Annotated in this window: 62 protein-coding genes and 2 pseudogenes (1 of these 64 running past the window's edge); 44 read left to right on the top strand and 20 right to left on the bottom strand. The window is 28.9% G+C overall.

The annotated features are described in order from the left end of the window. A protein-coding gene (gene pdxA / locus L8X40_RS01620) for a 4-hydroxythreonine-4-phosphate dehydrogenase (protein WP_263667169.1) crosses the window boundary here: on the top strand, positions 1-948 show its 3' portion. It extends 153 nt beyond the left edge of the window; only the last 948 of its 1,101 coding nucleotides appear in the window; its start codon lies beyond the left edge, outside the window; the stop codon is at positions 946-948. Between the two features lie 46 nt (positions 949-994). Next, complete coding sequence (locus L8X40_RS01615; protein ID WP_039628409.1) at positions 995-2,515, top strand: inorganic phosphate transporter; 1,521 nt, start codon at positions 995-997, stop codon at positions 2,513-2,515. Here L8X40_RS01615 and mnmH read toward each other — a convergent pair. The 7 genes from mnmH to L8X40_RS01580 are packed head-to-tail and all read right to left on the bottom strand — an operon-like array spanning position 2,510 to position 7,763. Further along, positions 2,510-3,493: a tRNA 2-selenouridine(34) synthase MnmH gene (gene mnmH, locus L8X40_RS01610; RefSeq protein ID WP_263667168.1), complete on the bottom strand. Its 984-nt coding sequence runs from the start codon at positions 3,491-3,493 to the stop codon at positions 2,510-2,512. The genes L8X40_RS01615 and mnmH overlap by 6 nt on opposite strands. Then, complete coding sequence (locus tag L8X40_RS01605; RefSeq protein WP_087700651.1) at positions 3,486-3,974, bottom strand: HIT family protein; 489 nt, start codon at positions 3,972-3,974, stop codon at positions 3,486-3,488. The genes mnmH and L8X40_RS01605 overlap by 8 nt, the downstream gene beginning before the upstream one ends. Next, entirely contained in the window at positions 3,974-4,576 is a 603-nt protein-coding gene (locus tag L8X40_RS01600) for an indole-3-glycerol-phosphate synthase TrpC (RefSeq protein ID WP_214136017.1), read from the bottom strand. The genes L8X40_RS01605 and L8X40_RS01600 overlap by 1 nt, the downstream gene beginning before the upstream one ends. Next, entirely contained in the window at positions 4,561-5,796 is a 1,236-nt protein-coding gene (locus L8X40_RS01595) for a tetratricopeptide repeat protein (protein WP_263667167.1), read from the bottom strand. Before L8X40_RS01595 ends, L8X40_RS01600 begins: the two co-directional genes overlap by 16 nt. Further along, entirely contained in the window at positions 5,772-6,143 is a 372-nt protein-coding gene (locus L8X40_RS01590) for a YkgJ family cysteine cluster protein (protein WP_087700654.1), read from the bottom strand. Before L8X40_RS01590 ends, L8X40_RS01595 begins: the two co-directional genes overlap by 25 nt. Then, positions 6,133-6,825, bottom strand: a complete 693-nt coding sequence (locus L8X40_RS01585) for a tRNA1(Val) (adenine(37)-N6)-methyltransferase (RefSeq protein WP_214136016.1) — start codon at positions 6,823-6,825, stop codon at positions 6,133-6,135. The genes L8X40_RS01590 and L8X40_RS01585 overlap by 11 nt, the downstream gene beginning before the upstream one ends. Next, a complete protein-coding gene (locus L8X40_RS01580; RefSeq protein ID WP_214100388.1) occupies positions 6,819-7,763 on the bottom strand; it encodes an NAD(P)-binding domain-containing protein in 945 nt (314 codons plus the stop codon). Before L8X40_RS01580 ends, L8X40_RS01585 begins: the two co-directional genes overlap by 7 nt. A gap of 250 nt (positions 7,764-8,013) precedes the next feature. Here L8X40_RS01580 and L8X40_RS01575 point away from each other — a divergent pair, with 250 nt between their 5' ends. Both L8X40_RS01575 and L8X40_RS01570 read left to right on the top strand, forming a co-directional pair. Continuing rightward, positions 8,014-9,264, top strand: a complete 1,251-nt coding sequence (locus L8X40_RS01575; RefSeq protein WP_214100389.1) for an MFS transporter — start codon at positions 8,014-8,016, stop codon at positions 9,262-9,264. Then, on the top strand, positions 9,261-11,270 hold the full coding sequence (locus tag L8X40_RS01570; protein ID WP_263667166.1) for a CocE/NonD family hydrolase: 2,010 nt from the start codon (positions 9,261-9,263) through the stop codon (positions 11,268-11,270). Before L8X40_RS01575 ends, L8X40_RS01570 begins: the two co-directional genes overlap by 4 nt. Before the next feature lie 29 nt (positions 11,271-11,299). Here the strand turns inward: L8X40_RS01570 and L8X40_RS01565 are convergent, their stop codons facing one another. Together L8X40_RS01565 and L8X40_RS01560 are read right to left on the bottom strand one after the other, a co-directional pair. After that, positions 11,300-14,812: an acyl-[ACP]--phospholipid O-acyltransferase gene (locus L8X40_RS01565; RefSeq protein WP_263667165.1), complete on the bottom strand. Its 3,513-nt coding sequence runs from the start codon at positions 14,810-14,812 to the stop codon at positions 11,300-11,302. A gap of 69 nt (positions 14,813-14,881) precedes the next feature. Continuing rightward, positions 14,882-15,490, bottom strand: coding sequence for an NAD(P)H-dependent oxidoreductase (locus L8X40_RS01560; RefSeq protein ID WP_087699893.1), 609 nt, complete (start codon positions 15,488-15,490; stop codon positions 14,882-14,884). 127 nt (positions 15,491-15,617) lie between these two features. Here L8X40_RS01560 and L8X40_RS01555 point away from each other — a divergent pair, with 127 nt between their 5' ends. The 4 genes from L8X40_RS01555 to gltS all read left to right on the top strand — a co-directional run bounded on the left by L8X40_RS01555 (position 15,618) and on the right by gltS (position 21,344). Beyond that, complete coding sequence (locus L8X40_RS01555) at positions 15,618-16,751, top strand: efflux RND transporter periplasmic adaptor subunit (protein ID WP_263667164.1); 1,134 nt, start codon at positions 15,618-15,620, stop codon at positions 16,749-16,751. Continuing rightward, a complete protein-coding gene (locus tag L8X40_RS01550) occupies positions 16,748-18,679 on the top strand; it encodes an ABC transporter permease (RefSeq protein WP_263667163.1) in 1,932 nt (643 codons plus the stop codon). The genes L8X40_RS01555 and L8X40_RS01550 overlap by 4 nt, the downstream gene beginning before the upstream one ends. A gap of 1 nt (position 18,680) precedes the next feature. Beyond that, entirely contained in the window at positions 18,681-20,021 is a 1,341-nt protein-coding gene (locus L8X40_RS01545) for a TolC family protein (protein WP_263667162.1), read from the top strand. Positions 20,022-20,135: 114 nt separating this feature from the next. Then, positions 20,136-21,344 (top strand): sodium/glutamate symporter, encoded by a 1,209-nt coding sequence (gltS, locus tag L8X40_RS01540; RefSeq protein WP_087699901.1) that lies wholly within the window; start codon positions 20,136-20,138, stop codon positions 21,342-21,344. A 28-nt stretch (positions 21,345-21,372) separates the two neighbouring features. Here gltS and nth read toward each other — a convergent pair whose 3' ends face one another. Further along, positions 21,373-21,996: an endonuclease III gene (gene nth / locus L8X40_RS01535; RefSeq protein ID WP_087699903.1), complete on the bottom strand. Its 624-nt coding sequence runs from the start codon at positions 21,994-21,996 to the stop codon at positions 21,373-21,375. 78 nt (positions 21,997-22,074) lie between these two features. On the opposite strand from nth, the gene L8X40_RS01530 reads away from it, so the two are divergent. The 5 genes from L8X40_RS01530 (at position 22,075) to L8X40_RS01510 (ending at position 27,169) form a co-directional block, all read left to right on the top strand. After that, entirely contained in the window at positions 22,075-22,890 is an 816-nt protein-coding gene (locus L8X40_RS01530) for a peptidylprolyl isomerase (RefSeq protein WP_087699905.1), read from the top strand. After that, entirely contained in the window at positions 22,890-23,954 is a 1,065-nt protein-coding gene (fbaA, locus tag L8X40_RS01525) for a class II fructose-bisphosphate aldolase (RefSeq protein ID WP_263667161.1), read from the top strand. Before L8X40_RS01530 ends, fbaA begins: the two co-directional genes overlap by 1 nt. A 75-nt stretch (positions 23,955-24,029) precedes the next feature. Next, positions 24,030-25,361 carry a MotA/TolQ/ExbB proton channel family protein gene (locus tag L8X40_RS01520; RefSeq protein WP_039626332.1) on the top strand — a complete coding sequence of 444 codons (1,332 nt, stop codon included), beginning with the start codon at positions 24,030-24,032 and terminating at the stop codon, positions 25,359-25,361. Further along, positions 25,348-26,298 carry an OmpA family protein gene (locus tag L8X40_RS01515; protein WP_214100397.1) on the top strand — a complete coding sequence of 317 codons (951 nt, stop codon included), beginning with the start codon at positions 25,348-25,350 and terminating at the stop codon, positions 26,296-26,298. The genes L8X40_RS01520 and L8X40_RS01515 overlap by 14 nt, the downstream gene beginning before the upstream one ends. Then, a complete protein-coding gene (locus L8X40_RS01510; protein ID WP_263667160.1) occupies positions 26,285-27,169 on the top strand; it encodes a 1-aminocyclopropane-1-carboxylate deaminase/D-cysteine desulfhydrase in 885 nt (294 codons plus the stop codon). Before L8X40_RS01515 ends, L8X40_RS01510 begins: the two co-directional genes overlap by 14 nt. Here L8X40_RS01510 and L8X40_RS01505 read toward each other — a convergent pair. Beyond that, positions 27,140-28,504: a sodium-dependent transporter gene (locus tag L8X40_RS01505; RefSeq protein WP_087699915.1), complete on the bottom strand. Its 1,365-nt coding sequence runs from the start codon at positions 28,502-28,504 to the stop codon at positions 27,140-27,142. The genes L8X40_RS01510 and L8X40_RS01505 overlap by 30 nt on opposite strands. 102 nt (positions 28,505-28,606) lie before the next feature. On the opposite strand from L8X40_RS01505, the gene L8X40_RS01500 reads away from it, so the two are divergent. After that, on the top strand, positions 28,607-29,782 hold the full coding sequence (locus L8X40_RS01500; RefSeq protein WP_263667159.1) for an NAD(P)/FAD-dependent oxidoreductase: 1,176 nt from the start codon (positions 28,607-28,609) through the stop codon (positions 29,780-29,782). On the opposite strand, the gene L8X40_RS01495 is transcribed toward L8X40_RS01500, so the two are convergent. Both L8X40_RS01495 and dsbD read right to left on the bottom strand, forming a co-directional pair. Beyond that, positions 29,775-30,428, bottom strand: coding sequence for an MOSC domain-containing protein (locus L8X40_RS01495; RefSeq protein ID WP_261529713.1), 654 nt, complete (start codon positions 30,426-30,428; stop codon positions 29,775-29,777). The genes L8X40_RS01500 and L8X40_RS01495 overlap by 8 nt on opposite strands. Further along, the gene (dsbD, locus tag L8X40_RS01490) at positions 30,428-32,119 is read right to left on the bottom strand and encodes a protein-disulfide reductase DsbD (RefSeq protein ID WP_261544828.1); all 1,692 of its coding nucleotides are present in this window, start codon (positions 32,117-32,119) and stop codon (positions 30,428-30,430) included. Before dsbD ends, L8X40_RS01495 begins: the two co-directional genes overlap by 1 nt. 92 nt (positions 32,120-32,211) lie before the next feature. Here dsbD and ppk2 point away from each other — a divergent pair, with 92 nt between their 5' ends. Next, positions 32,212-33,039, top strand: coding sequence for a polyphosphate kinase 2 (gene ppk2, locus L8X40_RS01485; RefSeq protein ID WP_087699924.1), 828 nt, complete (start codon positions 32,212-32,214; stop codon positions 33,037-33,039). A 9-nt stretch (positions 33,040-33,048) separates the two neighbouring features. Then, positions 33,049-33,831 carry an amino acid ABC transporter permease gene (locus L8X40_RS01480; protein WP_214126903.1) on the top strand — a complete coding sequence of 261 codons (783 nt, stop codon included), beginning with the start codon at positions 33,049-33,051 and terminating at the stop codon, positions 33,829-33,831. On the opposite strand, the gene L8X40_RS01475 is transcribed toward L8X40_RS01480, so the two are convergent. Genes L8X40_RS01475 through L8X40_RS01450 form a run of 6 tightly spaced genes read right to left on the bottom strand, consistent with a single transcriptional unit; the run spans position 33,828 to position 38,802 of the window. Continuing rightward, on the bottom strand, positions 33,828-34,592 hold the full coding sequence (locus L8X40_RS01475) for a transporter substrate-binding domain-containing protein (protein ID WP_214136154.1): 765 nt from the start codon (positions 34,590-34,592) through the stop codon (positions 33,828-33,830). The two genes, L8X40_RS01480 and L8X40_RS01475, sit on opposite strands and share 4 nt — an antisense overlap. A gap of 8 nt (positions 34,593-34,600) precedes the next feature. Further along, entirely contained in the window at positions 34,601-35,047 is a 447-nt protein-coding gene (gene aac(6') / locus L8X40_RS01470) for an aminoglycoside 6'-N-acetyltransferase (RefSeq protein WP_087699930.1), read from the bottom strand. Next, complete coding sequence (gene kdsB / locus L8X40_RS01465; protein WP_087699932.1) at positions 35,034-35,756, bottom strand: 3-deoxy-manno-octulosonate cytidylyltransferase; 723 nt, start codon at positions 35,754-35,756, stop codon at positions 35,034-35,036. The genes aac(6') and kdsB overlap by 14 nt, the downstream gene beginning before the upstream one ends. Continuing rightward, on the bottom strand, positions 35,753-37,162 hold the full coding sequence (gene thrC, locus L8X40_RS01460; RefSeq protein ID WP_263667158.1) for a threonine synthase: 1,410 nt from the start codon (positions 37,160-37,162) through the stop codon (positions 35,753-35,755). The genes kdsB and thrC overlap by 4 nt, the downstream gene beginning before the upstream one ends. Further along, a complete protein-coding gene (locus L8X40_RS01455) occupies positions 37,137-38,075 on the bottom strand; it encodes a tetraacyldisaccharide 4'-kinase (RefSeq protein ID WP_263667157.1) in 939 nt (312 codons plus the stop codon). Before L8X40_RS01455 ends, thrC begins: the two co-directional genes overlap by 26 nt. Then, positions 38,062-38,802 (bottom strand): NAD+ synthase, encoded by a 741-nt coding sequence (locus L8X40_RS01450; RefSeq protein WP_263667156.1) that lies wholly within the window; start codon positions 38,800-38,802, stop codon positions 38,062-38,064. The genes L8X40_RS01455 and L8X40_RS01450 overlap by 14 nt, the downstream gene beginning before the upstream one ends. A 61-nt stretch (positions 38,803-38,863) precedes the next feature. Here L8X40_RS01450 and L8X40_RS01445 point away from each other — a divergent pair, with 61 nt between their 5' ends. The 6 genes from L8X40_RS01445 to L8X40_RS01420 are packed head-to-tail and all read left to right on the top strand — an operon-like array spanning position 38,864 to position 43,110. Then, positions 38,864-39,463, top strand: a complete 600-nt coding sequence (locus tag L8X40_RS01445) for an MBL fold metallo-hydrolase (protein ID WP_214136157.1) — start codon at positions 38,864-38,866, stop codon at positions 39,461-39,463. After that, a complete protein-coding gene (locus L8X40_RS01440) occupies positions 39,463-39,744 on the top strand; it encodes a hypothetical protein (protein ID WP_012661606.1) in 282 nt (93 codons plus the stop codon). Before L8X40_RS01445 ends, L8X40_RS01440 begins: the two co-directional genes overlap by 1 nt. A gap of 57 nt (positions 39,745-39,801) precedes the next feature. Next, positions 39,802-40,779 (top strand): agmatine deiminase family protein, encoded by a 978-nt coding sequence (locus tag L8X40_RS01435; RefSeq protein ID WP_263667155.1) that lies wholly within the window; start codon positions 39,802-39,804, stop codon positions 40,777-40,779. Continuing rightward, positions 40,776-41,690: a cation diffusion facilitator family transporter gene (locus L8X40_RS01430; protein ID WP_039618421.1), complete on the top strand. Its 915-nt coding sequence runs from the start codon at positions 40,776-40,778 to the stop codon at positions 41,688-41,690. Before L8X40_RS01435 ends, L8X40_RS01430 begins: the two co-directional genes overlap by 4 nt. Beyond that, positions 41,659-42,531 (top strand): N-carbamoylputrescine amidohydrolase, encoded by an 873-nt coding sequence (locus L8X40_RS01425; RefSeq protein ID WP_263667154.1) that lies wholly within the window; start codon positions 41,659-41,661, stop codon positions 42,529-42,531. The genes L8X40_RS01430 and L8X40_RS01425 overlap by 32 nt, the downstream gene beginning before the upstream one ends. A 12-nt stretch (positions 42,532-42,543) precedes the next feature. Then, positions 42,544-43,110: a DJ-1 family glyoxalase III gene (locus L8X40_RS01420; protein WP_087699948.1), complete on the top strand. Its 567-nt coding sequence runs from the start codon at positions 42,544-42,546 to the stop codon at positions 43,108-43,110. Positions 43,111-43,133: 23 nt separating this feature from the next. Here L8X40_RS01420 and L8X40_RS01415 read toward each other — a convergent pair whose 3' ends face one another. Beyond that, positions 43,134-43,373, bottom strand: a complete 240-nt coding sequence (locus tag L8X40_RS01415) for a SelT/SelW/SelH family (seleno)protein (RefSeq protein ID WP_263667153.1) — start codon at positions 43,371-43,373, stop codon at positions 43,134-43,136. A gap of 103 nt (positions 43,374-43,476) precedes the next feature. Here L8X40_RS01415 and dnaE point away from each other — a divergent pair, with 103 nt between their 5' ends. The 22 genes and pseudogenes from dnaE to L8X40_RS01320 all read left to right on the top strand — a co-directional run. Beyond that, positions 43,477-47,070, top strand: a complete 3,594-nt coding sequence (gene dnaE / locus L8X40_RS01410) for a DNA polymerase III subunit alpha (protein WP_263667152.1) — start codon at positions 43,477-43,479, stop codon at positions 47,068-47,070. After that, a pseudogene (locus L8X40_RS01405) lies at positions 47,071-47,265 on the top strand (ferrochelatase); the annotation flags it as partial. A 12-nt stretch (positions 47,266-47,277) separates the two neighbouring features. After that, entirely contained in the window at positions 47,278-47,703 is a 426-nt protein-coding gene (locus L8X40_RS01400) for a DUF805 domain-containing protein (protein ID WP_087699953.1), read from the top strand. Between the two features lie 51 nt (positions 47,704-47,754). Then, on the top strand, positions 47,755-47,934 hold the full coding sequence (locus L8X40_RS08550; RefSeq protein WP_412175582.1) for a WG repeat-containing protein: 180 nt from the start codon (positions 47,755-47,757) through the stop codon (positions 47,932-47,934). Positions 47,935-47,952: 18 nt separating this feature from the next. After that, entirely contained in the window at positions 47,953-48,255 is a 303-nt protein-coding gene (locus L8X40_RS01395; protein ID WP_261529734.1) for a WG repeat-containing protein, read from the top strand. 58 nt (positions 48,256-48,313) lie between these two features. Further along, positions 48,314-48,439, top strand: coding sequence for a WG repeat-containing protein (locus tag L8X40_RS08545; RefSeq protein WP_412175581.1), 126 nt, complete (start codon positions 48,314-48,316; stop codon positions 48,437-48,439). Next, positions 48,381-49,346, top strand: a complete 966-nt coding sequence (locus L8X40_RS01390; RefSeq protein ID WP_263667151.1) for a WG repeat-containing protein — start codon at positions 48,381-48,383, stop codon at positions 49,344-49,346. Before L8X40_RS08545 ends, L8X40_RS01390 begins: the two co-directional genes overlap by 59 nt. 54 nt (positions 49,347-49,400) lie before the next feature. Then, positions 49,401-49,610 (top strand): WG repeat-containing protein, encoded by a 210-nt coding sequence (locus tag L8X40_RS01385; protein ID WP_263667150.1) that lies wholly within the window; start codon positions 49,401-49,403, stop codon positions 49,608-49,610. Further along, entirely contained in the window at positions 49,594-49,731 is a 138-nt protein-coding gene (locus L8X40_RS01380) for a hypothetical protein (RefSeq protein ID WP_158211396.1), read from the top strand. The genes L8X40_RS01385 and L8X40_RS01380 overlap by 17 nt, the downstream gene beginning before the upstream one ends. Before the next feature lie 100 nt (positions 49,732-49,831). Continuing rightward, positions 49,832-49,903, top strand: a pseudogene (locus tag L8X40_RS08540) (hypothetical protein); the annotation flags it as partial. Next, complete coding sequence (locus L8X40_RS01375) at positions 49,898-50,158, top strand: WG repeat-containing protein (RefSeq protein ID WP_412175580.1); 261 nt, start codon at positions 49,898-49,900, stop codon at positions 50,156-50,158. The pseudogene L8X40_RS08540 and the gene L8X40_RS01375, both read left to right, overlap by 6 nt. Before the next feature lie 1,098 nt (positions 50,159-51,256). Then, a complete protein-coding gene (locus L8X40_RS01370; protein ID WP_263667149.1) occupies positions 51,257-51,592 on the top strand; it encodes a hypothetical protein in 336 nt (111 codons plus the stop codon). Positions 51,593-51,783: 191 nt separating this feature from the next. Then, positions 51,784-53,253: a DUF6402 family protein gene (locus L8X40_RS01365; protein WP_263667148.1), complete on the top strand. Its 1,470-nt coding sequence runs from the start codon at positions 51,784-51,786 to the stop codon at positions 53,251-53,253. Beyond that, entirely contained in the window at positions 53,254-53,763 is a 510-nt protein-coding gene (locus tag L8X40_RS01360; protein WP_263667147.1) for a hypothetical protein, read from the top strand. It abuts the gene before it with no gap. A gap of 118 nt (positions 53,764-53,881) precedes the next feature. Next, positions 53,882-54,385 (top strand): hypothetical protein, encoded by a 504-nt coding sequence (locus tag L8X40_RS01355; RefSeq protein ID WP_263667146.1) that lies wholly within the window; start codon positions 53,882-53,884, stop codon positions 54,383-54,385. Between the two features lie 118 nt (positions 54,386-54,503). Next, complete coding sequence (locus L8X40_RS01350) at positions 54,504-55,007, top strand: hypothetical protein (protein WP_263667145.1); 504 nt, start codon at positions 54,504-54,506, stop codon at positions 55,005-55,007. Beyond that, the gene (locus L8X40_RS01345; RefSeq protein WP_261529730.1) at positions 54,994-55,125 is read left to right on the top strand and encodes a hypothetical protein; all 132 of its coding nucleotides are present in this window, start codon (positions 54,994-54,996) and stop codon (positions 55,123-55,125) included. Before L8X40_RS01350 ends, L8X40_RS01345 begins: the two co-directional genes overlap by 14 nt. Next, positions 55,126-55,617, top strand: a complete 492-nt coding sequence (locus L8X40_RS01340) for a hypothetical protein (protein WP_214100848.1) — start codon at positions 55,126-55,128, stop codon at positions 55,615-55,617. A gap of 127 nt (positions 55,618-55,744) precedes the next feature. Then, positions 55,745-56,248 (top strand): hypothetical protein, encoded by a 504-nt coding sequence (locus L8X40_RS01335; protein ID WP_263667144.1) that lies wholly within the window; start codon positions 55,745-55,747, stop codon positions 56,246-56,248. After that, positions 56,226-56,366 carry a hypothetical protein gene (locus L8X40_RS01330; protein WP_263667143.1) on the top strand — a complete coding sequence of 47 codons (141 nt, stop codon included), beginning with the start codon at positions 56,226-56,228 and terminating at the stop codon, positions 56,364-56,366. The genes L8X40_RS01335 and L8X40_RS01330 overlap by 23 nt, the downstream gene beginning before the upstream one ends. After that, on the top strand, positions 56,367-56,864 hold the full coding sequence (locus tag L8X40_RS01325; RefSeq protein WP_263667142.1) for a hypothetical protein: 498 nt from the start codon (positions 56,367-56,369) through the stop codon (positions 56,862-56,864). Between the two features lie 62 nt (positions 56,865-56,926). After that, the coding region (locus L8X40_RS01320) for a hypothetical protein (protein WP_263667141.1) at positions 56,927-57,671 on the top strand (745 nt) is incomplete at its 3' end.

Here is a 57,671-nt window from a genome sequence, read left to right as displayed (position 1 = left end):
CCTAAATCCAAAATCAATTTAGTTGAAATTTCTAATGCTTCAAAACCACAATTTAGTTTTAAAGAAGAAAAAGAAAATTTTTTAATTTATGAGTTTTCATATCAAGCTAGCAAAATTATTGATTTTGATTTTGAGTTAAATCCTGCGAATTTAGACGCTAAAAGTGGGGTTTATTCTTTTTTAAGTTTTGAAGGAGCTAGTTATTGCACGCATTTATTTTTAGATGCTTTGGTAACTTTACCGATTAATAAAAAGACTTGGCAAATGGGGGGAGTGAACTATAAAGGTCATACTGAGGCACTAAGAGATTTTTTCAAACAAGATGCTATTATGATGTTAGGGTGTGATGAGCTTTTTGTGGCTTTGTATACTGAGCATATGGCTTTAAGAGATGTTTATAAAGAGATTAAGGCTTTTGAGCTTGCGCAATTTTTAATTAATTTTTATCAATGCACTTTATTTGAAAAAATTGGAGTTTTGAGTTTTAATCCTCATGCAAGTGATAATGGCGTAATAGGCGGAGAAGAAGAGCAGGAAATAAAAAAAGCTATAAGAATGGCAAATGTATTTTTAAAAGATTACACGTTAAATTTACAAAATTTAGAAAATGAAGATTTTTTAAGTCAAAAAGAAAAAGAGTTTTCTTATAAGGAAAATATTTATTTAAGTGAGCCTTTGGTGGCTGATAGTGCTTTTACCCCTTTTGCGTTAAGTAAATGCAAGTATTTAGTGAGTATGTACCATGATGTAGGCTTAGCGCCTTTAAAGGCTTTGTATTTTGAAAAAAGTATTAATGTAAGTTTAAATTTACCTATAATTCGTACTAGTGTTGATCATGGAACAGCTTATGATAGGGCCTATAAAAATGAAAAAATTAATTTACAAAGTTATATGCAAGCAGTGAAATCTGCTTTGCAATTTTTAAAAATCAAAGAAAAAACTAAGTAAAAGTTACTAAAATTAATTCATTGAAATAAATTCTTAAGGAGAATGCTTGAGTAAAGATAATGCTATTGCATTTTTTATTTTTATTGTGAGTGTTTTATGCTTTTTTGTTTGGGGGTATAATTATATTCCTAATAATTCCATGATATTATTTATCCTTGCTAGTGTATTTGGTATTTTCATGGCCTTTAATGTCGGTGGTAATGATGTTGCAAATTCATTTGGTACTAGTGTGGGTGCTAAAACAGTTACTATAAAACAAGCTTTGATTATTGCAGCGGTATTTGAATTAAGCGGGGCTGTGTTTGCAGGAGGAGAAGTAACAAATACTATAAGAAGTGGTATAGTAGTTTTACCTGATGGAATTAATCCCATGGTATTTGTATGTGTAATGCTCTCAGCTTTGCTAAGTTCAGGAATTTGGCTTTTTGTAGCGACTAAAAAAGGACTTCCAGTTTCTACTACTCATAGTATTATAGGAGGTATTGTAGGCTCAAGTATTGCTATGGGCTTTGTATTTTTTGATCAAGATCAAGCATTATCTATGGTAAATTGGAATGGTATTTATAAAATAGCTATGAGTTGGGTTATTTCGCCTTTGCTTGGTGGGCTTGTGGCGTATTTAATTTATGCTTATATTTATAAAAAAATTCTAAAGCCATCAGAAGAAATAACTCTTGTGGTAAAAGAAATCAAAAAAGAAAAAAAAGCATTTAAAGAAGAATATTTTAAAAATTTAAAAAACAAAAGTCAAGAAGAGCAAATCAAAGAACTTAGTGCTATTGTTTTAGATGATGATGAAAAAAGAAGTGAATATAAGTTAAAAATCAAAGAATTAAAAGAAAAAGAAAAAAACATAGATGTTTTCTCAAGAATGAAATTTCATGTTCCTTTAATAGCAGGTGTAGGCGCATTGACTATTGCTTCTATGTTTTTATTTAAGGGTTTAAATAATGTTTCTACTTTAGATGTAATGCAAAATTTATGGATAGTTTCGATCATTTCTATTTTTGCTTATATTGTTACTTTAGCGGTTGTGAGATTGATGAAAAAAACGCAGGTTAATAAGACCATAGAAAAGATTTTTTCGTGGTTTCAAATTTTTACTGCTTCAAGTTTTGCTTTTTCACATGGAGCTAATGATATAGCTAATGCTCTTGGGCCATTTGCTGCTATTTTAGATGTACTTAAAAATAATACCATTAATCCTAGCTCACCAGTGCCTTTTGCTGTAATGCTTATGTTTGGCATAGCTTTAGTTATTGGACTTTGGTTTTTAGGTAAAGAAGTTATTCAAACTGTGGGTTCAAAACTTGCTGAAATTAAACCAACAACAGGCTTTAGTGCTGAACTTGGTGCAAGTATTGTTATACTTTTAGCCACTCAACTTGGAATTCCAGTTAGCTCAACCCATATTTTAATCGGTGCAATTTTAGGTATAGGAGTGTTTAATAAAGATGCTAAATGGGCTATGATGAAGCCTATTGGTTTAGCATGGGTGATTACTTTACCAGTTGCTGGAATTCTTTCAAGCATTATTTTTATTATCTTTGTAAATACAATCTTATGAGTTTAAACTCATAAGATGTTTTTTAGCTTCATTTAAATTAGAACTATTGATAAAATAATCAATTTTTACAGGTTTTTTATATACTTTATCATAATATTCAAAAAGCATTTTTACACAAAGTTCTAAATTGTTTTCTTCATAATTTTGACAAAGTTTCATTTTGAAATCTTTACTGATATAAGGTGATATTTTTTCAACACATTGATAAAATACTTTTTTATCCATAGGAGTGTAGTTTTTTAAAACTCTTTGAATGCGTAAATTCGTGTCGCATTCACACCAAATTTTCTTAGCTTTTTGCATGCTATTGTATAAATTTAAAGGAATAGTTAAATTTCCAATTTGTCTGCTTTCAGCTTCTATAAAACAAGTTTTATGAGTATAATCTTTTAAAAAATAAAACAACTCATCTTCAAAAGCTTTTTGACTTGGTTGTTCTCCATAAATTTTACCAAAACTTGATCCTTGGTGGTTAGCTAGTTTTTCTAAATTTAAAGCATTGTCTAAAGTTTGGATTAAATCACTTTTACCACTTGCTGTATTACCGCAAAGACATAAAAACTCAATATTTAAATCTTTGGTAAAAAACTCACTCACATAGCTTCTATAAGCTTTATATCCACCTTCTAACCTTACAACCCTATAACCAAGTTCAGCTAAGATTAAAGCAATAGCTTTTGATCTTTTACCACCCCTTGCGCAATAAATTCCCACTAAAGAGCCTATTTTATAATTTTGATAAATTTTATTAATATGCTCACTCATATTTTTACAAATATAACTTGCACCTTTTGCTTTAGCTAGGCCTTTGTTTTTCTTATAAAGTGTGCCTATTTCTTCAAATTCATTATCATTGAGTGCGTAGTAGTTTTGCGCAGATTTTATATGAGCAAGTTTGTATTCTTTAGGACTTCTTACATCGATTAAAAGATCAAAATTAAATTTTAAAAAATTTTCAAAATCAACTTCTTTATACATAGTCTTTAAAAGCTTTACATAAGGTGGTATAAACTTTTTCTAAATCACTCCCGCAAACTCTAGTTTGCCCTATGGTAGTGATAAAATTTGTATCGCCTTGCCATCTTGGGATTAAATGATAATGACAATGTGGTGCTATACCAGCTCCTGCTGCACTGCCTAAATTCATACCTATATTAACACCCTTAGCGTGAAAGTTTTCTTTTAAAATTTTAACTCCAATACGCACAAAATGGCTAATTTCTAGCCATGTATCATTACTTAAATCTTCTATATTTTCTAAATGCTCATAAGGGATAATCATAAAATGACCCGGACTATAAGGGTATTTATTCATAATACCAAAACATTCTTTAGCTCTAAAAATCACCCCAAGTTTTTCATCTTCATTAAGTTCATGCTTGCAATGACAAAAAGGGCAAAAATTTTTATCTTTATTGTTAAAATAAACATCCCTCCAAGGTGCGTATAAATACTCCATCAACTCTCCTTTATGCAAGCATGTAGATTTTTAATATTTTTACTTATAAGAGCTTTATTTTTTGGTATCAAAGGCAATAGCTTTTCATCTTCTAATAAAAAAATTCTAGCTCCTGCTAAAATAGCATTATTAAGATCGCTTTTGCTTTCAAGGTAAAAAATAGCCTCTAAGCCAAGATGTATTGTAAAATTATAGAGTTTTTTTAGTTGCATAGTTTTTAGCATTTTAGGAAATACAATAAACGCATCAGCTCCATACACCAAGCTTTCTAAAATTTGATATTCATCAAAAATAAAATCAAATTGCACAATAGGTTTTTCATTATAGCGCCTAAAAAGACTTAAATTTTGTATGTCTTGATGAAGCAAAGGGCTTGTTGGTAAGATGATGGCATCAAAATTTTCATGATTAAAATTTAAATCTTTAGAATATAAAAAATGTGAAAGTTTTCCTTCAAGTAAAAGTGTATAAATATCTTTAGGATAAAAGGCATTAGAAGCTAGACTTCTACCTAGCATATCATAAGGAAAAATTTCTTTTTTATTTTCAAGAATTTTTTGTGTTTTTGAAAAATGATTTTTTAAATCTATTGTTTTAAACATTTTTCAATGGCCTTTAAATGCTCTTTACTTTCATCTGAGCTTGAAAATTCTTTATCATGCAGTGTTTTTTGCAAAATTTCATAAGCCTTTTTGCAATCTTTAAGTTTATAATAGCCCCAAGCTAAAGAATCAAGATAATAAAGATTTTGTGGTTCTTGTTCAAGTGCCCAGCCTACTAGCTCTATACCTTTGGCTATATCAATATCATATTCAATCAAGGCATAGCCATAGTAGTTTTGATATAAAGCATCACTGCGCACATCTACGCTTTGTTCAAATTTTTTCATGATAGAAGCTAGAATTTTTGGGTCCGTGACTTTTTTACTTTTAGGATCCATATGAATTTCAAATTCTAAAACACCTGCCATAGAAAGATATTTTTTATCTTTACTAAGTTCATAATGTTTTAAAGCTATTTCATAAGCTTTTTTATAATCTTTTGTTTGTGTATATAAGAAAATTTTAGTATCAGGATCTATGTTATATTTTTGGGTTAAATTTAGAGCTTGAGTATAATTTTTTTCTTGTACTAGTAATTCTATCATAGCGTAGATGTATTTAATATCATTGTTGAGTTTATATAGCTTTTCAAGGGTTTGAATACTTGCTTTATAATCTTTTTGCTCTTGATAAATTTTTAAAAGTAGGGTGCATGTTTTAAGGGTGCAATGTGAGTTTTTTACAAATTCTTCTAAGGCCTTTTTGGCTTGGTTGATATTTTTATTTTTGATATTAATTTCAACTATTTTAAGTAATAAATTTTCATGCTCAAAAAGCTTATAAGCAAGATTGTATTGCTCTAAAGCTTTAGTGTATAAAGCTTTTTTGGCAAAAATATCGCCTAATATTTCATAATTTCTATAATCTTGTTCCTCTTTAATGAGTTTATAAAGTATAGCTTCAGCTTGTTTATAATCTCCTATTTCAAAAAAATATAAAGCATTTAATCTTGCAATGGCTGTGTGTTCTAAAAAGTCTTTAGAAGCTTTTAAAAGCTCATCTTTTTGTTTTAAATTAGCACTTAAAGCTAAAAGTAAAGCCTTTTGTAAATAAATACTTTCATTATTTTCATGAAATAAATTTGTATAAATATCACATGCTTTTTGAAATTGTCCATGCTCTTCATAAATAAGTGCTTGTAGGATTTTATCTTCTCCTTTAGCTAAAGCAAGGCTTGTTAGGATAAAAACTATAATTAGTGAAAGCAAACCCCTATACATTCTTTTTTTAACTCCTCTTTGTGTGTTTTAAAATACTCCCAAAATGGAAAAGTTCTACATTGTTTTGGTCTATGCTTGTAAATTAAACATTTTTTATACATTGTATCAAAAAAAATACAACGATAGCCATTTTCATACTTTGCTTCTTTAAAGCTATATTTAAACCCAACTTTGATGAGGTATTGTTCTTTAAAGACTTCAAAGCTTAATTTTAAAAAACTAGCAATAGCTTCTAGTTCTTCTTTGCTAGCATAGATATATCCACTTTCTCCAGTGCAACACCTCCCGCCACATTTTTCACAAGCACTTTCATCAAAAGAATAATCAAAACCTTTTTCACACATCATAGCTTATAGTTCCTGTATTTTTATAAATTTCACTAATTTTTGGATTTAAAACATCATTTTCATACATAAAAAGCGTAGGCATTATCGCACAAGGGCTTTTGCTGTTTTTTTTAATATGCATTAAAACAAGTCTTGCGTTAGTTTGTGTATTGGTATGAATGCATTGAAGTGAAACTAGTTTTAGTTTAAATTGTCTTAAATAAGCACAAATTGCATCTATAAAACTTGCCTCATAACACATAAAAAAACTACCATTTGGTTTGATTAAAGTATTTATTTTAGCAAACATCTTCTCAAGTGGCATAAATTCTTGATATCTTGATATACATAAATGTAAATCTTGGCTTTTTTGCGTATTTTTTTTATAAAATGGAGGGTTAGAGATTAAAAAATCAAATTTTGTATTACTTTTATAGTTTAAAAAGTCTTCACAAATGCCTTGAATTTCAAGTTTATTTTCTTTGGCATTTTTATAACTTAGTTTGATATTTTGCTCTTGGATATCTAGTAGATAAACATTTGAATTTGGAAATTTTTGCTTTATCAAAAGTCCTAAAATTCCACAACCACATCCTATATCAAGGATATTTCCTTTTAAATTATATTTAGATAAAAAGTCAAAAAGCAAAAGACTATCGTTATTATAGCGATAGCCTTTTGAATATTGAAAGAGTTTTAGCATTTATAAAGATGATCGCAGATTTTAAATGAATCATTTAAACCCACTACAATAGAAGCTCCGTTTTTACTCGCTATATCACCTGCTACGAATAATCCTTTTACATTGCTTTCTTTATTTTCATCAAAGCTTGGTACACCTTTTTCATCAACTTCTATAGAGCATTTTTGTAAGAAATCAAGTGGAGTTGAACCACCAATAGCATAAATAATACGATCATAAATCTCATTTGTATCATTAGTAAAATTTACTTTAGCTTTACCGCTTTCATCTTCAATGCTAGTTATATCTATGCCAAGTTTTGCTTTTATGCTGCCTTGCTCAAAAGCTTTTTGAATATCTTCAAGATTGATATCGTTTAATCTCGAGAAGGTTTCTCTTCTATAGCAAAGTGTCACATCATTATTTTTAGCTAAATCTATAGCATATTCTGCTGCTGAATTTCCACCACCTACAACTAAGATTTTTTCACCTTGGCTTGTTGAGTTTGCATTAAAATTGATGATTTTAGTTAAAGTTATAGGTAGAGTATAGCTTGGTTTATTTGGTTTACCCATTCTACCTATGGCAATAACTGCATTTTTGCAAATATAATTTTCATTTGCAGTACTAACGATGAAATTTTCTCCATCTTTTTTAATGCTTTCAACTTCACTAGAAAGTTTTACTTCAAGGTTATGTTCTTTAATGGCATTTTGGAAAGTTTCTATTGTGCTTTCTCTAGTCCCATCTTCAAAATTTATATGTCCGTGATTTGTACTATCGCAACCTTTATAAGCTTTGTCTACTCTTTTACCTTCTTTGTAAAATTTTACTAAGGTTTGACAAATCGCATCAGCTTTTTCTAAAACAACAACTTCTTTATTTTTTATTTTAGCTTCTACTCCTGCTGCAATACCTGCAGGACCAGCGCCGATAACTACCATATCAAAAATTTTCATTATTTCCCTTTTTTAGTATTTTTAATATGTAAATGTATCAAAAAAATGATAATGAAATATAAAAATTATCTGTAATTTTTATATTTCATAGAATTTTTATCGTAATTATATTTTATTTAATTAATAATTTTTTTAAAAAATATCTTAAATGTGTAAAAAAATATATCAATTTTTAATTTTTATCTAAAAATATTTATTTTTGAATAAAAAAATAAAAAATCATATATAGTATAAAAAAGGAGGTTGGTTGATGTATCAAAATGAAAAACATAGTTTAAAAAATAATTTTTTTACACTTTTACTGTTATCTTTTTGTGGATCTATTATTTATGGTTTGCCTTATTTTAGAAAGTATTATTATGATGATTATATGAGTCTTTATCATTTAAATAATTTTGAAATGGGGCTTTTGGGTAGTGCTTATGGATTGCTTGGTTTGTTTTCTTATGCTTTAGGAGGTTATTTAGCAGATCGTTTTGCACCAAAAAAATTATTGATTTTTTCTTTAATTGCTACAGGGTTTGGTGGTTTGTTGCATTTATATTTTACTTCTTTAAATGCGCTTTTGATTATTTATGGAATCTGGGGAATTACTTCATTATTAACTTTTTGGCCTTCTTTGATGAAGATAGTAAGAAGTTTGGCAAATTCTAAAGAGCAAGCAAAAGCTTATGGAATTTTTGAAGGTGGTAGAGGTGTTGTTGGTGCTGCACATTTGGCTATAGCTACAAGTATTTTTGGATATTTTCAAACAAAAGCTTTAGCCGCACAAGGTATAGAAATGGTTATTATTTTTTATTCTATAGCTCCTATTGCAAGTGCTGTTTTATTATTTTTTCTTTTAAAAGATGAAGTTAATGAACAAAGCGAGAAGATTAAAATCAAAGATTTAGTTTTTCTTTTGAAAAATTCTGCTCTTTGGCTTGTGGTTGCTATTACTTTTTGTACCTATTTTTTTAATATGAGCTTTTATTATTTTACTCCTTATGCAAGTAATGTGATAGGGGCTTCTGCTGTTTTTGCAGCTATTTTAACAGTATTAGCTCAATATATTCGTCCTGTTTCTTCTGTGGTAGGTGGGTTTATAGCAGATGGATATGGAAAGGCTAAAATAATGATGATAGGCTTTATTTTAATGGGAATTGGTGTTATTTTTTTAATGCTTAGTTCAAAATTAAATGGATTTTTGCAAATGAGCGTTTTAACTTCTGCTTGTGTGGTAATTTATGTAGCTATGTATTCTAATTTTGGAATTTATTATTCTTTACTTAGTGAGGGAAAAATTCCTATTCATTTAGCAGGTATGGCCATAGGTATTGTATCTACTTTTGGATATTTACCTGAGGTTTTTGCACCTTTGCTTGCTGGAGATTTATTAGATAGATATCCAGGTGTAAAAGGTTTTCATATATATTTTACTATTATGATAGCTATGGCTATTTTGGGTGTAATGTTTTGTTTGATTTGGATTAAAAAATACAATAAAAAGGAGATGAAATGAAAGAAATTATTTTTGATTTTAAAAATAAGGTTAGAGTGATAGAAAATGAATGGATAGTTTTAAAAGATGGCACCAAACTTTCATCACGAATTTGGCTTCCTCAGGTAAAAGAAAAAGTTCCTGCTATATTAGAATACATTCCTTATAGAAAAAATGATGGAACAAGAGGTAGAGATGAGCCTATGCATGGATATTTTAGCGGTAATGGCTATGCGGTTGTTAGAGTTGATATTAGAGGAAGTGGGGAATCTGATGGTTTATTAGAAGATGAATATTTAAAGCAAGAACAAGATGATGCCTTAGAAGTTATTGAGTGGATAGCAAAGCAAGAATGGTGTAATGGAAATATTGGTATGATGGGTAAATCTTGGGGTGGATTTAATTCTTTACAAGTTGCAGCAAGAAGACCTAAAAATTTAAAAGCTATTATAGTGGTAGGTTTTACTGATGATAGATTTAATGAAGATATTCATTATAAAGGTGGATGTTTGCTTAATGATAATTTTTGGTGGGGTAATATCATGCTTGCATATCAATCACGCTTTGTTGATCCAAAAATTGATCCAAATGGTAGAAATAAATGGCTCAATAGGCTTGAGAATATGCCTTTATGGCCCACATTGTGGCTTGAGCATACTTTAAAAGATGACTATTGGAAGCATGGATCTGTTAGAGAAAATTATGATGATATACAAGTTCCTGTTTTTGCATTAGATGGGTGGGCTGATTCTTATACTAATCCTGTTTTTACTCTAATGAATGGTTTAAAAGTTCCAAAAAAAGCTATCGTTGGTCCTTGGGCTCATGTTTATCCTCATGATGGCTCTCCTTTACCTGCAATGGGCTTTTTACAAGAAGCACTTAAATGGTGGGACAAATGGCTTAAAAATGAAGAAAATGATGCGCTTGAAGCTCCTATGATACAAGCATATATTGAAAATAGCTCTAAGCCAAATTCAAAAACAGAGAAAGTAGAAGGTCGTTTTGTTGGTTTAAATGATTTTAAAAATGATATTAGCTATAAAAAATACTATTTAAATCCGTATAAACTAATATGCAAAAAATCAAGTGAATTTATCAAAATCAACACTCCATTAAATCATGGGCTTTTATCCGGAGAGTGGATGGGGGCTGGTGTTTTAGGAGAAAGTCCTAGTGATCAAAGGCTAGATGATGGGATGGCAGTTGTTTTTGAAAGTGATTTTTTAGAACAAGATTTAGATATTTTGGGTTTTCCAGTTTTAAATGTAAAAATTGCAAGTGATCAAGAAAAAGCTATGCTCTTTGCTCAGCTTAGTGAAGTTAGAGCTGATGGTTTTGTAAAAAGAGTAAGTTATGGAGTGATCAATCTTGCATTAAGTGATGATAAAGAGCAATTTATACCTTTAAAAAAAGATGAATTTATCCAAAAGCAAATCAAACTTGATGCTTGTGGATATAGATTTGCTAAGGGTTCTAAGATAAGATTATCATTAGCGAATTCTTTTTGGCCTATGTTTTGGCCTATGCCAAAAATTTCAACCTTGACTTTAGATTTAAATGAGTGTGAATTTAATTTGCCATGTTTTAGTGGTCAAGATAGCGATAAAATCAATATGCAAGCACAAAGTGCTCCTTTGACCCCAATAACACTTTTAGAAGAAGGTAGGGTAGATAGAAGCATTTCTTATGATATTTTAAACGATACTTGGACTTGTATTACAGATGGTGTTGGTGGAGTTTTTGGAGAAGGTATTTATAGGTTTGATGAGGTTGATGTTTTAGTAAAGCATAATTTAAAAAGAGAATTAAAACTTCAAAATGAAAACCCATTAAGCGCGCAATATACCATTACTCAAACAATGCAAATAGGACGTGAAGGTTGTATGATGGAGGCGGATATAATCTTAACACAAACTAGTGATTTGGAGTATTTTTATATTAAGGGAAAAATAGCAGTCAAAGAAAACGATAAGCTTGTTTTTGATAAAAAATATGATTATAAAACTAAAAGAAATAGTTTGTAAAATTTCCCAAAGTAAAATTACTTTGGGAATTAATTTTCTTGTAAAATTTTAGCTAAATCTTTAGCGCCTTTTAAATCCACTTTACCAGAACCTAAAAGCGGAATTTGTTCTACTTTAAAATATTTACTTGGTTTAAAAATAGCAGGCATAGTAGAGTTTTTAATCACTTCGCAAATTCCATCAAAATCTTGCTCTTGACATTCTACTAATAAGCATACCATTTCACCTTTTTTATCATCATCTAGTGCCACTGCACAAAATTTTACTATATCTGTATTGATAAATTTAGCAATTTCTTCTTCTAAAGCTCCTAAAGATATCATTTCTCCACCAATTTTTGCAAAACGAGAATAACGATCTACTATATATAAAAAGCCATCCTCATCTACATGACCTTTATCACCGGTATTATACCAGCGTATGCTATCGATTTCTTTGATAACTTCATCGGTTTTTTCTTTATTGTTTAAATAACCTACCATAACCTGATGGCCACCAATGAGTATTAGTCCATCCTCTCCATGATTTAAACTTTCATAAGTAGATGGATCTACTATGCGTATAGCACTTCCTGGTAAAGGCATACCTACGCTACCTTCTTTATTTGCACGATGTAAAATCCAATAATCAGGATCAAATTTATTCGGTAAATTCACACTTGCAACCGGAGTGGTTTCAGTAGCTCCATAACCTTCAAAAATAGGTTTTTTAAATTTCATTTCAAAGGCGCTTCTTACTTCACTTTTGAGTTTTTCAGCACCTGATACGATAATTCTTAAGCTTTCAAACATAATCGCATCAAGTTTTTTATTTCTTGCATAAATACTTAGAAAAGTTGAAGTAGCACACATAATGCTAACATTATTTTTTACTATAGCTTTTGCTACACCTAGCGCATCAGTTGGATCAGCATGTGCTATGCTTTTAATCCCTTCTAATAAAGGCATAAAAGTAGTTACAGTTAATCCAAAAGCATGAAAAGGCGGTAAAGAAGATAAGACAACATCTTCATTTTTTGCACATAATACATCTGAAATTTGAGCTATATTGCTTAAAATATTGCGATTATTTAGCATTACTCCTTTAGGTGTTCCCTCGCTACCACTACTAAATAATATAGCAGCTATGGCAAGGTTTTGTTTGTTAGGTGCAAATAATGCTTTTATTAAACAAGTAGGTAAAATACTTACTAAAGCAAGCATAGAAAAGATTTTGAGTTTTTGTTTTTTAAAGCTTGTGATAATATCTTCCATAAAAATGATTCTAACATGCTCTTCAAATTCTAGTTTTATACCTTTATTTTCTAATTTTTCCATAAATTTTCTAGAAGTATAAATTTGTTGAATTTGAGAACTTTGAATGGCTTGATTAATCGCTTTTACACCTGCTGTGAAATTTAAATTTACCACGATTTTATTTGCAAGTAATACAGCTAGATTACAAAGAGAGCTAGCCATAGAAGCAGGGAGTAAAATTCCCACGCATTCTTCTTTTGGAGCATAGCTTCCTTGGGTAGGTTGTATATTTAGCTCATATGATCTATTTTTTATGAAAGAGCTAAAAACTAAACTTAAAGCAAGCATTTTTCTATAAGTAATACCACCTATTAAAGGATCAACAATAGCTATTTGACTTAAATTTCTTTTAGCGCTATCTATCCAAGCTCTGGCTATAGTATGCATACTTTCACATTGAGATTTCCAAGCAATAAAAGAAAGTTCAAAAACTTTTGCTTTAACCACTTCTTTTTTAGTGTGTATTGGTAAGCTTTTTCCAAAAGCAATAGCGATTTTTCTTTTGCTTATTTTGCGGTTTCTTGCTGAAAATTCTTCATCACTTCTTGAAAAAGCACTTCCCCAAAGTCCTCTAATATAAAAAGGCAAAATCACTCCATCTTGTTCTTCTAATTTTGAGCAAACTAACTCAAATCCACCTTTAAATTCATTAAGCTGTCCATGGCGTGAAAGTACTCCTTCTGGGAAAAGACAAACTAAATTTCCATTTTTAATATGCATAGCAATAAGCTCTAAGCTTGATTTGCTAGAAGCACTTGAAACAGGAATAACTCCAAATTTATCAAGAAAAATTTTAATATACCACTTAGAATAAATGCTTTTTTCCATAACAAAATAAATTTTTCTTGGTATAGCCATTTGCACAATAGCCCAATCTATAAAAGATATATGATTACCAAGCAATAATGCTCCACCTTTTTCAGGAATATTTTCAAAACCTTCTACTAATAAACGATAGCGTTGAAAAAACGCTATGCTCATTAATAAACGCACCAAAGAAAAAGGCAATTTACTTAGTACATAAATGCTTCCAAAAAATGCCACAGCGATGATAAAATAAAATAAATTTATCACTTCAAATTTAGCATATGCAGCAAAAGTAGCTAGTGCTAAAAAGCCTAACATAAAAATATTTTGTATAAAATTATTACCCGCTAAGACTTTTCCCAGTTCATTTTCTTTTGCATGAAATTGTATGAGAGAATTTAAAGGTATGATAAAAAATGCCCCGCTTAAACCAAAAATAAAAAATACCACACTATAACTTAGTAAGTTTTCTAAAAATGGCATTAAAATGCTCATTAGAAAAACTCCTAAAGCACCTAGTGGTATAAGACCTAATTCGATATAATTTTTAGAAAACTTACCACTAATAAGCGATCCTATAATCACTCCTATACCAGAAAAAGCTAAAGAGCATTGTACGTAAAAGGTATTTTCTATGAAAAGATCATTTTTTGCATATACAGGAAAACTTACTAAATAAAGTTGTGATATGGCCCAAAAAAGTGAAATTCCTACAATGCAAAGCCAAATGATTTTATGAGAAAATATTGTTTTTAAATTAGAGGCTAAAAGCTTTCCTTGAAAATATTGTTTTTTATCAAAACTTAAACTTTTATCTTCTTCTTTTAAGCAAGGAAGTTTATAAGCTAAAAAAAGTTCTAATAAAGCAAAAGCTATTAATACAAAACCCAAAGGTGCAATTTGTATTAAAATATCTGAAGGAGTGTTAAAATTTGGATCAAAAAGCATTTCAAAGCTTAGAGAAAATACCGCCATACCCGCTAAAATAGCCACAATACTTACTGCGTTTACAGCTCCATTTCCCATAGCTAAAAGCTCTTTTCCTACTAATTCTTTTATAAAACCATATTTTGCAGGAGAGTATAAGGCAGATTGTACTCCCATGATAAAAGTCATTACAAAAGCAAGCCAAAATGCTCCAAGATAATAACACAAACAAATAATACAAGTTAATATTACTGAAAATAATGCAGATATTTTCATGATTTTATTTTTAGGAAATTTATCTGCTAAAAATCCAGAAGGTGAAAGCATAAGGATAAAAGGTAAAAGCATCAAAGCATTAACAATAGCAGTTAGAAAAAGTTGGGTGCTATCTTCATAAAATTTATAGATAGTGTTTTGTATAATGATTTTGTGTCCTAAATCTACAAAAGCATTAATAAAAGCTACTGCTAAAAATGGCAATACGCCAAAAATCTTTAAAAAATTTCCTTGCATTTAAAACTCCATTTTATTTTAAAAATATTATTTTATTATATAAAATTTAAATGGAGTTTTGATATTTGATTAATCTTTAAATTCTACCACTTCATTAAATGCAAAACGAGCTTTTTCTGTGCTAATATTTTCTTGGGCATGTCCTAAAGTAATGAGCATAGATACTCTTTGTTTAGTGGTGTCTAAATTTAAATATTGATTGATTTTATCTTTATCAAAGCCACCGATAATACACGAACCCAAATTTAAACTATAAGCAGCATTGATAATATTTGCAATGGCAAGATAACTTTGTTCTTTTGCATAAATAAAACTTTGCTCTAAATCCATTGCGTCTAAAAATGGCTTATAAGTTTGTAAGCGTTTGTTTAACTCTTCTTGGCTTAAACATCTCTTTTTTAGTTTTTCTTCAAAATAATCTTTAAAATCAGCCCTTGAAATCACAATTATAATAGCAGCACAATTTGCTACATGGCTTTGATTATTAGCTATTTTAGCAATTTCTTTTTTATGCTCATCTTTTTGAAAAACTAAAAATTTCCAAGGCTCAAGTCCTAAGGAACTAGGAGATAATCTAGCGCATTCTAAGATATATTCTAAATTCTCTTTAGAAATTTTTTCTTGAGTGTATGCTCTAATCGAAGAGCGATTTTGCATTAAATTTAAATAATCTTGCATTATTTTTCCTTTTTTTGATTTATCTTATATCTTATAAGCTTTAAAATTGTTAAAATTATGTTTTATTGTTACAATTTTATTTTTACTTCATACAAATGTTTTATTATATGATTTTTAAAGGATTAAAATGAAAAAAATAATTTATTTAAGCATATTTTTGATTATACTCATTATAGGGGTGTATTTTTTCTTTTTTGCAAATAAGGAAGAATATAATTATCTAACTTATGAGGTTAAAAAACAAGATATTACTCAAAGCATAGAGGCAATAGGCGAAGTTTATGCAAAAACTCAAGTCGATGTTGGTGCACAAGTTAGTGGGCAAATTACTAAACTTTATGTAAAATTAGGTGATCATGTTAATGAGGGTGATTTAATCGCACAAATTGATAAAGATAAGCAACAAAATGATTTAGATATTACCAAAGCTCAGCTTGAAAGCGCAAAGGCAAATTTAGAAAGCAAAAAAATCGCTCTTGATATAGCTACTAAACAATACCAAAGAGAGCAAAAGCTTTATGTCAAAAAGGCTACCTCTTTAGAAAATCTTGAAAATCTTAAAAATACTTTTTATGCTCTAAGAGCAAATGTGGCCGATTTAAAAGCTCAAACTACTCAACTTGAAATTTCTTTAAAAAATGCTCAAAAAGATTTAGCTTATACTACTATAACCGCACCTAGTAAGGGTGAGATTATTAATGTAGCGGTTGAAGAGGGACAAACTGTAAATGCAAACCAAAATACACCAAGTATAGTGCGTTTGGCTGATTTAAGTGAAATGGAAATTCGTATGCAAATAGCTGAAGCTGATATTAATAAAATCAGTGTTGGAAAAAAGGTTAAATTTAGCATTTTAAATGAACCTGATAAAAAATACGAAGCAACTATTTCAAGTATAGATCCAGCAAATACTACCATAAGTGATGCAACAAGTAATACAAATTTAAACTCAAACTCAAGTACTAGCGCTAGTGCTGTGTATTATTATGCAAGGGTTTTTGTAAAAAATGATAATAATTTTTTACGTATAGGTATGAGTACAGAAAATGAAATTGCCATTAAAACAGAAAATAATACTTTAGTTATACCAACTTTAGCTATAAAAAGCGATGTAAGTGGTTATTATGTAGAAATTTTAAAAGCCAATAATATAAGTGTGAAAACACCTGTTAAATTAGGTATTAAAGATAGTTTAAATACTCAAATTTTAGATGGTATTAATGAGGGTGATTTAGTTATCATAGGTAAAAATAAAAAATGATATGCTTAGAAAATATACAAAAAAAGATTAATAATACAACTATTTTAGAAAATATTAATCTTTATATTCAAAAAGGAGAATTTGTAGCCATTATAGGACAATCAGGTAGTGGTAAAACCTCTCTTTTAAATATTATAGGCACACTTGATGAGCCAAGTAGTGGAAAATATTTTTTAGATGCATATGAAGTAACTAATTTAAGTAAAGATGAAAAGGCAAGGATTAGACGCGAAAAAATTGGTTTTATTTTTCAAAGATATAATTTACTTAGTCTTTTAAATGCTAAAGATAATGTAGCCTTACCTGGTGTTTATGCAGGTAAAAACAAACATGAAAGATCGCAAAAGGCTAAAGAATTACTTTCTTTTTTAGAGCTTGATCATAAAGAATTATCAAAGCCAAATGAACTAAGTGGTGGGCAACAGCAAAGAGTTTCCATAGCAAGAGCTTTGATGAATGGTGGTGAGCTTATTTTAGCAGATGAGCCAACGGGTGCACTTGATTCTAAAAGCGGTAAGATAGTTTTAGAAATTTTAAATAAACTAAATGAACAAGGACACACTGTAGTTTTAGTCACTCATGATAGAGAAATAGCTGCTAGAGCAAAAAGAGTTATCGAAATTAAAGATGGTAAGATTATAAGTGATAATGGTGCAAAAAAAGCAGACGAAATAAAAGCTAAGTTAATGCCAAAAGAGAAAAAAAGTTTTGGTTTGCTTAAAAATCAGCTTTTTGAAAGTTTGAAAATGTCCGTAGCTTCCATTGTAGCACACAAGCTGCGTTCTTTGCTTACCATGCTTGGTATTATCATAGGTATAGCTTCAGTAGTTTGCGTGGTTGCTTTAGGACTTGGAGCTCAACAAAATATACTTGCTTCTATTAGCTCCATTGGAACTAATACCATAGAAGTTGTTTCAGGGCGTGGCTTGGGGGATATTCGATCAGGTAGAACAAGGCTTAATTTAAGTGATTTAAAAACCTTAAGTTCTTTGCCTTATTTAGAAGCAGTAGAAGCAGATGTAGGTAAAGTAGGGGTTGTAACTTATAAGAATAATTCTTTGCAGGCTAGAATTTATGGAGTAGGACCAAATCATCTAAGACTTAGAGGTTTTGTGATGGTAGATGGTAGATTTATTAATAATGAAGATATAAAAGATAATACTAATATTTGCATTATAGATGAAAATGCTTTGAGAATTTTATTTGATAACATTAGTGCTAAGGATGTTTTAGGTAAAAGTGTGATTTTTAACAAGCAACCTTTAACCATAGTTGGTGTTTTAAAAAAAGAAAGAGACAATAAAGGCTTTAGGGCTGATGAAAATACTATTAAAATTTATACTCCTTATTCTACTTTGATGAATAAAATCATAGGAGATAAGCAAATAAGAGCTATAGTAACTAAGGTAAAAGATGAGGTAAATCCTGCTTTAGCTGAAGAGGCTATGGTAAAAATTTTAGAAATTAAACGCGGAAAAAAAGATTTTTTCACTATAAATTCTGACGCGATTAAAAATGCTATTGAGGAAAATACTGCTACTTTAACTTTACTTATTTCCTCTATTGCAGTGGTATCTTTGATAGTAGGCGGTATTGGTGTGATGAATATCATGCTTGTTTCAGTAAGTGAGCGTACAAGGGAAATTGGAGTTAGAATGGCTATTGGGGCTAGAAAAGAAGATATTTTAATGCAGTTTTTAATAGAAGCTGTATTGATTTGTTCTTTAGGGGCTATTTTTGGAGTAATGCTTTCTTTTATCATTATTGAAGTATTTAATTCTTTAAATTTTGGTTTTACAATGATACTTTCGTTAAATTCAGTATTTTTAGGGCTTTTAAGTTCAGTTTTAATCGGAGTGGTTTTTGGATTTTTCCCAGCAAAAAATGCAGCAAATTTAAATCCTATTAGTGCTTTATCAAAGGAATGAGATGAGAATATTTTTATTATTTTTTATAGCCTTTTTTTTAAATGCTTGCGTAGGAGTAAAATTAGAGCAAGTATTTCAAAAGCAAATAAAAAAAGAATATTTTGAAGATTTTAACGCAAGTAAGGCTTGGTGGGAAAAATATAATAATCAAGATTTAAATAATATCTTAAAAGCTATTATTGATAATAACAAAGATTTAAATGTAGCAAGAGTTAATTTTTTAAGCACTTTAGCTAGATATAAGCTTTTAAATTTAGATCTTTATCCTACTTTGAGTGGAAATTTAGGTGCAAATATAAGAAAAAATTTAAACAATGGCACAGAAATGCATAGTTTTTCAAATGGCATTATATTAAATTATGAGCTTGATATATATGGAAAAATTTCAGATCAAGTTGCTAGTTCTGAATTTTTAGCAAAAGCAAGTGAATATGAGTTACGCTCTTTAGAGCTTGATACGATTAATTTAGCGATTAATAGTATTTTTGAATTGATTTATTTTAATGATGTAGATCGCTTACTAAATAATCATTTAAAAAATCTTGAGCAAATGCTAGAAATTTATACTACTAAATTTGATTATGGCAAGGTTGAGTATATTGATCTTTTAAATATCAAAAAGTCTTTATTAAATACTAAACAAAACATCATTACAAATTTGCAAAATAAAGACTTAACACTTAAAAATATAAAAGATTTGTTAGGTAAAGATGATGAGTTTTTGATTAATAAAATGCTAAATTATACTCTTGAAGATTTTTCATTGCAAAAAATTAATTTTGATATAGAGCTAAAAATACTTGCTTATAGACCACAAGTTCAAGTAAAACTAAATCAACTTATGGCTTCTTATAAAGATTATACAAGTGTGCAAAAAAGCATTTTACCTAGCATAAAAATATTGGGAAATTTAGATGGGAGTGATAAAAATATTGATGAGAGTTTTAAATTTTTAATCTTAGGTGGAAATGTTGTTATTGACTTACCATTTTTGGACTTTTATAGAGTAAGACAAAATGTAAAAATTTCTGAATTTGCATATCAAGCACGCTTATATGAGTATAAAGACATATTGCAAAGAGCTATTCATGAGTTTAAACTTTGTTATGAAAATGATAAATACTATAATGATTTGTTAAATTTAGTAAAAGATATTAATGCTAACCAAGCAAAAATTACACAATTATATTTTGAAAAATATGAATTAGGGCGTAATGAGCTAAAAGATTATCTTGATGCAGATGCTTTGCTTATTAATTCACTTCAAGAGCTTAATAAAGCAAAACTATCTTTGCTTAAAAATATTAATTTGTATCATAATATAGTCTTGATTTCAGAGTAAAATAGACTTAAAAATGTTTCATTTTGTAATATTTAAGTAAAGAGTGGTATTTAATTGCGTTGTTTTAAAGTCATTTAGAATACAATTGAGAAATAAATCAAACAAAGGAGAGGTATGAAATTTGATTTTTATGCAACGCTAGTTACTATGGTTATAGTATTGCTTCTAGGCGTTTTTGTCATTAAAAGGGTAAAATTTCTTCGTGATTATAATATCCCTGAACCAGTTGTTGGTGGTGGAATAGCTGCGATTATTCTTTTAATCTTACATAGTTCTTTTTCATTAAATATTAAATTTGATGAATCTATGAAAGATCCACTAATGCTTGCATTTTTCTCAAGTATTGGTTTGTTGGCTGATTTTGCTTCACTTAAAAAAGGTGGTAAAAAGTTAGCAATTTTTTTAGTAGTAGTTGTAGGTTTACTTTTTGCACAAAATATAGTTGGTATAGGTGTGGCAAGTGCTATGGGACAAAATCCACTTATGGGGCTTATAGCAGGTTCTGTTACAATGAGTGGTGGTCATGGTACAGGTGCAGCTTGGGCAGCTGAATTTATCAAAGAACCTTATTTATATTCTAGTGCAACTACTGTTGCTATTGCTTGTGCAACTTTTGGACTTATTTCAGGTGGTATTATAGGTGGTCCTGTTGCAAGATATTTAGTCAATAAATATAAACTAGTGGTTCCAAAACAAAATGATGATAAAGATGCGATTTTAAATTTCCAATCTCCAGAAAAAGAAAGATTGATCACTCCATCTTCTTTTATAGAGTCTTTAGCATTAATTGCTTTATGTTTATTAATAGGTAATGCTTTATCTACTTATATTAAAACAAATACAGGTTTTACTTTGCCAACTTTCGTGTATTGTCTTTTTGTAGGTGTTGTTTTAAGAAATGTTTTATCAGCTACAAAAATTCACCATGTGTTTGATAGAGAAGTTTCAGTTTTAGGTAATGTAAGCTTATCTTTATTTCTAGCTTTAGCGTTAATGACTATTAACCTTTGGGATCTAGTAACCCTTGCACTGCCGATGTTGGTAATTTTAATAGTGCAAGTTGCTATGATGGCTGCTTTTGCTATATTTGTAACCTTTAGAGTATGTGGAAAAGACTATGATGCAGCGGTTTTAGCAGCAGGTCATTGTGGTTTTGGTTTAGGTGCTACTCCAACAGCTATGGTAAATATGCAAACTGTAACAAATCACTATGGTATGAGCCATATGGCATTTATTATTGTACCTTTAGTAGGCGCATTTTTCATAGATATAGTAAATGCCTTAGTGATTAATGCTTTCTTGTATCTACCATTCTTTCATTAAAATCATCTAGCACTAAATTGGTGCTAGATTAAATTTTTTTATCTTTACTCTTACATAAATGATTTAAAAAACACTCTTTACATAAAGGATTTTTAGCCTTGCATGTATAGCGTCCAAAAAGCACCATAGCTTGATGAAGATAGTTTAGATTATCTTTAAAAATTTTAGTTAAGTCTTTTTCTGTTTCTTCAGGAGTTTTAGCTTTGCTAAGATTAAGTCTGTGAGAAACTCTATATACATGGGTATCTACAGCCATACAATTAGCCCCACACCATTCTATCATCACCACATGTGCAGTTTTTTGTCCTACTCCTGCTAGAGTTTTTAAATCTTGCTCGTCCATTGGAATTTCACCATTAAATTGCTCGCAAACTGCTTGAGCCATTTTGATTAAATTTTGTGCTTTATTATTATAAAATGAGCAAGAATTAATCAAAAGCTTTAAAGATGATAAATTTGCTTTAGCTAAATCTTGCACGCTAGGGTAAGCTTTAAATAAAGCCGGCGTGATGAGATTAACCCTTTTGTCAGTACATTGTGCTGAAAGCATAACACAAACTATAAGCTCGTAAGCATTGCTAAAAACTAATTCTGTTTTTGCTTGTCCAAAATGCTCTAAAAATAATTTTTTAATTTCTAAATTTCTTTTCATAAACTTATTGTATGTTAATCGGCTTTAAATAAAGTTTAGATATAATAAAGTCAACAAAACTATTTCAAAGGAAAAACAATGAAAAAAATTTCTTTAGTTGCTGCGGCTTTATTAACAGGTTTAAGTTTAAATGCTGCGGTGGTTGCAACCCTTGATGGAAACAATATTAGTGATACAGAGGTAAATGAGTTTTTTGCTCCTATGTTAAGAGGTGCTAAAATCACTGATTTGCCGGCTGAACAAAAAAAAGCAATTATTGATCAATATATCATTCAACAACTTGTATTAAAAGATGCTAAAGCTCAAAAAATAGAAAATGATCCTTCATATAAAGAAGAATTAGAGCGTGCTAAAGAAGCTATTTTGGTAAATATCTATCAAAAGAAAATTTTTGATTCAATTAAAAACAATGATGCTAAAGCTAAAAAATTCTATGAAGCAAATAAAGATAAATTTACTAAACCAGCTCAAGTAAAAGCTAAACATATTTTAGTAACTAGTGAAAAAGAAGCTAAAGATATTATTGCTGAGCTTAGTAAATTAAGTGGAAAAGCTTTAAATGATAAATTTGCTCAACTTGCAAAAGAAAAATCAATTGATAAAGGCTCTTCAGCTCAAGGTGGTGATCTTGGTTGGTTTGCTGAATCAACTATGGTAAAACCATTTGCTGATGCAGCTTTTTCTATGAAAAAAGGTACTATTTCTAAAACACCTGTAAAGAGTGATTTTGGATATCATATTATCCTAAAAGAAGATGCTAGAGCAAAAAGTACTATGAGCTATAATGAAGTAAAAGCAGGTATTGAAAGCAATATCAAAATGGAAGAATTTAAAGAACTTATGAATAAAAAAGCTCAAGAACTTCTTCAAAAAGCAAAAGTGGAATACAAATAATGGGTGTACTAGATCTTGTTAAGCCAGGTGTTTTAAGTGGTGATGATCTAAATATCATATATAATCATGCAAAAAAAGAAGGATTTGCCATCCCTGCGGTAAATGTCGTGGGGACAAATTCTATTAATGCGGTTTTAGAAAGTGCTAAAAAAGTTAATTCACCTGTGATTATTCAATTTTCAAATGGTGGAGCTAAATTTGTAGCAGGAAAAGCTTGTCCAAAAGCTGATGTGCTTGGTGCTATAAGTGGTGCAAGACATGTACATTTAATGGCAAAAGCTTATGGAGTTCCAGTAATTTTACACACAGATCATGCTGCTAGAAAATTACTTCCTTGGATTGATGCTTTGATTGAAGCAAATATTGAGTTTAAAAAAGAAGCAGGTAAGCCTTTGTTTAGCTCTCATATGATTGATTTAAGTGAAGAGGATTTAGAAAGTAATCTAGGCACTTGTGAGAATTATTTAAAACAAATGTCTGAGCTTGGAATTTCTTTAGAGCTTGAGCTAGGATGTACGGGTGGTGAAGAAGATGGAGTGGATAATACTAATATTGATAATGCAAAATTATACACTCAGCCTGAAGATGTAGCATTAGCTTATGAGAGACTTTCTAAAATTAGTGATAGATTTTCAATTGCAGCTAGTTTTGGTAATGTACATGGAGTATATAAACCAGGAAATGTGATTTTAAGACCTGAAATTCTTAAAAACTCTCAAAATTATGTAAAAGAAAAATTCAATCTTGGTGAAGATAAACCAATCAATTTTGTTTTCCATGGTGGCAGTGGTAGCGATATAGAGGATATCAAAGCAGCACTTAGCTATGGTGTAATTAAGATGAATATTGATACAGATACACAATGGGCTTTTTGGGATGGTGTTAGAGAGTATGAGCTTAAAAATAAAGCTTATTTGCAAGGCCAAATTGGTAATCCAGATGGAGAAGATAAGCCAAATAAAAAATATTATGATCCAAGAGTATGGCTTAGAGCGGGCGAAGAGAGTATGATCAAACGCTTAGAGTGCGCTTTTAGCGATTTAAATTGTATCGATAGAAACTAAGAGTTTTATAACTCTTAGTTGATTTTCCTGTGAAGATTTTAAATTTTTAGAGTAAAATTAACAAAGGTTTATAAAATGGAAGTTAAAACAACTGATGATTTTTCTGATCTTGTATTACCTGAAGGAAAAGGTAGTACAGGAATTGTTGCTTATTTAAAGATTATTTTTATCCCTGCTATATTGTATATTTTAGTGCTTTTAGGGTATTTTGGAAAGATTGATTTTAAAGTAGAATTACATAGTGTTGTAATGATAGGGATTATCTTTTTAGTGGCTTTGATCTTTGCTAGACATAGTGCTGATTATGCTTCAAGTATTTTTGAGCAACAAAAAGATGAGTTTAAGCTGATATTAAAACGCTATATTATGAAGCATTTTTTAGTTATAGGTAAAGAAACAAAGTCAAATGCTAGCTTTGATGATTTTGCATATGCTTATGTGAAAGATTTGAGAAATGAAAATTTTGCTTCTGTGGGTGCAGCTATTTTTCCTATGCTTGGTATTTTAGGAACTTTTATAAGTATAGCCATGTCTATGCCAAATTTTAATTCAAGCGACACAGCAGGCTTAGAACAAGAGATTTCAGTTTTATTAAATGGAGTAGGAACAGCCTTTTATGTATCAATTTATGGAATTTTCTTAGCACTTTGGTGGATATTTTTTGAAAAATACGGTAGTAGTAAATTCCAAAAACTTCTAAATCGTCAAAAAAACGCAACAAGCGATTTTTTTTGGTCTAAAGAAGAAATTGATAGAAAATACCTTCAAGAAAGTTTGCAACATTTTGAAAAAATAGGCACGATTTTTGAACATGTAAGCAATGAGGAATTTTTTAAAGAACTAGATAATACAATAGATAGAAAATTCAAAGTTTTTCAAGAGCTTGTAAATGCTGAGGAAAAAGCTGTAAGATTAAGCAGTGAGCATGTAAAACAAACTATGAGTGATTTATCTAAAACCCAAAGAGAGCAAAAAGATATAGTTAAAACTTATAGCGAGATTGCAAATGCGGTAAATATGTTAAATTCAAACATAAAAGATTTAACCTTAAGAATTTCAGAGCAATATAATAGACTCTTAGATGTGAGTTCAGATAAGATTGTGCATTTAGATAAAAGTGTGAGTGCTTTAGATGAAAAGGTAAATAATTTTTCAAATAATATTGAAAAATATCAAAATCTTATGCTTGATAATCAAACTAAGCTTTTTGAAGGCTTTAGGGCAAGTATTATAGAGGGTATGCATACTTTTAAAGAAGCTTATGAAGATGAAAAAAATATTGACGAAAAAATTTCACTAATGCAAGAATTTAAAGAAGAAAGCAAAGAATTAGATGAGCAAACCACACAAGTTATTGCAAAGCTTGAAAATCAAAAAGAAGATGAAAAAATAGATGATAAAAAATAATTCTAACAATGAAGAAAATAACTTTTGGATAGCTTATGCAGATTTAATGGCGGGCTTGCTTTTTATATTTATTTTGCTTATTGGAGCTATAGTTGTTAAGTATGTTTTAACTCAAAGTGATTTGCAAATCATAAAAGAAAATCTACAAAAACAAGAAGAGCGTTTAAGAGAAAACAAAGAGGAGTTAAACCAAAAAGAAGATATTTTAAAAAATCTTAGTCAAAAACTAAATAATACTTCAAGTACGCTTGATGATGTTAATAAGCAAAAACAGGCTTTAGAGGCTAATATTACTAAACTTAATCAAGATTTAAATTCAAGTTTGGATGAAAAAGATCAGCAAATTTTTGCTTTGCTTGAGAGATTAAACAAAAAAGATGAAGAAATCAAAGAATTGGAGCGTAATTTTGATGAGGCAAAAAGTAAAATCAAAGAACTAGGTTTAATCAAAGAAAATACCATTAAAAATCTTCAAGCTAAATTTGATACTAATATTACTCTAGATTCTAATACAGGAGCGATAGTGTTGCCTTCTGAAGTGCTTTTTGATACAAATTCTTTTACTTTAAAAGCGCATGCAAAAGAGAATTTGAAAGCGATTTTAACGCAGTATTTTGACAATATTTTAAAAGATGAAAATATCTTAAATAGTATAGAAAATATAGTTATAGAAGGGCATACGGATAGTGCAGGTTCTTATATATATAATCTTGATTTATCACAAAAAAGAGCTTATGCTGTGATGAGTTTTATACACTCATTTTATAAAGATCCAAGATTGCAAAAACTTTTAATGGCAAGTGGTAGGTCTTATTCTGATGTGATTATGAAAGACGGTAAAGAAGACAAAGAAGCAAGCCGCAGAATAGAGATTAAGTTTAATATCAATACAAATAATGCCTTAGAAAAGGTTGAAAAATACCTTGAAAGCAAGTAGAATTGATGTTTTAAAATACAAAGATTTTGAATTTTTACTCAAAAGAGATGATTTATTAGGTTATATCAATGGAAATAAGGCTAGAAAACTAGCCTTTTTTGAAAAAAACAAACATTTATTTAAAAAAGGACAAAGATTTATTTCTTTTGGTTCTTCTCAAAGTAATGCTTTAGTTGCTTTAGCTAAGTTTTGTTACGAAAATGATTTTTCACTTATTTTTGTTTGTGAAAAAATGAGTTCTTTTTTAAAAGAAAATCCCCATGGAAATTTAGATTTTGCATTAAAACATAATGTGGAGTTGATAGAAAATACAAATTATCCTACAAGAAGATTACAAGCTTTAGCCTTAAAAAAAGATGATGATGTTTTTATAGAAGAGGGTGTGGCTATAAAAGAAGCTGAATTTGGATACCAACAACTAGCCTTAGAGCTTAGTGGGCAGTTGAATGAAAATGTAAGTATTTTTTTACCCTCAGGTACAGGAACTTCTGCGGCTTTTTTGGCTAAATATAGTAAATTTAAAGTTTTTACATGTGCTTGTGTAGGTGATAGTGCGTATTTAAAAGAGCAAATTTTAAGCTTAGAGTCAAATTATGATTTTGATAATTTAACCATATTAAACCCACCTAAAAAATATCATTTTGCTAAGCCTTATTTGGAATTTTATGAGCTTTATCAAGATCTAAAAAAAGAATGTGGAGTAGAGTTTGATCTGCTTTATGATATGGTGGGTTTTAAAACTTTATTAGCTCATAAAGAGCAACTTGGTGGAAAAATCTTATATATCCATCAAGGAGGCCTTGAAGGAAATATAAGCATGTTAAAGCGTTATGAATATAAACTAAAAAATACCAAAATAAAAAATCACTAAGATAATCAAAGGTATAATAAATTTAACATAATAATACCATAGTTTAAAAATACTTCCTTTTAGTGTATTTTGATTAGAAAGTTCATAAATAGCATCTTTTTTAAGCACCCAACCTACATATAGACAACAAAAGAATGCGGTTAAAACAAAGAATATATTTCCACTAATAAAATCAAAGCTATCAAAAATATTTTTTTCTTTGATGATAGTAATATCTTTTAAAGGACCATAAGTAAGTATACATGGTAAATTTCCCAAGACAAAAATACTTCCAAGTGTTAGATTGATAGCGGTATTTTTAGCTAGTTTAAATTTTTCTTCTAAAACACTGATGATTACTTGATAAATTGGTAAGCTTGTGGTAAGTGCAGCGATGATTAAAAGTAAAAAGAAAAACACGCAAATTATACTTCCAAAAGGTATATGTGAAAATGCAACAGGTAAGGTTTTAAAAACCAAAGATGGCCCACTATCAGGGGTTAATCCTACGCTAAATAAAGCCGGGAAAATCATAAAACCAGCAAGTACTGCTATGAGGGTATTTAAAATTCCTGTATAAACAGAAGTTTTGATTAAATTCTCATTTTTTTTAAGGTGAGATGATAAGGTTATCATTACCCCAAAGCCTAAAGATAGGGCAAAAAATACTTGTCCTAAAACATCTATAAACAATTTGGGAGTGATTTTAGAAAGATCAGGAGTAAGGTAAAATTTCACACCCTCGCTTGCTCCTTCAAGAGTTAAATTGCGTGCAACAACAACCAAAAGGCAGATAAACAAAAATGGCATAAGGTATTTTACTGATTTTTCTATGCCATCAATCACACCTTTTTTTAAGATAATCCAATTAATTATCACAAATATAGTAGTAAAAATTCCTATTAATAAAGGATTATTTTCTATGGTTGAGTTATAAAATTCGCTTGTATATTGAGCATTAATGGGACTTGAAAGATTAAAATCGCCTATGATAATTTTAAAAATATAAGCTAAAACCCATCCGCCTATTACCATATAATAAGCCATGATTCCAAAACTTCCCAAAAGTCCCATGTAGCCAACACCTTGCCAAGAATTAGATATTTTAACTCCATCACTTGTTTTTCCGCCAAAAGCATCAACTGAATTTAGCATTCTGCGTCTTCCTATGACATTTTCGACCAAAATCACAGGAATTCCTATAAAAATCATAGCTATACAAAAGGCCAAAACATAAGCACCGCCTCCATTTTCACCTACTAAATATGGAAAACGCCAAGTGGCTCCAAAACCAATAGTCGCTCCTGCTACTGTAAGGATATAAGTTAGCGTATTGCTCCAAGTTTGTCTTTGCATGCTTTTTCCTTGCTAATTTTAAATAAAAAATATTTTAAGATAAAAAATAATACCATTATGCCAAATTTTTATTTATTTTTTTATCAAATTAAAGGAAAATCCATGCAAAAAAAGAAAATTTTGTTTTTAGGTGCAGGATATGCTACTTTATCGGCTATAAAAGCCTTACCTGATGAGTTTTTTGAAAAAGCACAAGTGAGTTTGATTAATAACAATTCTTATCATTATCATACTATTTTACTACACAAAGTAGCTTCCAATGAAGATATTTATAGTTCAAAATATGATCTTTTGCCTTTATTAAATCCAAAAATCAACTTTATCCAAGATGAAGTTTTAAAAATTTCTAAAGACAAAGTTTTTACTAAAAATAATGAATTTGACTTTGATATTTTAGTATGTGGGCTTGGTTTTGCTAAAGAAACTTTTGGCATTAAAGGTATGCAAGAATATGCTTTGAGTATAGACAATTATGAAAATGCTTTAAAAATTAATGAAATAATATATGAGAAAATAAAAAATTATAAAACCACCCAAAATGAAGATGATTTAAAAATCACAGTTTGTGGCGGGGGCTTAAGCGGGGTTGAATTTGTAGCTTCTTTAGCTAAAGAGCTTAAATTCTTTTGCCAAAAAGAGCAAATTACTTATGAGAAATTAGAACTTTCTATTATTGAGGCTATGGATCAAATTTTACCTATGTTTGATAAAAGTTTGGCTTTAAAAGCAAAGCAAAGACTAGAAGCGCTTGGTGTGAAAGTATATGAAAAATCTAAAATCATAGAATGTGAAAAAAATGGTATAAGACTTGATGGGGGAGAATTTGTTAAAGCTAATACTATCATTTGGACTGCAGGGGTTAGAGGTAATAGCGTTATAGAAAATAGCTCTGATTTTCCAAGTGCAAGATCGCGTATAGAAGTAGATGCTTTCATGCATCCTTTAAATGTTGAAAATCCATCAAAATACTTTTTTATAGGTGATAATAGTTTATTTAAAAATCCTAAAACCAACACTCCTTATCCTCCAACAGCCCAGCTTGCATTAAGAGAAGGAGCTTATGTAGCCAAAGCTTTAATGGCTATGATTGATGAGAAAGAATTTAAGCAAGAATTTTCTTTTATAAGTGGAAATACCGTTTGTTCAATCGGAAAGGATTATGCAGTTGGAACGGTTTTACATAAACCAATTAGTGGTCTTTTGGCAATAAAACTTAAAATTTTTATAGAAAAACTATGGCAATATCAGCTTATAGGGATAAAAGGATTTTTTAAATAAACATATAAGAATCATCATAAGTATGATTTAATCTAGCCTGAATACTCTCTTTCCATCCTTTTGCTAGGGTGGAAATTTTTTCTAATTTTTCTAAAGAATTTGAATTTTTAAAAGGATTAAAAAATAATTGATTTAACTCCATAATGCTTAAATTAGTTTCATCTTTTTGTAAGATTTTGATTTTGTCATTTTTGTTCATTACACCTTCTTTTAAGACTCTATAATACCATCCAGTTCTTCCACTTTTGAAAATTTCTTGAGTGAAATTTAAGTGATTGTGTATGCTAGAAATTTTAAAACAAGGCTTGCGCGGTTGACTTACTTGCAAAATACAAGTACCTATCTCATGCATATCTCCACAACAAACATTATATTCGTTTAAACCATCAATACTTAAATTCTCTCCCATTTCTCCAAAATTTAAGTATTTATTTAAATAATTATTCCATAAAGTATAGTTTTGCACACTATTTGCAAAAACAACTTTTTCTAAATTTCCATGATGAATTTTATCAGCTATTTCATTATCAAGAATATAATCTGTATAAATTTGCAAAGAATTTAAATAAATATCCTTGATAAATGCTGAGTGAAATTTATTATAGTTTTTGATTTTGCCAATTTGTAAAGATTTAATAGAGCTCATTAAGGAACTTTACTTAAAAACTCATTTGCATCTACATAGCCTATAATGCGTCCTTTTTCCTCGCCTTTGTTAAAAAATATCATCACAGGAGGCCCAAAAACTCCAAATTCTTTCATAAGAGCTAAATCTTCTTGGCTATTGTGTGTTACATCTGCTTTTAAAAGTGTGTAATTAGCAAGCAAATTTTGTACTTTTGTATCTGTAAAAGTATATTCTTCTAAAAGTTTGCAGTTTTCACACCAAGTAGCTGTAAATTCAAGCATGACTGGTTTGGTAGAATTTTGTAATTCTTGCTCAAGCTCTTTTAAATTTTTAATGGTTTTAAAACTTAAACTAGAGCTATTTTCTTTTGAAGCAAGGTTAAACTCAAGAGGTTTTAGCAAGCTTTTTGAGCCCATTGAGCCACCTAAAATTAGACTTAAGCTATAAGCTAAAATTAAAATCATACTTGCTTTTTTAAATTTATCAAAATTAGTTTTTGCTTCATCAAATAACCCCATAAAGCTAGCAAAAAATACCCCTATAACCCCATAAAGCATTAAAATGATGTTTGCACTAAGTATTCTTTCTAGCATCCAAACTGCCATGATGAGCATGATAAAGCCAAAGAAAATCTTTATCTTAAGCATCCAAGCTCCACTTTTTAAAAAACTTCCTCCAAGTCCTATTAAAAGTAAAGGCATACCCATACCAAAACTCATCACAAATAAAGAAAGTCCTCCTAAAAATACATCGCCACTATTAGTAATATAAAGCAAAGCCCCTGCTAAAGGTGCAGCCACGCAAGGTCCTACAATAAGAGCCGATAAAAAGCCCATAATAGCTATACCAAAAACTCCGTTTTTGCCTTCTATTTTTTTATTGATAAAATTTTGAAATTTAAGTGGCAGTTGTAATTCATAAAGACCAAACATAGAAAGTGAGAGCAATACAAAAATACTTGCAAAAGTAATGATAATCCAAGGTTGTTGTAATAAACCTTGCACATTAGCTCCTGCAAGGCCTACTAAAGCACCTGCTATAGCATAAGCTAAAGACATAAAAAAGACATAGATAAAAGATAAATAAAAGCTATGTTTTTTAGATGGTTTGTCTTTGAGTTTCATTGCGATTAATGAAGAAAGAATAGGTATCATTGGTAAAATACAAGGAGTAAGTGCTAATAATAAGCCATAACCAAAAAAAGTTAAAAGTGTGATAAATATATTTTGCGTGCTTAAATCATTAGCAATTTGCTCATCTTCATTTTGCTTTTTAAATTGATCTTTGGTTGATTTTATAGTATAAATTCCATTTTGTTTATTAAGTTCATAATTTACATATACAGGACGATAACATAAACCATCTTCTGAGCAACCCTGATAAGCTAGGGAAAGTTTTGCTTTGTTGTTTTTAATAAAATCATCTAATAATAATTGAGGTATGAAAAGTTCAAGTTGGCTAAAAATTACTTCTTTGTTTTCTCTAGTTTGAGTTTGTGGGAAATTTAATAAAGAAGTAATGTCGTTAGAGTCTAATTCTACTTTGATTTGATCTTTGTAAAGATAAATTCTATCTGCGAGATTGATTTTTAAAAAAATTCCTTGATTGTTGCTGTGAGTATTGAGTTTAAAAGCTTCATTGAGTGATAATACTCCATTATTAGCAAAAGCTAAATTCAAAAAAATAAAAAATACCGCTAAAAAACGCATTTTTCTCCTTGAAACTAAAAATTAAATTTATTTTATTTTACTTATTTGTGGTAAATTTAAGTTAATAATTATCCTAAATTAAGGAGCCTGTTATGGACAAGGACAAATTTACTCTCATTAAGGTAAAAAAATCAACACTTGAATATGAAAGCGAGCTTAAAAGGCTACAAATTGAGCTTTTGAAATTTCAAAATCATGTTAAAGATAAGGGTTTAAAGGTTTTGATTTTAATCGAAGGACGCGATGCGGCGGGAAAGGGTGGTGCTATTAAAAGATTAATTGAGCATTTAAACCCTAGAGGTTGTCGTGTGGTAGCGCTTGAAAAACCAAGTGATGTAGAGAAAACTCAGTGGTATTTTCAACGTTATGTAACACATTTACCTGCAGCAGGAGAGATAGTGATTTTTGATCGATCATGGTATAATAGAGCAGGTGTTGAACCTGTGATGGGCTTTTGTACTCCAAATGAGCATAAAAAATTCTTGCGCGAGGTGGCTTCTTTTGAAGAGATGTTGCTTGATAGTGGAATTTTATTTTTTAAATTTTATTTTTCAGTTTCCAAACAAGAACAAAAAAGACGTTTTGAACAAAGAAGAACAGATCCGCTAAAACAATATAAATTATCTCCAGTCGATGAAAAATCCCAAGAATTGTGGGATAAATACACTCTAGCAAAATATTCTATGCTTTTAGCTTCTAATACACCAAAATGTCCTTGGGTGATTATTAATTCAGATAGTAAAAAGAAAGCAAGGATTAATTTATTTAAGTATTTACTTAGTGTTTTGGAATATCCAAATAAAATTAAAAATAAGTATTTTAAATACGATAAAAAATTAGTGCGTAGTGGTGAAGAAGAAATTCGCAAAATGGAGCTTAGCTTAAATGATGAAAAACTTAAAAAATTTGATAAAAAATAAGGGATAGAATTGAGTCATCTTTTTATAGTACGTAGTAAATTTAATGAACATAAAAAAATTAATCTAAAAGTATTTTTATTCAATGCTTTTTTGTTGGTTTTTTTATTGTTTTTATTTTTTTATTTGTCTTTTTTAAGCGCTAGTTATAATTTTGATTTTGGGGCAATTTATGAATATAAAGATAAAATGATACAAGGCTTTTTTACGAGTTTTTTTATTAGTGTTTTATCTTTGATTGTAGGTATGATTTTTGCTTTGATTTTATGCTATATGAGTCTTTGTAAAATCGTGCTTTTTAATATGTTTGCAAGAGTTTTTATAGAACTTGTTAGAGGCACGCCTTTGTTAGTGCAAATTTTATTGATTTATTATATTTTTGCAGATAATTTGGGGCTTGATAATCGCTATGTTTGTGGAGTTTTGATTTTAGCTTTATTTGCTAGTGCTTATATTTGTGAAATATTTAGAGCAGGGATTTTAAGTGTTGATAAAATGCAATACGAAAGTGCTAAGGCTTTGGGTTTGAATGAGTTTGAAATTTATAAAAGCGTAATTTTTCCTCAAGCTTTAAAAAATATCTTAGCGCCACTAAGTGGACAACTTAGTAATTTGATCAAAGATAGCTCTCTTTTAAGTGTTATAGCTATTTCAGAATTAACACAAAATGCTCAAGAAATCAATGCTTTTACTTTTTCAACTTTAGAAATTTATATTCCCTTAGCGCTTTGCTATTTGGTTTTAACTTTGCCTATTTCTATGTTTTCAAGAAAGCTTGAAAAGAGTTTTTCTTAAAAGAAAAACTCAAGCTTTTGTTCTTTGAAAACTTCTTGCATATCTTTGAGATATTTTTGACTTAGTTTATCAAAAAAACCATTTTCTTTAGATTTTAAAATAAACTCATTGAGTTCTTCTTTTAATTTAGTATTGTTTTTATTTATAGCTATGGCCCATTGCTCAGGTGTTTTTTCAAAAGGGGTAAAAATAGCTTTTGTTTGCTCAGGATGTTTTTTCCATGCTTTATAAATGCTCATTTGATCATAAATAAAAGCATCAGCTTTAGCTTGAATGACTTCTAAAATAGCTGCATTTTCTTTATCAAATACTAAGATTTTTGCGTTTTTAAGATTTTTTTGAGCATATAAATGTGCACTTGAACCTCTTTTTAAAGCAAGGATTTTTTCTTTTTGATTTAAATCTTCTATGGAATTAATATTTGATTTTTTAGCGCTTAATATCGCTAAATTTGCCTTAGCATAAGGCAAGGTAAAATCTATTATTTTTTTTCTTTGTTCACTTATACTCATAGAAGACATGATGAGATCTATTTTTTGAGTTCTTAAAGCAGGTATGAGTCCATCCCAAGCTATGTTTTGGATTTTTAAATCATAGTTTTTTTCTTTGGCAAAGGCTTGTAGAAACTCTACACTAATACCACTTGGATTACCTTTAGTATCGCTCATTTCAAAAGGAGGATAAGCTAATTCCATACCTACAATTAATTCTTTTGCATTGAGTGTAAAAAACAATGCAAGTAGTAAAATAATTTTTTTCATTTTTTTCCTTAATTTAGTTTTTTTATAAAACAAATAATTTTATTAACTTCTTTGAAGCCACATTGCATATGGAAATTAAAACTATCAATATTTTGTAATTCGCAATCACTAGCAAATTCACTAATTTTTTGATTTAAAATCCATTGTTCGCAATATGTTAGTAGTTTTTTCGCATAATATTTTTTTCTGAAATTTTCTCTAATGTAAATTCCTTCTAGATATCCTACTGGAATACTAGAACTACCTTCTACATAATCATACCTTATACTAACATATGCTAAGCCTATACACAATTGCTGTATTTTAAGTAAAAATACAGCATATTTTTGATCTTTTAATATATTTTCAAATTCATGCTTTAATTTTACAATGGGTTTGTTAAACAATAAACTTGCTAATATTAATACATCTTCTAAATCATTAATGTTTGCTTGGTAAATTTTAAAATGATCCAAATTTAGCTAAAGCCCTTTCATAATCTTCTTTTGTATCTATACCTATGCTTTGGCTTTGTATTTTTAACATTTTGATTTTTTTACCATTTTCTAAGGCTCTTAATTGTTCTAATTTTTCACATTCTTCTAAAGCTGAGTTTTTCAAAGTGCAAAATTCTTGTAAATTTTTAACCCTATATGCATAAATTCCAAGGTGGGCTTTAAAATTTTGTTTATAGTTTGCCCTTTCATAAGGAATTTTAGATCTTGAAAAATATAAAGCATAATCATTACTATCAGTAACTACTTTAACCAAATTTGGATCATCGCAAGCTTTTGCATCTATTTCTTTATAACAACTACTCATAAAACAAAGCTCATCTTCAAAAGCTTTTTGGCTAAATTCCTTAAAATTTTTAATATTTTGTGTTTCTATAAAAGGCTCATCAGCTTGGACATTAATGATTAACTCATTTTCATTTAGTTTTAAAATTTGACAAGCTTCGTTGATCCTATCAGTGCCACTTTCGTGATTTTTACTTGTTAAAACTGCTTTTACATTATGTTTTTGTGCTATTTTTAAAACCTCTTCATCATCAAGCGCCACGCATACTTCATCAACTTCTTGCATTTTTTTAGCTGTATAAATAAACATAGGTAAATTATCAATTTTACATAAAATTTTATTTTCAAAACGACTTGATTTTAATCTTGCTGGTATGATTATCATTGTTTTATCCATTCTATAATAGTTTGTTTTAGATTTTCAAGTTTGCAAACTTGATTTTGCTTTTGTGTGCTTGTAAATAAGCTTGCAATATTTGGATGAATTTCTTGCTTAAATTCTTTTGCAAGTTCTTGCATGCAAGCTTGTTCATCTTGGCATTCTTTGCTATAAATTGCTTGATACATACTTGGGGTAAATTTACTCCATTGTGCTGTGGAAGTGATAAGCGTAGTAGTGTTAGAATCAAGCATTTTAAAGCAAGTGCAAGTGTGAGGGTCTAAAAGTCCTAAGTGGCTGTATTGTTTGATATATTGCATACACTCATCATCATTGCAAAAATCAGCTTCAAAGTCTTCTTGCAAAAGCTCTAGCTCTTTTTGGCTAAGCTCATAATATTTTTCATTCTTTAAAGCCTGCATTAACTCTTTGGTGCGTTCATCTTTAAATTTATCAAAAAGCAAGCGTTCTATATTTGATGATATAAGTATATCCATAGCAGGAGAAATAGTCTTTTGCAAGCTTTTATTTTTTAAATCATATTTGCCTGTATTAAAAAACTCACTTAAGATATTGTTTGAATTGGAAGCAATTTTAATTTTACCTATATTTGCTCCCATTTTTTTAGCATAATAAGCTCCCAAAGCATCGCCAAAATTTCCACTTGGAATAATAATGTCTATTGTTTTATCAATTTTTAAGCTAGCATAATAATGATAGATGATTTGAAAAAGTATTCTTCCAAAATTAACTGAATTTGCAGCACTTAGACTTAATTTTTCTTCTTTTAAAGTATTTTTAAAATCCTCATCATTTAAAAGTGTTTTTAGAGCATTTTGCGCATCATCAAAATTACCTTCAATAGCTATGGATTTTAAATTGCTTGCATTTGAGTGTGTCATTTGTAAAGCTTGAGTTTTACTTGTGCCTTCATTTGGGTAAATACAAACTATTTTTATACCTTTTTTATTTTCAAAGCTTTTTAGTGTAGCAGGTCCTGTATCACCACTTGTAGCGCACATGATTAAAAAATCATCATCTTTTTTTAAGTATTCTAAAAGCACGCCAAAAGGTTGCAAAGCCATATCTTTAAAAGCTCTTGTTGGCCCATGGAATAATTCATTAATATAAAGCTTATCATTAATTTTTCTTAAATTAATAGGGCAGGTTTTATCATCAAAACTCTCGTAAGTTTTCAAAGCTTTTTCAAAAACTTCAGGCTCTAAATCAAATTCAAATGCAGCGATAATTTTTAAAGCTAATTCTTTGTAGCTTAAATTTTTTAAAGCTTTATTATCAAGCTTTGGTAGATTAAGTGGCGCATACAAAGCATTATTAGGTGCACTAGGGCTAAGTAAGGCTTTTGAAAAGCTTACTTGATGGTTTTTATCTTGGGTTGAGTGTAGTAGCATTTTCTTCCTTTTTGTTAAATTGATGAATATAATCTTGTAAAACTTGTTTAAAGCTATCTTTTAAAACAATATCAAGATGAATTAATTCTGTTTTAAAGCCAAAATCTTTTACCTTGACATAGTCTTTAAAGGTTAGCATTAAGGTATCACAATTGTGTTTTTTTAAAAGTTTTTCTAATTCTTCTTTTTGAAAAGTGTAATGATCGGCAAAAAAATAACAAGCTCTAGCTTTGATAAAATGTTCATATAACCTAAAAGGCTTTGCAATGGAGCTTATTAAAATGGCTTTTTGATTTTCTTTTACATGAGAATAACGCACAAAGTCTTCATTTTCTTTAGCTATAAAATCAGCCCTTTTAGCAAAAGATTTTGGCAAGCGATAAGCCCCACTAGGTAGGGTAAAATCAAAAAAAGGCTCATCTTTACTTTGCAGTAAAATATTAAGCTTTTTAATGTGAAATTTAGAAAAAGCATCGTCTAAAAGTATGATCTTTGCTCCAAGCTCGATAGCTTTTTGTATGCCTTTAACCCTATCTTCGCTTACTATCACTCCACTAATGTGCTTTGTAAGTGCATATTCCATAGCTTCATCGCCACTTTCTTTAATATCACACAAAATTTCATCTTTATGCTTAACGATGATTAAACCTTTACTTTGTCTTTTATAGCCTCTTAAGATGATAAAACAATTTTCAAACTCAGCTGCTATGGCTTTACAAATGGGAGTTTTTCCATTGCCTCCTAGGGTTAGATTACCTATGCTTATAATGGGTAAATTAAAATCAAGTTCTTTTTTAAATTTAGTATTTAAAATTGCTATGATCATATATAAAAAGCTAAAAGGCAAAAGCAAAAAGGCTAGAGTTTTTTGCAAAAAATTAGGTTTAAAAAAATACCGATCAAGCCAAGTCATATGTATTCTTTAATGTTGTTGGAAGTTTTCTTTTAAAAGCATTATTTTGCACACGCTCTAAGACTAAATTTTTTAAATTTTCATCAAATTTTTCCAAGCTTTGATTATTTTCTAAAGCTTTTAAAACTTCATCTAAAACTTCATATTTATAGCCAAGATCTTTTTCATCGCTTTGATTTGGCCAAAGATCAGCACTAGGGGCTTTTTGTATGAAATTTTCATGCACACACATAAATTTAGCAAGCTCAAAAACTTCACTTTTATAAAGCGTAGCCAAAGGATTAAAAGCACAAGCTAAATCCCCATAAATAGTTCCATAACCAAGCATAAGTTCGCTTTTATTAGAAGTGCCTACCACTAAAGCATTATGTAAAGCTGAATAATCATAAAGCAAGCTCATACGCACTCTTGCAGCTAAATTTCCAAAGCGTAAATGGTTTAAGTCTTGACAAATTTTTTCATAAGCACAAAGTACTTCATCAATATAAATGATCTTATGATGAATTTGCAAATGATCACATAGCATTAACGCATCATCTAAATTTTCTTTTTTAGAATGTTTTGTAGGCATTAAAAGCACAAAAAGTTTTTCACCCACTGCTTTTTTGCAAAGATGAGCTACTAAAGCTGAATCTATCCCACCGCTTAAACCTAAGATGAGATTTTTATCTCTTGCTTGTTCTTTTATAAAATTGATCAATAATTCTTGTAATTTTGTATAATTCATAAAAAATCTTTAAATATTAATTTTTTAAAATTATATTTGATTTAGTTAAAAGGAAGTTTATATGCGTATTTTAAAACAACCATGCGGAATGTATGAAACAAATTGTTATATTATAGATCATAATAACAAGCAAATCATCATCGATCCAGGAGAAAATGCTTATAAGTTTATCAAAGAAAACGCAAGCAAACCTTTAGCTATTTTAAATACCCATGGTCATTATGATCATGTTTATGATAATGCTAAAGTTAAAATGGCTTATGAAATTCCACTTTTTATCCATAAAGATGATGCTTTTATGCTAAAAGATCCTTTTAATTATGGTTTTGAGCATTCAAGTGCTGATGTATTGATAGAAAATGAAAATGAATTTAGTATAGATGAGTTTAAGTTTAAATTTCATCATTTCCCAGGGCATACTCCAGGGTGTTGTATGATAGAACTTGTGGGTGAAGATGTGCTTTTTAGTGGAGATTTTTTATTTTACCGTAGTATTGGTAGATGGGACTTTCCTTACTCAGATGCAGCCAAGATGAAAGAGAGTTTATTAAAAGTTTTAGCTTATGAAAAAGATTTTAGATTGCTTCCAGGGCATGGAGAAGAAAGCACTTTAAAAGAAGAGCAAAGTGCAATTCCTGCTTGGTTAAGGTATTTTCACTAATGGATAAGGTTTTATATTTTTTAAGTTTTTTGCTGATTTTAAGTGCGGTTTTGAGTTTTTTTAAACCCAAAGAAGCAAAAAAGAAATTTTTTCACAAATGCCCATGTTTTAGAGCGGTGGAAAATGGTTTAATGAGTAGAATTTGCATTTATGCAGGAAGTTTTGGTTTTATGTATTCTGTGCTTTATATAGGATTTGGAGTGTATGATAAAAAGCTTTTTATGATTTTGCTTTTATCTTTTGCGATATGGTATTTTGCTTGGGTTTTAAAAAAAGAGTAAAAAACTATCATTAAAAATGTTAAAATACTTTTTTTAATTATCAAAAAGGGTATCAAAATGAGAAAAAGCATAGCAGAATGGCAAAAACAAGAGCTACTTTTATTTTCCTTGCCTCATGAAAATAGCGATTGGAAGCCTTATTTAGAAGAGATTTTGCAAAGCTATGAAGAATTTGTTAAAGCTGTGGCAAATTTTCAAAAAGTTTTACTTATAGCACCAAGTGAAAAAGACTTTCAAAGATTTAAGCATATAAAAAACGTTGATTTTTTTAAGTGCGATACTAATGATACTTGGATTAGAGATTTTGGTGCAATTGATGTGTGTGAAGATGAAAAAATTATAGGGCTTGATTTTACTTTTAATGCTTGGGGAGATAAATTTCAAAGCACTTTAGATAATGCGGTAAATTCAAAACTTTTTGCACAAAAATTATCTGGAAAATTAGAAAAAATTGATTTTATTTTAGAAGGTGGGAGTATTGATTTTAATGGGCAAGGAGTAATGCTTACAACGAGTGCTTGTTTGTTAAATGAAAATAGAAATTCACATTTAAATAAAGAACAAATTGAAGCTAAGTTAAAAGAAATTTTTGGCTTAAAACAAATTATATGGTTAAATCATGGTTATATAAAAGGCGATGATACTGACCATCACATAGATACTCTAGCAAGATTTATCAATGAAAACACCATTGCTTATTGTATATGTAAAGATGAAAATGATGAGCATTATGCACCTTTAAAGGCTATGGAGGAGGAGCTGAAAAAAACAGGATTTGATTTATTAGAACTTCCTTTACCTAAGCCTTTGTATTTTGAAGGTAAAAGACTTGGTGCTACTTATGCAAATTTTGTTTTTGTTAATGGTGGCTTGATAGTGCCAACTTATAATGATGAAAACGATGCTTTGGTATTAGAAAATTTACAAAAAACATGCAAAGATAGAAAAGTAGTAGGGGTTGATGCAAGAGTGTTTTTAAGACAAAATGGTTCTTTGCATTGTTCTTGTCAAAACCGCTATGAAGGTCAAAGATGAATTTGCAAAAAAGCGCAACCATCATCGCAAGTGTGTGTGCTGTTTTTTTAGCTATTGTTAAATTTATAGTAGGTTTAGCTTCAGGTTCTGTTGCGGTGCTTTCTAGTGCGATTGATTCTTTACTTGATTGTGTGATTTCGGGTTTAAATTTTTTAGCTTTGAAAAAAAGCTCTCAAGGATCTAGTAAAGAATATAATTTTGGCCTTAGTAAAATTGAAGCCTTAATGGGGCTTTTTGAAGGTCTTGTGATTAGCGGGATTGGGGTTTATATTTTTTATGAGAGTGTTTTAAAAATTCACAATCAAGAAAGTGTAGAAAAACTTGATCTTGGAATTTATGTCATGGCTTTTGCTATGGCTGTGACTTTGTGTTTGGTAGTTTTTTTAAATTATGTTGCCAAAAAAACAAAAAGCTTGATTATAAAAGCTGATAGCTTACACTATAAAATAGACTTTTTAACTAATGCTCTAACGCTTTTAGCACTTGTGATTATAGCTTTTACAAATTATCATTTTATTGATGGTTTGTTTGGTATAGCTATAAGTTTATATACGATTTTTTCAGCTTTTAAAATTATAAAAGAAAGTTCTAAAATTTTGTTAGATGTGGCAATTGATAAAGAACAAGTTGAAGTGATTAAGCAAATTATAAGTGCAAATAAAGAAGTCAAAAGCTTTCATCATTTAAAAACTAGAAAAAGCCCTGATATACTTTATGTTAGTGTGCATTTAGTTTTTGAACCTACAATATCACTTTTAAAAGCTCATAAAATCGGTGATGAGATTGAAGATAGCATAAGAGAACATTTTAAAGATGATTTTTGGAATATCCATATACACTTAGACCCTTATGATGATTCAGAAGAAGAAAGGAGTAAAAATGAAATTAGCACTCATACAGCAAGAATTTAAACAAAATAAAGAAAAAACTATAGAAAAAACATGCGAACTTATCAAACAAGCAGCAAAAGAAAAGGCTGAGCTTGTATGCTTGCAAGAACTTCATCAAACGCAGTATTTTTGCCAAAGTGAAAATACAAACTTTTTTGATTTGGCAAATGATTATGAAGAAGATGTTAAGTTTTGGTCTAATGTAGCTAGGGAAAATAAAGTTGTTTTGGTAACTTCTTTATTTGAAAAAAGAAGCGCAGGGCTTTATCATAATACTAGTGTGGTATTTGAAAAAGATGGTTCCATAGCAGGTAAATACCGTAAAATGCACATTCCTGATGATCCTTGTTTTTATGAAAAATTTTATTTTACTCCAGGTGATTTAGGTTTTGAACCTATACAAACAAGCGTTGGAAAACTTGGGGTTTTAATATGTTGGGATCAATGGTACCCTGAAGCTGCTAGGTTAATGGCCTTAAAAGGAGCTCAAATTTTGATTTATCCTACTGCTATAGGTTGGTTTGATAAGGATGAAAAAGAAGAAAAACAAAGACAGCTTGAAGCTTGGATAGGTGTGCAAAGAGGCCATGCTATAGCTAATGGCTTACCTATAGTAGCTATTAATAGAGTGGGTTTTGAAAAAGATGAAAGCGGTGTGGAAGATGGCATAAGATTTTGGGGGAATTCTTTTGTCTTTGGGGCTCAAGGTGAAGAGCTTTTTAGAGCTGATGATAAACAAGAGCTTTGTAAAATCGTCGAAATTGACATGCAAAGATGTGAAAATGTGCGTAGATGGTGGCCGTTTTTACGCGATAGACGCATAGAGTATTTTCATGAATTAAATAAAAGATTTATTGACTAAAAGGAGAAAAAAATGAAAAAAGTTTTAGTGCCTTTGGCAAAAGGTTTTGAAGAAGCTGAATTTATAGGTATAGCTGATGTTTTAAAAAGAGCAGGAGAAGCTAGTGGAAATTTAGAAGTAATTATTGCTTCGCTTGATGATGAGCTTTTAGTACAAGGAGCTAATGGAATTTGCATAAGGGCTGATGTGAGTTTATCTAGTGTTGATCAAGAAAATTTAGACGCAATCGCTTTGGCAGGTGGCTTTGAAGGTATGATGAATCTAAAAAACAATTCAATTATCATAAAAATTATACAAGATTTACATGCTAAGAAAAAAATCGTAGCAGCTATTTGTGCTTCACCTATGGTGTTAGCTAAAGCAGGGGTGATAAATGGGGAGTTTTCTTGCTATCCTGGTTGTGAAGTGGGTATTGAAGGTGTAAGAGTAAATAAAGCAGTTGTGGTAAATGAAAATGTCATCACAGCAGCTGGGCCTGCTACGGCTATTTTGTTTGGTTTGGAGCTTGCTAAGCATTTATGCTCAGAAGAAATTTATCAAAAACTTTATGAAGGTATGCTTGTTCCTTTAACAAAATAAACCCTCGCTAGTGAGGGTTTAGCTTACATTTGTTTTATAAGCTTGGTGATTTCACCCTCATGAGGAAATCTGTCTACTTCGCAGTTAAACAAGTCTTTTTTAGAGTAAATGATTTTACCATCTACTTCTACTATAAAATGACCACCACCTTTTTCTATGGTAGAAATTTGCACATCTTTGAATTCATTTTGTATTTCTTCTGCAACCCTTGCAGCTTGTGGTTTGTAATTTCAAAGATTACAATAATAAATTTTTACTTCCATTTTTTACTCCTTTTTTGAAAGTAAGCTATTATACATTTTTTATGCTTGTAAGTTTTAAATTTAAGGTTTTTTTTTATAATAATAAAAAAATACAAGGGAAAATATGAGCCAATTTACACATTTACATTTACACACAGAATATTCTTTACTTGATGGAGCAAATAAACTCAAAGAACTTGCTAAAACGCTAAAAGCTCAAGGTGCAACAAGTGTTGCTATGACTGATCATGGAAATATGTTTGGGGCTATTGATTTTTATAAAACAATGAGAGCTGAGGGGATTAAACCTATCATAGGGCTTGAAGCATATTTGCATAATCACGATGATTTAAGTGATAAAAGCTCAAGACAACGCTTTCATATTTGTTTATTTGCTAAAAACGAAATTGGCTATAAAAATTTGATGTATTTAAGCTCGCAAAGCTATATACATGGTTTGTATTATTACCCAAGGATTAATAAAAAGCTATTAGAAGTACATAGCGAGGGTTTGATTTGCTCGTCTGCGTGTTTGCAAGGTGAGGTTAATTGGCATTTAAATACCAAAAATGAAAGAAATTTAAAATTTGGCGCAAAAGGTTATGAAGGAGCAAAAGAAGCAGCTTTATGGTATAAAAAAGTTTTTGGAGATGATTTTTACCTTGAGATTATGCGTCATGGAATTGATGATCAAAAATTTATTGATGAGTCTATTATAAAGCTTTCTAAAGAACTTGATATAAAAATCATAGCTACTAATGATACGCATTATACTTTTAAAGAAAGAGCAGCTGCGCATGAAGTGTTTATGTGTATAGCTATGGGTGTTAAGCTTGATGATCCAGGGCGTTTAAGACATGAAGTGCATGAGTTTTATGTAAAAACACCAGAGCAAATGAGTGAACTTTTTGCTGATATTCCTGAAGCCATTGAAAACACTCAAGAAATAGCTAATAAATGCAATCTAGAATTAAAACTAGGCGATCCTACCCCACCAAATTTTAAATTTACCCGTGAATACGCAAAAAAATATGGCTTAAGTTTAAGTCAAGAAGATCAAGAATTTAGCTTTGATAATGATGATATAGTTTTTGAGTATCTTTGTAAAAAGGGTTTGGAAGAAAGACTTCAATTTATCGATGAGAGCAAACATCAAGAGTATAAAGATAGGCTTGATTTGGAAATTAGTATTATTAAAAATATGAAATTTTCAGGTTATATGCTAATCGTTCATGATTTTATCGCCGCAGCCAAGGAAAAAGATATACCAGTTGGCCCAGGGCGTGGGAGTGCTGCGGGGAGTTTGGTTTCGTATTGTTTGAAAATTACAGATTTAGATCCTATACCTTATAATCTTCTTTTTGAGAGATTTTTAAATCCTGAGCGTGTATCAATGCCCGATATTGACGTGGATTTTTGTCAAGATAGAAGAGGGGAAGTGATTGATTATGTTATTGATAAATACGGAGCTGAAAAGGTTGCGCAAGTTATTACCTTTGGTAAGCTTTTAGCAAAGGGAGTAATCCGTGATGTAGCTAGGGTTTGTGATATGAGCATACCTGATGCAGATGCTTTGGCGAAATTAGTTCCTGAAGAGCTAAAAATCACTTTAGAAAAAGCTTATGAGCAAGAACCAAAAATCGCTGAATTTGTAAATTCTCATCCAAAAGGACGTCAAGTTTGGGACTTTGCCAAGGCATTAGAGGGTTTAAATAGAAATGCAGGTATGCACGCAGCCGGAGTTGTGATATCTAATGAAGCTTTGTGGAATAAAGCTCCACTTTTTAGACAAAGCAAAAATGATGAGCGTCATTTGGTAACGCAGTATTCTAAAGAATATCTTGAAGATGTGGATTTAATCAAATTTGACTTTTTGGGTTTAAAAACTCTTACAGTAATTGATAATGCGATTAAGCTGGTTAAAAAACGCTATGGTAAAGATGTAATTTGGGAAAAGATTGATATGAACGATCCTAGGGTTTATAAAACCATACAAAGTGGTAATACTTTAGGAATTTTCCAAATAGAATCAGGTGGTATGCAAAGTTTGAATGCTAGGTTAAAGCCTGAAAGATTTGAAGATTTAATCGCGGTTTTAGCTTTATATAGACCAGGACCACTTGATAGTGGGATGGTGGATGATTTTATCGATATTAAGCATGGTAGAAAGGCTGCTACTTATGCATTTGAAGATTTAAAACCTATACTTGAAAACACTTATGGGGTTATAGTTTATCAAGAGCAGGTTATGCAAATAGTGCAAAAAATCGGTGGTTTTTCTTTGGGTGGTGCTGATAATGTGCGCCGTGCTATGGGTAAGAAAAAAAGAGAAATTTTGGATAATCTTAAAGCAGAGTATTTAGAAGGAGCTAAAAAGCAAGGTTATGATGAGAAAAAGGCTGATGATTTGTTTGAACTTATTTTGAAATTTGCCGAGTATGGTTTTAATAAATCTCACTCGGCTGCCTATGCGCTTATAACCTTTCAAACAGCGTATTTAAAGACTTATTATCCTAGTGAGTTTATGGCTGCACTTTTAACAAGTGAAGAAAGTAATGTAGACAAGGTTGCAAAATACATTGAAGAGATGAAAAGAATGAATATTAAGCTTTTGCCGCCAAATATCAATAAAGCCCAAAGAGAATTTAGTGCAACTAAGCTTGAAGATGGTTCTGAAGCTATTATTTATGGGCTTGGAGCGATTAAAAGCGTGGGAATTCCTGCGATAGAAAATATCATGGCAATTCGTAAGGAAGAAGGTTTTAGTGATTTTGATGATTTTATAAGCTCGATTGATCCAACTAAGATTAATAAAAAAACTATAGAAAATTTAGCTAAATCAGGTGCTTTTGATGAGTTTGGCTATACTAGAAAATGCTTGGTGGATAATCTTGAGCTTATTTCAGAAACAAGTAGAAAAATCGCTGAAGTTAAAAGAAACTCTACTGCTTCGCTTTTTGGAGAAGAAGAAATAGCTGCAGATATCAAAGTAGGACTTCATGATAGTAAAATAGAATTTGAACTAATGGAAAAACTAGGCTATGAAAAAGAAATCTTAGGAATTTATGTATCAGGTCATCCTTTAGATAAATTTGCAAGTCAAATAGAAGGTATAGAGTATTTTAAAAGCATGGACTTTGAAACACTCAAAGGAGAGGGTGAGCTTTTGGTTGTAGGAAAGATTGAAGATTTTAAATCGATGATGAGTAAAAGTGGTAAAAGATATGCTAAGGCTGTGGTTTTAGACTTTTATTCTACTTTTGATATGATTATCTTTGAAGCTCAAGTAGAGAAAGTTGAAGCGCTTTTTAAAGAAAGCAAGGATGAAGCCTTTGCCTTTTTGCTAAGATATAAAAACAACGACAATGACTTAAGTTTTAGTTTAAATGAAATTTATACCCTAGAAGAAGCAAGGGAAAATGAGCTAAAATCTTTTAGTAAGAAAAAAAGCTTTGTAAAAAAAGAAAACAAAGAAGAATTTACCCAAGATCCTATGAAATTTGAAGAAAATATCATAGAACTTGATATTAACAAGCTTAGTAAAGATATGGTGTATGAAATTTATGATCTAGCTAATACAAGACATAATCCAAAAGATGCTAATAACAAAAAACTTGTGCTAAAAGTACTTGATATGGGTAGTTGCTTGCTTTATCACACAAATTTTGTTCTCTCACAAGAAGCTATGGATGTGATAGCTCAAAAATGTAAAGGTTGACTTGAGTCAAATACAAATGATATTTTAGCAAATTTAAATAATAAAGCTTTGATTTATCCTATATTTTTTGTATAGAATGATTTTTAAGTTAAACATAGAATTAAATATTTTTGGTAAAATTATGATTTAATTGTATGTCCTAATGATAGTGATGAATTTGTTCAGTTTGTTTTGAATTATTTATTAAATTTATAAAAGGATTTTAAAATGTTTGAACTTTATTTGAATTTTTGGAAACAAGCTACTGACTTTAAGACGCGAACTAATAGGGGTGATTATTGGGCTGCGATGCTCATGCAAACCCTCGTTAGTCTTTGTGTGGCTTTGGCGTTTTTTTGGTGGTTGCCAATCATTGATCATATTTTTTCGCTCGCAAGTTTGTTGCCTATGTTTGCCATAGGTGCAAGAAGATTGCATGATATAGGATTTAGTGGATGGTGGCAGCTTTTATACATTTTGATTATTCCTATAATCGTGTTTGTGATTTTATATTGTTTCAAATCAAATGAATTTACTAATAAATATGGAGAGCGCACACCAGAAACTAGAAATTTTATCCTATACTTTAGTATTAATTTAATCATTGGAATTTTGCTTTTCTTAATTAGTGTTGCCTACGAAGGAATAAAATGAAAAAAATCAAATTCTAGCTGCTCTTTTTTATCATTTTTAAATGCGTGTGGAATCTATGTTTTAAATAAAAATTATAGTGCTAAAACTCCTATTTTTTATGAAGAGGATGGATGGAAAGTATTTATTGATAACAGTCATTTTGGTTTTAAAGATCAAAATGGCGTAATTAAAATTGAGCCACAATTTGATTTAGCTCTAGATTTTAAAAATGGAGTCGCAAGGGTTGTATAAGATGGAAAATATGGTCTTATTAATAAAGATGGAAATTTTATTATAAAACCACAATTTGATGATATAAGCTATTTTAGTGATAGTGTTTTCTTGGTTAAAAAAGATGAAAAATTCGGTTTGATTGCTTTAGATGGAAAAACGATTTTAGAGCCCAAATTTACACTTTGCGATAAGTGGCATAGTGTAAAAGCAGATTATGTAATTTCAACAAACAAAGAAAAACTTAAATGGATTGTTATTGATGGTAAAAGTGGTTTTATTGATGAAAATGGCAAAATGGTAGTTGAACCTAAATTTGATTTTGTAGTTCGTTTTTTTTGATGGTCATGCTGCTGTTAATCTAAAAGATAAATGGGGTTTTGTTGATGAAAAAGGCAAAATATTTGTAGAGCCTAAATTTAATTTTGTATCCGATTTTACAAATGGATTTGCCGAGGTGAGATTAAATGGCAAATTTGGACTTATTAATACAAAAGGGGGATTTTTTTATAGAACCCGAATTTGATAAAATAGAACAACTTGAAAATATCATTCTTATTAGTAAAAATGAAAAATATGGCATTGTAAGTTTTAGTGGTAAGATTTTAGAGCCACAATTTGATAGTATACAAAAAAGTTATAATCAAAAGATATTTATGGTGGAAAAAGATTCAAAAATAGGCTTAGTTGATAAAGAAACGCAAATAATTATAGAACCTAAATTTGACACGGTATCTTATAAAAAAAATGATATTTTACAGGTAACAATTGGAGAAAAACAAGGATTGTTTGATATAAAAAGCAAACAGTTTATATTAAAACCGAAATTTGATGATATATATAATTTTAACGACAATCTTTTGCAAGTATTTTTACAAGGCAAACAAGGCATATTTGATATAAAAAATCATCGTTTTATTTTAGATCCAAAATTTGACAAAATCGATGGTTGTGATAATAATACTCAAAGAATCAGCTTAAATGGAAAATATGGAGTTATCAATGAAAATGCACAACTTATCGTACCTATAAAATTTGATTATATATCACCTTGTTTTTCAAATAATCTTGGTTTTGCTAGTGATAAAAATAAAGTAGGTTATATTAATAAAAAAGGAGAGTTTGTTATCCCGGCTAAATTTGAGACAGTCACTCCTTTTAAGTATGGTTTTGCGCAAGTCAAACTTGATAAAAATAAAAAATTTGGACTTATTAATACAAAGGGTGATTTAGTTTTACCTTTTGATTTTGATAGTATTTTTTATATCGAACCACTTGCGACTTCTGATTCTAAACTTGGAAAAATAAAAGAGGCGAATAAAGATGTATCTACAGATAAAGGACAAAAGTTTTTTGTAGTGGAAAAAAATGTAAATTTGGAATTATGGATAATTATAGAAAATGGATTATTAAGCCTCAAAACTATTTCATAAAATTTTAATAAAGATATAGGATTCATCATCTCCAATGGCTTATATTATGGCATTATGGATATGCAAGGTAAACTTATTATCAAGCCACAATATGATGCAATTTATAAATTTTCTAACAAGCTTTATAAAATTAGCATAAAAGATAAAATAGGTATTATTAATGAAAAAGGTAAAACTATTTTAGAACCAAAATTTGATTATATAAATACCGATGATTATCCTTTTAAATTTAAACAAGGCACTCGATATGGTTTTTTTGGATGAAAAAGCTAATGTTTTATTTGAAATCAATTTTGCTTATGAAAATTATTTTAATAATATTTTGACATTAGCAGATAAATACTGGCTCGTTGAAAAAGAGGGTAAATATCAAATTTTAATATGAAAGATAACAAAGTTGCTTCCAATTTATCTTTTGATTTTATACAAGAATATAAGAATTTTATTATTGCCTCTATAAACAACAAAATAGGTATTATGATAAGGATTTAAATTGGCTTATTTTACCTAAATTTGAAGAATTTAAAGAGTTTGGTAAAAACTATTATAAAATAGTTCTCGATAATAAAATAGGACTTTTAGATAATAATTTGCGTACTATTTTAGAGCCAAAATTTGATTATATTGATGAAAAATTTAATAATGGTTTTGTAAAAATTAGATTTAATGATAAATATGGATTTATTAGCGAAAAAGGTGAAATTATCGAACCACAATTTGACAAAATTTGGAATTTTGAAAACAATATAGCTAAAGTGTTGATAAATCAAGAAATAAAATTTATCAATACTAAGGGCGAATTTGTAGAATAACCATAAGATGTAAAATGAAGAATTTTAAATTTTTTATTATACTTTTTAGTATTATTTTTGAATTTGCAAAAAATGCAAGTTAATTAAGTAAAAAAATACAAAAGTGATAATTTTAATGGCGTATAAGTTCAAGTGTATTTTGTGCTTTCTTGACTAATAAAAACTACTATCTCTTATTTAACCAAGGAATATTGATTGATAAAACTAACTAAGGAGTATTTGTGTAAATAAATTCTATTTAGAGATATAGAAGGATTTCCTAAATTAAGAGGATATGGTTATATTTTGAAATGAAACATAAATCAGTAGAGTAAAAAAATTATATTTTTTATAAACATCATGATTTAAAAATTACTTTAGAATTAAAAAACTTAGAAATATTTACCCAAATTTAGATAAAGATTACTATATAAAGAATTGTCTCTAAAGCAAAATGAGAATGGTACCTATAAGAATAATTATATTGGTAAAATAAAAGCTATAAGAAAATAGAGTTTTAAATTATAAAACTCCATTGTATTATGTCTTATAAAAAAATAGTAATTTTGGATGTATACAAGTTATAAAATGAGTTTAATACTTGTTTTTATTGTTGGTTTTTTTGTAAATTATATATTTAATTATAGTTTTGTAAAATAATGATTTTTGTGAAATATTTTGTAATAATTTATAAATATGGATGTTTTTTATACCTTTTCAAAATTTGTCAAATAAAAACCTTAATAAGTTAGATCAAATAGATGTAATATTAAACTTAGAATAAAGCAAAGATGTAAAATCACAATAGGATTAATAACACATGAAACTTCATCTTTATTTTAACAATAAAAAAATCAAATAATTTAAAAAACAATTCTTTAGAAAGATAAAACAATCTTTGTTTTATCTTTTTCTTGTTATCTTAACTTTTTATAATATCACTTATTTAACTCTTTTAACTTTTTTTCCTTTCCTTTTCTTTGGATGGACTAGCTTATTTATACTTTCTACTATATGGGTGTATTTATTTTTAAAGCTTGTTTTTTATCTTGTTTTTAAACTTTTTAATATTGATAAAAAATTAAAAAGTTTTATTTATTTTTACCTTATCCATTATTTATGCTTCTTTGGTTTGGATGCTCTTTTGTGCCTCTTGAATGGCAAAGTAGTTTTAAAGAATTTGAGAGTTTGTGTGGGAACTTAAAAAATAGAGAAGTGATTTATAATCAAGAGATTTATGATAGAGTTAAAGGTAAAAACAATGTTGTAAGAGTAAAATTTGTTGAGAGCAATATAGGGTTAAGGATACAAAAAGTAGAATATCAATATTATGAAACTGCAACAAATATTTTATATAAAAGTTATTATACATATGGTTGGCTAGATACAGGTATATTTACTAAATATGGAAGAACATTAGGTTGTGATGGCATTGATGAATATAAGAAAAAATAAAAGAAAGAGGTTGATAATGCATGAAAAACAAACCAAATATATGAAACTTTATAAATATACTAGAGTGTATTAAATTAATTTACTGATTAAATAAAAATTATTATTAATAAAGTTTTAAAATAATAAGGCAATAAATAAAATAAAAAATGAAAAACTTTTTTGATAAAATCTTATTTTAACAGGTTGTATTAATGAATAAATTTTTAAAAAACCAAACTTATGTTGATGATATAAATTTTAGCACTTTACAATATGATGAAACAGTTTTACCTACAGAATTAGAGTGTTGTTATAATGAATTTAAATACTATCAAAAAAGCAATAATGAAATAGCAACACTAGGTTGGGCTGTTAGTTATCAGCTTCAAGTATTGTGGCAAAATAGCCCTAAGATAGATACAATACAAAATTATCATCTTTCTATAAAACAAAATAAACCTAATAATCCCCAAGCAGAACAAAGACTAAAAGAAATACAAATTTTCTTACAAAGTAAAGGTATAGAACCCCTTATTTTACACTACACTCCTTATCCAAACAACACACAAACTCAAAAGATGAAAAAACTAAGGCAAAATTCAGAGCGTTTTTCACGCCATGTAGATAATAAAACAAATGAAGTAAGAGAAGAAAAGCGTTCTATTAAATTTTACACTACGCTAGATTGGGATAAGTTTTATTCTCATTTTCCTATAATAAAAAGACTAAGTAAAAAATTTCATACAAAAGAAGACATATACACTCAAAATTTTACAAAGCAAATAGAAATAATCTTACAAAAAACTCATAATATTTTGACATTAAAAAAATTACCTCAAGGAGAATATAAATTTGATTTTGCTATCGATATAAAAGAAAATCGAAGCGATAAAAATGAAGAATCTTATATCATCATTAAAGAAAATGATGAAATTTCAAAAGATTATAAACGCATTTTAGACTGTAAGCCCTATGAGCTTGATACTTTAAATTGTCAATATATAGGTATGGGTGATGATGAGTTTTTCAGACAAATTTGGCAAAATTTAGGTATAAATATTGCAGAGAAATTTAAGGTAGATTTTTCTTATGCTAGACTTGATAAATTTATTTTTGCGACATCGCCATTTGGACTTACTTATAATACATATGAGACTTTAGAGCAAACTTATGATGAACTCATGCAAGATCTATCTCTTTATGCTTGTAGTGGTAAATTTTCTTTTAATTTTGTTCCTTCGAAATTAAGCATTAAAAAAGAAATTCGAGGAAATAGAGAAAAGGTATCATACCGCGTTGATGAAATGCTTGTTTATGTTTATGATAGCTTTGATTTTTTAGATCAAGGACATGAATTTGATGATGATGGAAATTTTATCAAGCTAGGACAACCTGTTGGGGCTTGGGATTTTAATGAAAAGATTTTTAGTATTTGGGGTTCTACAAGACAGATGCAAACTTATAAACCAAAGAAATATTTATTTTTTATACCACAAATAACCTTTGCTGATGTCCTACAATCCCCAAAAACTAAACAATACTATCTTTACAATCAAGATTATCAAGATTATCAAAAATTTACTCCTTATGGTTTGGATTTTAAACTTTATAGTAAAGATTTTATCACTAAACTTGATTTTAAAGATAAAGCTTATAATGTGCTTTATAATACAGGAGTTTAAATGGGAGAAGATATTACACTTTCTATTTTTTGGGGTTTGGTAGGATTTATTTTTAGACTTGTTACTATTGATGCAATACTTTATATTACAGCCTTAAGCGTTCTTATTGCCTTTTCTATTATAAATTATTGGATGAGAATTAATATAAAAGAATTTGTAAAGTCTTATTTTTTAATATCTTTCACTATCTTTTTTATGGCTATTGTTATCGTATTTTATCTTACTTATGATCTTGAAACTTCTAGAGGATATGTAATGCTTGGTCCTCCAGAAGTTGAAGAATTATCACCGCAAGAATATATAGTATATAAGTGTTTTAAATTTTTAATCTTTATAAATTTTATTTTTTTTACAATCACATTTTTTATACTTCCTTGTTTATTACAAGCTTATTTATTTAAATGTTATAGCATAAAAGAAAAACGCAAAAAATTAAGTTGGTTTATGGGATTTGTGTGTAATATTATTATATTAATTGCAAGTGTGTATTTGATGTATATATTTATTTAAAGACTATCAAAAATTCACTCCTTATGGTTTGGATTTTAAACTTTATAGTAAAGATTTTATCACTAAACTTGATTTTAAAGATAAAGCTTATAATGTGCTTTATAATATAGGAGTTTAAATGGGAGAAGATATTATACTTTCTACTTTTTTAGGTTTGATAGGATTTATTTTTGCTTTTACTAATATAAAATTTTATCTTACAACTTTAAGTGTTCTTATTGTCTTTTCTATTTTAAATTATTGGATTAAAATTAATATAAAAGAATTTTTAAAGTCTTATTTTTTAATATCTTTCACTATCTTTTTTATGGCTATTGTTATCGTATTTTATCTTACTTATGATCTTGAAACTTCTAAGGATCTTGCATTACTTAGCTCTCTAGAAGCTAAAGAATTGTCACCACAAGAATATAAAGCGTATAATTATTTTGGATTTTTGACTTGTATGGCTATGTTTTTTTTAGTAATCACATTTATTATACTTCCTTGTTTATTACAAGCTTATTTATTTAAATGTTATAGCATAAAAGAAAAACGCAAAAAATTAAGTTGGTTTATGGGATTTGTGTGTAATATTATTATATTAATTGCAAGTGTGTATTTGATGTATATATTTATTTAAAGACTATCAAAAATTCACTCCTTATGGTTTGGATTTTAAACTTTATAGTAAAGATTTTATCACTAAACTTGATTTTAAAGATAAAGCTTATAATGTGCTTTATAATACAGGAGTTTAAATGGGAGATAGTATTGCACTTTCTATTGGCTGGGGTTTGATTTTGTTTATTGCTAGTTTTACTACTGTAAGAATTTATCTTATAACTTTAAGTATTCTTATTGTCTTTTCTATTTTAAATTATTGGATTAAGATTAATATAAAAGAATTTGTAAAATCTTATTTTTTGATATCTTTTATTATCTTTTTTATGGCTATTGTTATCATATTTTATCTTACTTATGATCTTGAAACTTCTAGATCGCTTGTATTGCTTGGTCCTCCAGAAGTTGAAAAATTATCACTACAAGAGTATAAAGCGTATAATTATTTTGGATTTTTAAGTGGTATCACCATTATCTTTTTAGCGATCACTTTTTTTATACTTCCTTGTTTATTACAAGCTTATTTATTTAAATGTTATAGCATAAAAGAAAAAAGCAAAAAATTAAGTTGGTTTATAGGATTTGTGTGTAATGTTCCTATATTGATCTCAAGTGTTTATGTGATATATGAAAATTTTTAAAGACTATCAAAAATTTACTCCTTATGGTTTGGACTTTAAACTTTATAGTAAAGATTTTATCACTAAACTTGATTTTAAAGATAAAGCTTATAATGTGCTTTATAATATAGGAGTTTAAATGGGAGAAGATATTATACTTTCTATTTTTTGGGGTTTGATAGGATTTATTCTTGCTTGCAGTGTTATAGAATTTTATCTTATAGCTCTAAGCGTTCTTATTGTCTTTTCTATTTTAAATTATTGGATTAAGATTAATATAAAAGAATTTGTAAAATCTTATTTTTTGATATCTTTTATTATCTTTTTTATGGCTATTGTTATCGTATTTTATCTTACTTATGATCTTGAAACTTCTAGATCGCTTGTATTGCTTGGTCCTCCAGAAGTTGAAGAATTATCACCACAAGAATATAAAGCACATAATTATTTTGATTTTTTAGGTGGTATAACTTTTATTTTTTTAGTAATCACATTTTTTATACTTCCTTGTTTATTACAAGCTTATTTATTTAAATGTTATAGCATAAAAGAAAAACGCAAAAAATTAAGTTGGTTTATAGGGTTTGTGTGTAATCCTATATTAATGGCGGGTGTGTATGTGATGTATTAACATCTTTAAAGACTATCAAAAATTCACTCCTTATGGTTTGGATTTTAGACTTTATAGTAAGGATTTTATTGCTAAACTTGATTTTAAAGATAAAGCTTATATTGTGCTTTATAATACAGGAGTTTAAATGGGAGGAGATATTACACTTTCTATTTTTTGGGGTTTATTTGGATTTATTCTTGCTTTTACTAATATAAAATTTTATCTTACGACTTTAAGTGTTCTTATTGTCTTTTCTGTTTTAAATTATTGGATTAAGATTAATATAAAAGAATTTGTAAAATCTTATTTTTTAATATCTTTCATTATCTTTTTTATGGCTATTGTTATCATATTTTATCTTAGCTATGATCTTGAATTTTATAAATCGCTTGTATTGCTTGATCCTCCAGAAGTTGAAAAATTATCACCGCAAGAATATAGAGTGCGTAATTATTTTAAATTTTTAACCTTTGCAACTATGTTTTTTTTAGTAATCACATTTATCATATTTCCTAGTTTATTACAAGCTTATTTATTTAAATGTTATAGCATAAAAGAAAAACGTAAAAAATTAAGTTGGCTTATAGGGTTTGTGTGTAATATCTTTTTATTAATGGCGAGTGTGTATGTGGTATATGAAAATCTTTAAAGACTATCAAGAATTCACTCCTTATGGTTTGGATTTTAAACTTTATAGTAAAGATTTTATTGCTAAACTTGATTTTAAAGATAAAGCTTATATTGTGCTTTATAATACAGGAGTTTAAATGGGAGATAGTATTACGTTTTCTATTTTTGTAGGTTCGTTGCTATCCATTGTTATTATCATAAAATTTTATCTTACAGCTTTAGTTGTGTTTATTGCCTTTTCTATTATAAATTATTGGATTAAGATTAATATAAAAGAATTTGTAAAATCTTATTTTTTGATATCTTTTATTATCTTTTTTATGGCTATTGTTATCATATTTTATCTTACTTATGATCTTGAAACTTCTAGATCGCTTGTATTGCTTGGTCCTCCAGAAGTTGAAGAATTATCACCACAAGAATATAAAGCACATAATTATTTTGGATTTTTGACTTGTATGGCTATGTTTTTTTTAGTAATCACATTTATTATACTTCCTTGTTTATTACAAGCTTATTTATTTAAATGTTATAGCATAAAAGAAAAACGCAAAAAATTAAGTTGGCTTATAGGGTTTGTGTGCAATATCTTTTTATTAATGGCGAGTGTGTATGTGGTATATGAAAATCTTTAAAGACTATCAAAAATTTAATATATTTGATATAATATTTATTTATCTTAAATATTTAGAAAAAAATGGATAGAGAATTATTTATAACAAGGCTTGCTTTTATAAACAATGATGAAATAGACACAATAGATAAAAATTCATCCATAGCATATTTAAAAGCCTTATATCAATGTGAAAATTCCATAGCTATAAATTATAATCAAGAAGATCTTTTCACCCAAGCTACCGCTATAAACAATCTAGGCTATAATTCTACTTTCACAAAGATCTTCATCCTAGATAAAGAAAACCTTAATAATACCTATCTTGATGCTAGAAAAAGGCTTTATAAATCTATCAATACTTTAAAAGAAAAAAGAAATGAAAAAATAAAAGATATCCAAGCCTATTTAGATAAAGAAATTTCCTTACAAGATAATCTAAATAACCAAAGCTTTAATACTAAGGAAAATGATGTTAATTTAATTTTAAACGAAGTATTTAACATAGAGCAATTTTATGATAAAAATACCAATACCATAGTATTAAAGACAAATAATATAAAAATCATATTCTTAGATAAAGTAAATTTACAAGATTTGCAAGATAATTCTAACAATACTTCTTTCATCTCTATGTCAAATTTAATCCATATTTATGATAATCATTGTGATATTTTTGCAAAAGATAGAAGTGTTTTGGATATAAAGGACATAGAAGAAAAATATCAAATAGATTTTAAAAGTTTAGATACAAAAATCTTCCTAAACTCTACCCTCCTTACAGGCTCAAGTGAACTTCCTAATAATCCTTTTTACTTTGGAGAATTAG

Origin of the sequence: Campylobacter sp. CNRCH_2013_0855 (assembly GCF_025773025.1) — a bacterium.
GTDB lineage: Bacteria > Campylobacterota > Campylobacteria > Campylobacterales > Campylobacteraceae > Campylobacter_D > Campylobacter_D jejuni_C.
This window is presented reverse-complemented; position numbering and strand designations above follow the sequence as displayed.

Bases quoted from the DNA above. Each gene is read 5' to 3' on its own strand.
- ppk2 (WP_087699924.1), top strand. From the start codon at position 32,212: ATGGACAAGGACAAATTTACTCTCATTAAGGTAAAAAAATCAACACTT.
- L8X40_RS01555 (WP_263667164.1), top strand. From the start codon at position 15,618: ATGAAAAAAATAATTTATTTAAGCATATTTTTGATTATACTCATTATA.
- L8X40_RS01585 (WP_214136016.1), bottom strand. From the start codon at position 6,825: ATGCTAAAACTCTTTCAATATTCAAAAGGCTATCGCTATAATAACGAT.
- L8X40_RS01575 (WP_214100389.1), top strand. From the start codon at position 8,014: ATGTATCAAAATGAAAAACATAGTTTAAAAAATAATTTTTTTACACTT.
- L8X40_RS01365 (WP_263667148.1), top strand. From the start codon at position 51,784: ATGAATAAATTTTTAAAAAACCAAACTTATGTTGATGATATAAATTTT.
- L8X40_RS01495 (WP_261529713.1), bottom strand. From the start codon at position 30,428: ATGAGCTCTATTAAATCTTTACAAATTGGCAAAATCAAAAACTATAAT.
- L8X40_RS01590 (WP_087700654.1), bottom strand. From the start codon at position 6,143: ATGATGTGTGAAAAAGGTTTTGATTATTCTTTTGATGAAAGTGCTTGT.
- L8X40_RS01515 (WP_214100397.1), top strand. From the start codon at position 25,348: ATGATAAAAAATAATTCTAACAATGAAGAAAATAACTTTTGGATAGCT.
- L8X40_RS01420 (WP_087699948.1), top strand. From the start codon at position 42,544: ATGAAAAAAGTTTTAGTGCCTTTGGCAAAAGGTTTTGAAGAAGCTGAA.
- L8X40_RS01600 (WP_214136017.1), bottom strand. From the start codon at position 4,576: ATGTTTAAAACAATAGATTTAAAAAATCATTTTTCAAAAACACAAAAA.
- L8X40_RS01390 (WP_263667151.1), top strand. From the start codon at position 48,381: ATGGCAAATTTGGACTTATTAATACAAAAGGGGGATTTTTTTATAGAA.
- L8X40_RS01400 (WP_087699953.1), top strand. From the start codon at position 47,278: ATGTTTGAACTTTATTTGAATTTTTGGAAACAAGCTACTGACTTTAAG.
- dsbD (WP_261544828.1), bottom strand. From the start codon at position 32,119: ATGCGTTTTTTAGCGGTATTTTTTATTTTTTTGAATTTAGCTTTTGCT.
- kdsB (WP_087699932.1), bottom strand. From the start codon at position 35,756: ATGATAATCATACCAGCAAGATTAAAATCAAGTCGTTTTGAAAATAAA.
- L8X40_RS01605 (WP_087700651.1), bottom strand. From the start codon at position 3,974: ATGGAGTATTTATACGCACCTTGGAGGGATGTTTATTTTAACAATAAA.
- L8X40_RS01335 (WP_263667144.1), top strand. From the start codon at position 55,745: ATGGGAGGAGATATTACACTTTCTATTTTTTGGGGTTTATTTGGATTT.
- L8X40_RS01545 (WP_263667162.1), top strand. From the start codon at position 18,681: ATGAGAATATTTTTATTATTTTTTATAGCCTTTTTTTTAAATGCTTGC.
- L8X40_RS01505 (WP_087699915.1), bottom strand. From the start codon at position 28,504: ATGCAAAGACAAACTTGGAGCAATACGCTAACTTATATCCTTACAGTA.
- L8X40_RS01580 (WP_214100388.1), bottom strand. From the start codon at position 7,763: ATGAAAATTTTTGATATGGTAGTTATCGGCGCTGGTCCTGCAGGTATT.
- L8X40_RS01450 (WP_263667156.1), bottom strand. From the start codon at position 38,802: ATGAATTATACAAAATTACAAGAATTATTGATCAATTTTATAAAAGAA.
- L8X40_RS01350 (WP_263667145.1), top strand. From the start codon at position 54,504: ATGGGAGATAGTATTGCACTTTCTATTGGCTGGGGTTTGATTTTGTTT.
- L8X40_RS01595 (WP_263667167.1), bottom strand. From the start codon at position 5,796: ATGTATAGGGGTTTGCTTTCACTAATTATAGTTTTTATCCTAACAAGC.
- dnaE (WP_263667152.1), top strand. From the start codon at position 43,477: ATGAGCCAATTTACACATTTACATTTACACACAGAATATTCTTTACTT.
- fbaA (WP_263667161.1), top strand. From the start codon at position 22,890: ATGGGTGTACTAGATCTTGTTAAGCCAGGTGTTTTAAGTGGTGATGAT.
- gltS (WP_087699901.1), top strand. From the start codon at position 20,136: ATGAAATTTGATTTTTATGCAACGCTAGTTACTATGGTTATAGTATTG.
- thrC (WP_263667158.1), bottom strand. From the start codon at position 37,162: ATGCTACTACACTCAACCCAAGATAAAAACCATCAAGTAAGCTTTTCA.
- L8X40_RS01550 (WP_263667163.1), top strand. From the start codon at position 16,748: ATGATATGCTTAGAAAATATACAAAAAAAGATTAATAATACAACTATT.
- L8X40_RS01565 (WP_263667165.1), bottom strand. From the start codon at position 14,812: ATGCAAGGAAATTTTTTAAAGATTTTTGGCGTATTGCCATTTTTAGCA.
- L8X40_RS01385 (WP_263667150.1), top strand. From the start codon at position 49,401: ATGGATATGCAAGGTAAACTTATTATCAAGCCACAATATGATGCAATT.
- L8X40_RS01345 (WP_261529730.1), top strand. From the start codon at position 54,994: ATGAAAATTTTTAAAGACTATCAAAAATTTACTCCTTATGGTTTGGAC.
- L8X40_RS01455 (WP_263667157.1), bottom strand. From the start codon at position 38,075: ATGACTTGGCTTGATCGGTATTTTTTTAAACCTAATTTTTTGCAAAAA.
- L8X40_RS01560 (WP_087699893.1), bottom strand. From the start codon at position 15,490: ATGCAAGATTATTTAAATTTAATGCAAAATCGCTCTTCGATTAGAGCA.
- L8X40_RS01340 (WP_214100848.1), top strand. From the start codon at position 55,126: ATGGGAGAAGATATTATACTTTCTATTTTTTGGGGTTTGATAGGATTT.
- L8X40_RS01530 (WP_087699905.1), top strand. From the start codon at position 22,075: ATGAAAAAAATTTCTTTAGTTGCTGCGGCTTTATTAACAGGTTTAAGT.
- L8X40_RS01425 (WP_263667154.1), top strand. From the start codon at position 41,659: ATGAAATTAGCACTCATACAGCAAGAATTTAAACAAAATAAAGAAAAA.
- L8X40_RS01440 (WP_012661606.1), top strand. From the start codon at position 39,463: ATGGATAAGGTTTTATATTTTTTAAGTTTTTTGCTGATTTTAAGTGCG.
- L8X40_RS01325 (WP_263667142.1), top strand. From the start codon at position 56,367: ATGGGAGATAGTATTACGTTTTCTATTTTTGTAGGTTCGTTGCTATCC.
- L8X40_RS01435 (WP_263667155.1), top strand. From the start codon at position 39,802: ATGAGAAAAAGCATAGCAGAATGGCAAAAACAAGAGCTACTTTTATTT.
- L8X40_RS01475 (WP_214136154.1), bottom strand. From the start codon at position 34,592: ATGAAAAAAATTATTTTACTACTTGCATTGTTTTTTACACTCAATGCA.
- L8X40_RS01570 (WP_263667166.1), top strand. From the start codon at position 9,261: ATGAAAGAAATTATTTTTGATTTTAAAAATAAGGTTAGAGTGATAGAA.
- L8X40_RS01445 (WP_214136157.1), top strand. From the start codon at position 38,864: ATGCGTATTTTAAAACAACCATGCGGAATGTATGAAACAAATTGTTAT.
- L8X40_RS01355 (WP_263667146.1), top strand. From the start codon at position 53,882: ATGGGAGAAGATATTATACTTTCTACTTTTTTAGGTTTGATAGGATTT.
- nth (WP_087699903.1), bottom strand. From the start codon at position 21,996: ATGAAAAGAAATTTAGAAATTAAAAAATTATTTTTAGAGCATTTTGGA.
- L8X40_RS01500 (WP_263667159.1), top strand. From the start codon at position 28,607: ATGCAAAAAAAGAAAATTTTGTTTTTAGGTGCAGGATATGCTACTTTA.
- L8X40_RS01360 (WP_263667147.1), top strand. From the start codon at position 53,254: ATGGGAGAAGATATTACACTTTCTATTTTTTGGGGTTTGGTAGGATTT.
- L8X40_RS01330 (WP_263667143.1), top strand. From the start codon at position 56,226: ATGTGGTATATGAAAATCTTTAAAGACTATCAAGAATTCACTCCTTAT.
- L8X40_RS01370 (WP_263667149.1), top strand. From the start codon at position 51,257: ATGCTTCTTTGGTTTGGATGCTCTTTTGTGCCTCTTGAATGGCAAAGT.
- L8X40_RS01430 (WP_039618421.1), top strand. From the start codon at position 40,776: ATGAATTTGCAAAAAAGCGCAACCATCATCGCAAGTGTGTGTGCTGTT.
- L8X40_RS01520 (WP_039626332.1), top strand. From the start codon at position 24,030: ATGGAAGTTAAAACAACTGATGATTTTTCTGATCTTGTATTACCTGAA.
- mnmH (WP_263667168.1), bottom strand. From the start codon at position 3,493: ATGTATAAAGAAGTTGATTTTGAAAATTTTTTAAAATTTAATTTTGAT.
- L8X40_RS01380 (WP_158211396.1), top strand. From the start codon at position 49,594: ATGGTTTTTTTGGATGAAAAAGCTAATGTTTTATTTGAAATCAATTTT.